At 59.9% G+C, this 56407-nt stretch carries 53 protein-coding genes and 1 other RNA gene (1 of these 54 cut by a window edge); 32 read left to right on the top strand and 22 right to left on the bottom strand.

The window, feature by feature from the left end:
* Nucleotides 1-261 precede the first annotated feature (261 nt).
* Together ACI77I_RS01575 and ACI77I_RS01570 are read left to right on the top strand one after the other, a co-directional pair.
* A complete protein-coding gene (locus tag ACI77I_RS01575) occupies nucleotides 262-2649 on the top strand; it encodes a TonB-dependent receptor plug domain-containing protein (RefSeq protein WP_406996841.1) in 2388 nt (795 codons plus the stop codon).
* Between the two features lie 53 nt (nucleotides 2650-2702).
* On the top strand, nucleotides 2703-3356 hold the full coding sequence (locus tag ACI77I_RS01570) for a gamma-glutamylcyclotransferase (RefSeq protein ID WP_094948792.1): 654 nt from the start codon (nucleotides 2703-2705) through the stop codon (nucleotides 3354-3356).
* Here the strand turns inward: ACI77I_RS01570 and glpT are convergent.
* Both glpT and ACI77I_RS01560 read right to left on the bottom strand, forming a co-directional pair.
* Nucleotides 3353-4690 carry a glycerol-3-phosphate transporter gene (gene glpT / locus ACI77I_RS01565; RefSeq protein WP_094948793.1) on the bottom strand — a complete coding sequence of 446 codons (1338 nt, stop codon included), beginning with the start codon at nucleotides 4688-4690 and terminating at the stop codon, nucleotides 3353-3355. The two genes, ACI77I_RS01570 and glpT, sit on opposite strands and share 4 nt — an antisense overlap.
* Before the next feature lie 231 nt (nucleotides 4691-4921).
* Nucleotides 4922-5899 (bottom strand): NADPH:quinone oxidoreductase family protein, encoded by a 978-nt coding sequence (locus ACI77I_RS01560; protein ID WP_094948794.1) that lies wholly within the window; start codon nucleotides 5897-5899, stop codon nucleotides 4922-4924.
* A 150-nt stretch (nucleotides 5900-6049) separates the two neighbouring features.
* On the opposite strand from ACI77I_RS01560, the gene ACI77I_RS01555 reads away from it, so the two are divergent.
* Complete coding sequence (locus tag ACI77I_RS01555) at nucleotides 6050-6457, top strand: flagellar basal body-associated protein FliL (RefSeq protein ID WP_094948795.1); 408 nt, start codon at nucleotides 6050-6052, stop codon at nucleotides 6455-6457.
* 100 nt (nucleotides 6458-6557) lie between these two features.
* On the opposite strand, the gene ACI77I_RS01550 is transcribed toward ACI77I_RS01555, so the two are convergent.
* The 4 genes from ACI77I_RS01550 to ACI77I_RS01535 all read right to left on the bottom strand — a co-directional run bounded on the left by ACI77I_RS01550 (nucleotide 6558) and on the right by ACI77I_RS01535 (nucleotide 11949).
* Nucleotides 6558-7676: an ABC transporter permease gene (locus tag ACI77I_RS01550; RefSeq protein ID WP_159960835.1), complete on the bottom strand. Its 1119-nt coding sequence runs from the start codon at nucleotides 7674-7676 to the stop codon at nucleotides 6558-6560.
* Nucleotides 7676-10393, bottom strand: a complete 2718-nt coding sequence (gene rbbA, locus ACI77I_RS01545; RefSeq protein ID WP_406996840.1) for a ribosome-associated ATPase/putative transporter RbbA — start codon at nucleotides 10391-10393, stop codon at nucleotides 7676-7678. The genes ACI77I_RS01550 and rbbA overlap by 1 nt, the downstream gene beginning before the upstream one ends.
* Nucleotides 10390-11358: an HlyD family secretion protein gene (locus ACI77I_RS01540; protein ID WP_094948798.1), complete on the bottom strand. Its 969-nt coding sequence runs from the start codon at nucleotides 11356-11358 to the stop codon at nucleotides 10390-10392. Before ACI77I_RS01540 ends, rbbA begins: the two co-directional genes overlap by 4 nt.
* Before the next feature lie 141 nt (nucleotides 11359-11499).
* Nucleotides 11500-11949, bottom strand: coding sequence for an EVE domain-containing protein (locus ACI77I_RS01535; RefSeq protein ID WP_094948799.1), 450 nt, complete (start codon nucleotides 11947-11949; stop codon nucleotides 11500-11502).
* A 193-nt stretch (nucleotides 11950-12142) separates the two neighbouring features.
* On the opposite strand from ACI77I_RS01535, the gene ACI77I_RS01530 reads away from it, so the two are divergent.
* Nucleotides 12143-12292: a hypothetical protein gene (locus ACI77I_RS01530; protein ID WP_010207387.1), complete on the top strand. Its 150-nt coding sequence runs from the start codon at nucleotides 12143-12145 to the stop codon at nucleotides 12290-12292.
* Nucleotides 12293-12298: 6 nt separating this feature from the next.
* On the opposite strand, the gene ACI77I_RS01525 is transcribed toward ACI77I_RS01530, so the two are convergent.
* The 4 genes from ACI77I_RS01525 to ACI77I_RS01510 form a co-directional block, all read right to left on the bottom strand.
* Nucleotides 12299-12928 carry a 5-formyltetrahydrofolate cyclo-ligase gene (locus tag ACI77I_RS01525; RefSeq protein WP_406996933.1) on the bottom strand — a complete coding sequence of 210 codons (630 nt, stop codon included), beginning with the start codon at nucleotides 12926-12928 and terminating at the stop codon, nucleotides 12299-12301.
* Between the two features lie 58 nt (nucleotides 12929-12986).
* A non-coding RNA gene (gene ssrS, locus ACI77I_RS01520) (6S RNA) lies at nucleotides 12987-13165 on the bottom strand.
* A gap of 30 nt (nucleotides 13166-13195) precedes the next feature.
* Nucleotides 13196-13513 carry a cell division protein ZapA gene (locus ACI77I_RS01515; RefSeq protein ID WP_003213956.1) on the bottom strand — a complete coding sequence of 106 codons (318 nt, stop codon included), beginning with the start codon at nucleotides 13511-13513 and terminating at the stop codon, nucleotides 13196-13198.
* Nucleotides 13510-13719 carry a TIGR02449 family protein gene (locus ACI77I_RS01510; RefSeq protein ID WP_003177365.1) on the bottom strand — a complete coding sequence of 70 codons (210 nt, stop codon included), beginning with the start codon at nucleotides 13717-13719 and terminating at the stop codon, nucleotides 13510-13512. Before ACI77I_RS01510 ends, ACI77I_RS01515 begins: the two co-directional genes overlap by 4 nt.
* A gap of 138 nt (nucleotides 13720-13857) precedes the next feature.
* On the opposite strand from ACI77I_RS01510, the gene ACI77I_RS01505 reads away from it, so the two are divergent.
* From ACI77I_RS01505 to gcvH, 9 genes are all read left to right on the top strand, one after another.
* A complete protein-coding gene (locus ACI77I_RS01505; protein WP_094948801.1) occupies nucleotides 13858-14415 on the top strand; it encodes a YecA family protein in 558 nt (185 codons plus the stop codon).
* A gap of 20 nt (nucleotides 14416-14435) precedes the next feature.
* Nucleotides 14436-15758, top strand: coding sequence for a Xaa-Pro aminopeptidase (gene pepP / locus ACI77I_RS01500; RefSeq protein WP_263274167.1), 1323 nt, complete (start codon nucleotides 14436-14438; stop codon nucleotides 15756-15758).
* Nucleotides 15755-16942, top strand: a complete 1188-nt coding sequence (gene ubiH / locus ACI77I_RS01495) for a 2-octaprenyl-6-methoxyphenyl hydroxylase (protein WP_094948803.1) — start codon at nucleotides 15755-15757, stop codon at nucleotides 16940-16942. Before pepP ends, ubiH begins: the two co-directional genes overlap by 4 nt.
* Complete coding sequence (locus tag ACI77I_RS01490; RefSeq protein WP_094948804.1) at nucleotides 16935-17420, top strand: DUF4442 domain-containing protein; 486 nt, start codon at nucleotides 16935-16937, stop codon at nucleotides 17418-17420. Before ubiH ends, ACI77I_RS01490 begins: the two co-directional genes overlap by 8 nt.
* 9 nt (nucleotides 17421-17429) lie before the next feature.
* Complete coding sequence (locus ACI77I_RS01485) at nucleotides 17430-18647, top strand: 2-octaprenyl-3-methyl-6-methoxy-1,4-benzoquinol hydroxylase (protein ID WP_406996932.1); 1218 nt, start codon at nucleotides 17430-17432, stop codon at nucleotides 18645-18647.
* 286 nt (nucleotides 18648-18933) lie between these two features.
* A complete protein-coding gene (locus ACI77I_RS01480) occupies nucleotides 18934-19938 on the top strand; it encodes an extracellular solute-binding protein (RefSeq protein ID WP_094948806.1) in 1005 nt (334 codons plus the stop codon).
* A gap of 197 nt (nucleotides 19939-20135) precedes the next feature.
* Entirely contained in the window at nucleotides 20136-21752 is a 1617-nt protein-coding gene (locus ACI77I_RS01475; protein ID WP_094948807.1) for an iron ABC transporter permease, read from the top strand.
* A gap of 156 nt (nucleotides 21753-21908) precedes the next feature.
* Nucleotides 21909-22991, top strand: a complete 1083-nt coding sequence (gcvT, locus tag ACI77I_RS01470; protein WP_094948808.1) for a glycine cleavage system aminomethyltransferase GcvT — start codon at nucleotides 21909-21911, stop codon at nucleotides 22989-22991.
* A 52-nt stretch (nucleotides 22992-23043) separates the two neighbouring features.
* Nucleotides 23044-23427 carry a glycine cleavage system protein GcvH gene (gene gcvH, locus ACI77I_RS01465; RefSeq protein ID WP_242153396.1) on the top strand — a complete coding sequence of 128 codons (384 nt, stop codon included), beginning with the start codon at nucleotides 23044-23046 and terminating at the stop codon, nucleotides 23425-23427.
* A 152-nt stretch (nucleotides 23428-23579) separates the two neighbouring features.
* Here gcvH and ACI77I_RS01460 read toward each other — a convergent pair whose 3' ends face one another.
* The 7 genes from ACI77I_RS01460 to ACI77I_RS01430 form a co-directional block, all read right to left on the bottom strand.
* Nucleotides 23580-24722, bottom strand: coding sequence for a DegT/DnrJ/EryC1/StrS family aminotransferase (locus tag ACI77I_RS01460; RefSeq protein ID WP_406996839.1), 1143 nt, complete (start codon nucleotides 24720-24722; stop codon nucleotides 23580-23582).
* A 159-nt stretch (nucleotides 24723-24881) separates the two neighbouring features.
* Complete coding sequence (locus ACI77I_RS01455; RefSeq protein WP_406996838.1) at nucleotides 24882-25547, bottom strand: outer membrane protein; 666 nt, start codon at nucleotides 25545-25547, stop codon at nucleotides 24882-24884.
* A 178-nt stretch (nucleotides 25548-25725) separates the two neighbouring features.
* Nucleotides 25726-26040, bottom strand: a complete 315-nt coding sequence (locus ACI77I_RS01450) for a DUF2388 domain-containing protein (RefSeq protein WP_043046966.1) — start codon at nucleotides 26038-26040, stop codon at nucleotides 25726-25728.
* A gap of 69 nt (nucleotides 26041-26109) precedes the next feature.
* Entirely contained in the window at nucleotides 26110-26556 is a 447-nt protein-coding gene (locus ACI77I_RS01445; protein WP_094948812.1) for an NfeD family protein, read from the bottom strand.
* A 10-nt stretch (nucleotides 26557-26566) separates the two neighbouring features.
* Nucleotides 26567-27487: an SPFH domain-containing protein gene (locus ACI77I_RS01440; protein ID WP_024077991.1), complete on the bottom strand. Its 921-nt coding sequence runs from the start codon at nucleotides 27485-27487 to the stop codon at nucleotides 26567-26569.
* A 77-nt stretch (nucleotides 27488-27564) separates the two neighbouring features.
* Entirely contained in the window at nucleotides 27565-29256 is a 1692-nt protein-coding gene (locus ACI77I_RS01435) for a GspE/PulE family protein (RefSeq protein WP_406996837.1), read from the bottom strand.
* Between the two features lie 82 nt (nucleotides 29257-29338).
* Nucleotides 29339-29677 (bottom strand): hypothetical protein, encoded by a 339-nt coding sequence (locus ACI77I_RS01430; protein WP_406996836.1) that lies wholly within the window; start codon nucleotides 29675-29677, stop codon nucleotides 29339-29341.
* 127 nt (nucleotides 29678-29804) lie between these two features.
* Between ACI77I_RS01430 and ACI77I_RS01425 the strand changes: the two genes are divergently transcribed.
* Nucleotides 29805-30269, top strand: coding sequence for an Lrp/AsnC family transcriptional regulator (locus ACI77I_RS01425; protein WP_094948837.1), 465 nt, complete (start codon nucleotides 29805-29807; stop codon nucleotides 30267-30269).
* 72 nt (nucleotides 30270-30341) lie between these two features.
* Here ACI77I_RS01425 and ACI77I_RS01420 read toward each other — a convergent pair whose 3' ends face one another.
* Nucleotides 30342-31709: an inorganic triphosphatase gene (locus ACI77I_RS01420; RefSeq protein ID WP_094948815.1), complete on the bottom strand. Its 1368-nt coding sequence runs from the start codon at nucleotides 31707-31709 to the stop codon at nucleotides 30342-30344.
* 158 nt (nucleotides 31710-31867) lie between these two features.
* Between ACI77I_RS01420 and argE the strand changes: the two genes are divergently transcribed.
* Nucleotides 31868-33016, top strand: coding sequence for an acetylornithine deacetylase (gene argE / locus ACI77I_RS01415; protein ID WP_094948816.1), 1149 nt, complete (start codon nucleotides 31868-31870; stop codon nucleotides 33014-33016).
* Between the two features lie 133 nt (nucleotides 33017-33149).
* A complete protein-coding gene (gene argA, locus ACI77I_RS01410) occupies nucleotides 33150-34448 on the top strand; it encodes an amino-acid N-acetyltransferase (RefSeq protein WP_094948817.1) in 1299 nt (432 codons plus the stop codon).
* A gap of 147 nt (nucleotides 34449-34595) precedes the next feature.
* On the opposite strand, the gene tauA is transcribed toward argA, so the two are convergent.
* Entirely contained in the window at nucleotides 34596-35582 is a 987-nt protein-coding gene (tauA, locus tag ACI77I_RS01405) for a taurine ABC transporter substrate-binding protein (protein ID WP_406996835.1), read from the bottom strand.
* A 370-nt stretch (nucleotides 35583-35952) separates the two neighbouring features.
* On the opposite strand from tauA, the gene ACI77I_RS01400 reads away from it, so the two are divergent.
* The 8 genes from ACI77I_RS01400 (at nucleotide 35953) to ACI77I_RS01365 (ending at nucleotide 43311) form a co-directional block, all read left to right on the top strand.
* Nucleotides 35953-37308, top strand: a complete 1356-nt coding sequence (locus tag ACI77I_RS01400) for an OprD family porin (protein ID WP_406996834.1) — start codon at nucleotides 35953-35955, stop codon at nucleotides 37306-37308.
* A 292-nt stretch (nucleotides 37309-37600) separates the two neighbouring features.
* Nucleotides 37601-38239 (top strand): peroxiredoxin, encoded by a 639-nt coding sequence (locus ACI77I_RS01395; protein ID WP_406996833.1) that lies wholly within the window; start codon nucleotides 37601-37603, stop codon nucleotides 38237-38239.
* A gap of 318 nt (nucleotides 38240-38557) precedes the next feature.
* Nucleotides 38558-39151, top strand: coding sequence for an NADPH-dependent FMN reductase (gene ssuE / locus ACI77I_RS01390; RefSeq protein WP_094948821.1), 594 nt, complete (start codon nucleotides 38558-38560; stop codon nucleotides 39149-39151).
* Nucleotides 39152-39245: 94 nt separating this feature from the next.
* Complete coding sequence (locus ACI77I_RS01385) at nucleotides 39246-40214, top strand: sulfonate ABC transporter substrate-binding protein (RefSeq protein ID WP_094948822.1); 969 nt, start codon at nucleotides 39246-39248, stop codon at nucleotides 40212-40214.
* Nucleotides 40215-40239: 25 nt separating this feature from the next.
* Nucleotides 40240-41388 carry an FMNH2-dependent alkanesulfonate monooxygenase gene (gene ssuD, locus ACI77I_RS01380; RefSeq protein WP_242153378.1) on the top strand — a complete coding sequence of 383 codons (1149 nt, stop codon included), beginning with the start codon at nucleotides 40240-40242 and terminating at the stop codon, nucleotides 41386-41388.
* Nucleotides 41389-41397: 9 nt separating this feature from the next.
* Nucleotides 41398-42186, top strand: coding sequence for an aliphatic sulfonate ABC transporter permease SsuC (gene ssuC / locus ACI77I_RS01375; protein ID WP_406996832.1), 789 nt, complete (start codon nucleotides 41398-41400; stop codon nucleotides 42184-42186).
* Nucleotides 42183-42989 (top strand): aliphatic sulfonates ABC transporter ATP-binding protein, encoded by an 807-nt coding sequence (gene ssuB, locus ACI77I_RS01370; protein WP_406996831.1) that lies wholly within the window; start codon nucleotides 42183-42185, stop codon nucleotides 42987-42989. Before ssuC ends, ssuB begins: the two co-directional genes overlap by 4 nt.
* Before the next feature lie 106 nt (nucleotides 42990-43095).
* Nucleotides 43096-43311 (top strand): molybdopterin-binding protein, encoded by a 216-nt coding sequence (locus tag ACI77I_RS01365; protein WP_003213899.1) that lies wholly within the window; start codon nucleotides 43096-43098, stop codon nucleotides 43309-43311.
* Nucleotides 43312-43428: 117 nt separating this feature from the next.
* Here the strand turns inward: ACI77I_RS01365 and ACI77I_RS01360 are convergent, their stop codons facing one another.
* Nucleotides 43429-44070 (bottom strand): TetR/AcrR family transcriptional regulator, encoded by a 642-nt coding sequence (locus ACI77I_RS01360; protein ID WP_406996830.1) that lies wholly within the window; start codon nucleotides 44068-44070, stop codon nucleotides 43429-43431.
* A 237-nt stretch (nucleotides 44071-44307) separates the two neighbouring features.
* Nucleotides 44308-45684: a glutamine synthetase family protein gene (locus tag ACI77I_RS01355; RefSeq protein ID WP_003213894.1), complete on the bottom strand. Its 1377-nt coding sequence runs from the start codon at nucleotides 45682-45684 to the stop codon at nucleotides 44308-44310.
* A 608-nt stretch (nucleotides 45685-46292) separates the two neighbouring features.
* On the opposite strand from ACI77I_RS01355, the gene ACI77I_RS01350 reads away from it, so the two are divergent.
* From ACI77I_RS01350 to ACI77I_RS01320, 7 genes are all read left to right on the top strand, one after another.
* A complete protein-coding gene (locus ACI77I_RS01350; protein ID WP_094948827.1) occupies nucleotides 46293-47651 on the top strand; it encodes a glutamine synthetase family protein in 1359 nt (452 codons plus the stop codon).
* Nucleotides 47652-47711: 60 nt separating this feature from the next.
* A complete protein-coding gene (locus tag ACI77I_RS01345) occupies nucleotides 47712-49076 on the top strand; it encodes an aspartate aminotransferase family protein (RefSeq protein ID WP_094948828.1) in 1365 nt (454 codons plus the stop codon).
* Nucleotides 49077-49283: 207 nt separating this feature from the next.
* A complete protein-coding gene (locus ACI77I_RS01340) occupies nucleotides 49284-50378 on the top strand; it encodes a polyamine ABC transporter substrate-binding protein (protein WP_094948838.1) in 1095 nt (364 codons plus the stop codon).
* A gap of 148 nt (nucleotides 50379-50526) precedes the next feature.
* Nucleotides 50527-51621, top strand: coding sequence for a polyamine ABC transporter substrate-binding protein (locus tag ACI77I_RS01335; protein WP_094948829.1), 1095 nt, complete (start codon nucleotides 50527-50529; stop codon nucleotides 51619-51621).
* Nucleotides 51622-51693: 72 nt separating this feature from the next.
* Nucleotides 51694-52836: an ABC transporter ATP-binding protein gene (locus ACI77I_RS01330; RefSeq protein WP_094948830.1), complete on the top strand. Its 1143-nt coding sequence runs from the start codon at nucleotides 51694-51696 to the stop codon at nucleotides 52834-52836.
* On the top strand, nucleotides 52833-53753 hold the full coding sequence (locus ACI77I_RS01325; protein WP_094948831.1) for an ABC transporter permease subunit: 921 nt from the start codon (nucleotides 52833-52835) through the stop codon (nucleotides 53751-53753). Before ACI77I_RS01330 ends, ACI77I_RS01325 begins: the two co-directional genes overlap by 4 nt.
* A complete protein-coding gene (locus tag ACI77I_RS01320; protein ID WP_083356229.1) occupies nucleotides 53750-54634 on the top strand; it encodes an ABC transporter permease subunit in 885 nt (294 codons plus the stop codon). Before ACI77I_RS01325 ends, ACI77I_RS01320 begins: the two co-directional genes overlap by 4 nt.
* A 132-nt stretch (nucleotides 54635-54766) precedes the next feature.
* Here the strand turns inward: ACI77I_RS01320 and ACI77I_RS01315 are convergent, their stop codons facing one another.
* Nucleotides 54767-55408, bottom strand: a complete 642-nt coding sequence (locus ACI77I_RS01315; RefSeq protein ID WP_263274161.1) for an HD domain-containing protein — start codon at nucleotides 55406-55408, stop codon at nucleotides 54767-54769.
* A gap of 271 nt (nucleotides 55409-55679) precedes the next feature.
* On the opposite strand from ACI77I_RS01315, the gene ACI77I_RS01310 reads away from it, so the two are divergent.
* Nucleotides 55680-56407 carry the 5' portion of a GlxA family transcriptional regulator gene (locus ACI77I_RS01310; RefSeq protein WP_406996829.1) on the top strand. It continues 238 nt past the right edge of the window, so 728 of the gene's 966 nt are visible here — the first part of the coding sequence; it begins with the start codon at nucleotides 55680-55682; the stop codon falls past the right edge of the window.

Genomic DNA, 56407 nt, shown 5'->3' with positions numbered 1-56407 from the left:
GTGGGGTCGCTAAACTTCTACAGTTTGGCGGCTAACGTCCTGCGCGGCCTGAACCTGCGCTGAAGGTTTGGTCGCCTATGCTTATGCATTTACGGTATTACTTATGCAGGAAAAATCTCCTTAAGCTATAAGCAACGGACTACCGACTATCTGCCAATAACCAATAGATGACCGCCACCGCCCGCCAGCCGGATCGATCGTATGAACTCAGAGCATTGACGTTCTGATTGTTGATTCCTGGGTTTAAAGGAGGGGAGCGGTATGGGGCGCAACAACAAGCACGCGCTTTACACAGCGATTTTGTCGGCTAATTTGCTGACCGCTGTGGGATTCAATCCAGTCCAGGCGGCCGAAACAGCGGCTGGCGACGCACCAAAACTCGACACCGTGATCGTCACCGGCACCCGCGCCCAAGAGCGCACCGCCAGTGCTTCGCTGTCGCCCATCGATGTGATCTCCGGCGAAACCCTGCGCAGCACCGGCTCCGATGAGCTGGGTGCGGTGTTGGCGCGCTTGATTCCGTCGATCAACTTCCCGCGCCCAAGCCTGGTGGATGGCGCCGAACTGGTGCGCCCTGCGCAGTTGCGCGGCTTGTCGCCGGACCAGGTGTTGGTGCTGGTCAACGGTAAACGTCGCCACACCAGTGCCTTCGTCAACCTCGGCGGCGCCGTGGGCCGAGGCTCGGCACCGGCGGACTTGAATGCCATCCCGCTGTCGGCGGTCGATCATGTCGAAGTGCTGCGCGATGGCGCGTCCGCGCGTTATGGCTCGGATGCAATTGCCGGGGTGATCAACGTGATCCTCAAGCACGACGACCACGGCGGTTCGGTCTCGACCAAGTTCGGTGAGTACAAGAAGGGCGACGGCATCCAGCGCAATGTCAGCGGCAATACCGGGTTTGCCTTGGGCGACAACGGCTTTATCAACGTCTCCGGCGAAGGTGCCGACAACGACTACACCAACCGCGCCGGTGACGATTTGCGCCCGGGTAGCGTAGGCTCCACCACCTACGGCCAGCGCGTATTCCGTCAGGGCGAGCCGGCCACCAATGAAGGCAAGTTCCAGTTCAACTCTGAATACTCCTTCAACGATGCAGCCGAGTTCTACACCTTCGGCGGCTACAGCAAGCGGCGCGGCGAGACGGCGGCGTTCTACCGTGCGAGCAATGCGTCCAATAACATCCGCGCACTCAACCCCAATGGCTACCTGCCGCTGATCAAGGGCAACCTGGAAGACACCTCATTGGTCGTCGGCCTGCGTGGCTTGCTGGCCTACGACTGGCATTACGACCTGTCGGCCAACTACGGCAAAAACCAATACGCGTTGAGCACTGAAACCATCAACACCTCGCTGGGCCTGGCCACTCCGCGCAAGTTCGACAACGGCACCCTGAGCAACGACCAGAAACAAATCAGCCTGGACCTGTCGCGCGAATTCGACGTGGGCTTCCTGCCGTATCCGGTTTCCGTGGCGTTTGGCGGCGAATACCTACGCCAAGGCTATGAAATCGAAGCCGGTGAGCCTGCGTCCTACTACCAGACCGGCAGCTCGGGCCTGGGCGGTTTCCGTGATGCCGACGCTGGCAGCAGCTCGCGGCACAACTGGGCCCAGTACCTGGACCTGGAAACCAACTTCACCGAAAAACTCAGCGCTTCGGCCGCCGTGCGGCATGAGGACTACAGCGACTTCGGCTCCAACGTCAGCGGCTCGCTGTCGGCGCGTTATGACTTCACCCCACAAGTAGCGTTGCGTGGCAGCATTTCCAACGGCTTCCGCGCGCCTTCGCTGGCCCAGCAGAACTTTGCCTACACCTCGTCACAATTGATCGGCAGCACCATTCAGGAAGCGGGCACGTTCCCGGCCAACAGCAAGGTGGCCCGCCTGCTGGGCGCTGAAGACCTGAAGGCCGAGAAGTCGCGCAACTACAGCCTTGGCCTGGTGCTGGAGCCGGCGGATGACCTGACTGTGACAGTCGACGTCTACCGCATCGACATCCGCGACCGCATCAGCCTGTCGTCCAACCTCACGCTCAACCCGGCGACAGTGGCGTACCTGCAAGCCAATGGTGTGGGCAACATCAACTACACCACCGCGCGTTACTTCACCAATGCCACCGACACCAGCACCGACGGCGTCGACCTGGTGGCCAACTATCGCTATCAGTTCGATAACGGCATCCGCTGGAACAGCACCGTGGGCTACAACTACAACCACACCAAAGTGACCGACGTGAAACCCAACCCGGCCATTCTGGGCAGCCTGGGTGCGAACCTGGTGCGGGTGGACCGTCGCGAGCGCATCGGTTTGCTCGGTGACACCACGCCGCAGCACAAACTCAGCCTGGGTAACGACTTCACCTACGGCAATTGGGCGCTGCACAGCAACCTGGTGCGCTATGGTGAATTCACCAGTTACCAGGCGGACAAGGTCAACGACCAGACCTTCAAGGCGGCGTGGGTGTTGGACCTGTCGGCGGATTACAAGTTGAAGAACTGGACCTTCACGTTGGGCGGCGACAACGTCACCGACAAATACCCGGAAAAGGTCAATGCCTACGCCAGCAGCGGCGGCAACCTCGCCTATAGCACTTTTTCGCCGTACGGTTACAGCGGTGCGTTCTATTACGGTAAAGTTGCTTACAACTGGTAATAGATTCTCGTAGCAGCATTGTGCAGTGGTAAAGGAGACCTAATCGATCCGCCATGACCGTCATTGAAACCGATCTTTTGCAATTGGCTTACCCTCCGCGGCTCGATCTGGGGCCGCAACTCACTCACGAACAGTTGATGAGCTCGATGCAGGCCACCATGGCCAAGCATAAGGGTGGGCCGGTCTGGCTATTCGCTTATGGTTCGCTGATCTGGCGGCCTGAATGTTCGTCGACCTTGAGAATGCGGGCGCGAGTTCACGGTTATCACCGGGGCTTGTACCTGTGGTCCCACGAGCATCGGGGCACGCCGGAGTCACCGGGTTTGGTGTTCGGGCTGGATCGCGGGGGTTCCTGCAGCGGGTTTGCCTACCGCTTGCCGGAAGATCAGCTGGAGGCCTCGCTTTACGCCTTGTGGCAGCGCGAGATGCCTTACCCCTCTTACCGGCCGCACTGGCTCAGCTGCCGTCTGGAAGATGGCAGTCAGGTGCAGGCATTGGGGTTTGTGTTGGAGCGGCATTTGCCCAGCTATGCCGGCAACTTGCCCGACATCGTGCTTAACCACGTACTGCAAAGCGCTTGCGGGCGTTACGGCACTACTCGCGATTATGTCGAGCAGACCGTGAACGCCCTGCGTAGCCACGCCATGCCAGATAAGAATCTGGAGGCGCGGCTCAAGCGTTGTGCAAAGGATTGCTCAGGCGGTTAACGCGCTGTGCTGACGCTGTTGGTGTGCCACAGCGTTGGGATCAGGAAGGCGATCGCCAACAGGCATGCGCCCACCAGCAACACAAAACCACCATCCCAGCCGAAATGGTCAACCGTGTAGCCCATGGCTGCACTGGCTGCCACCGAACCACCCAGGTAACCGAACAAACCGGTGAAGCCCGCAGCGGTGCCAGCGGCTTTCTTCGGTGCCAGTTCCAGTGCCTGCAGGCCGATCAGCATCACTGGGCCGTAGATCAGGAAGCCGATGGAGAACAGCGCGATCATATCGACCATCGGGTTGCCTGGCGGGTTGAGCCAGTAAACCAGGGTGGCCACGGTCACTAGGGCCATGAACACGATGCCGGTCAGGCCACGGTTGCCACGGAAGATCTTGTCCGACATCCAGCCGCACAGCAGCGTGCCCGGAATACCTGCCCACTCGTAGAAGAAGTACGCCCACGAGGTTTTATCCACGTCGAAGTGCTTGGCTTCCTTGAGGTACGTCGGTGCCCAGTCGAGTACGCCGTAGCGCAGCAGGTAGACGAAGACGTTGGCGAAGGCGATGTACCACAGCATTTTGTTGCGCAGCACGTACTTGACGAAGATTTCCTTGGCGCTGAATTCGTCTTCGTGGGTGGAGTCGTACCCTTCCGGATAGTCGTTCTTGTATTCCTCAATCGGTGGTAAGCCTACCGATTGCGGGGTGTCGCGCATGGTAATGAAGGCAAACGCCGCCACCAGCAAGGCCACGGTCGCGGGCACATAGAACGCCGCGTGCCAGTCGTTGAACCACGCCATACCCAGCAAGAACAGCGGGCCGATCAGGCCGCCGCCGACGTTATGCGCCACGTTCCATACCGACACCACGCCGCCGCGTTCTTTCTGCGACCACCAGTGCACCATGGTGCGTCCGCTGGGTGGCCAGCCCATGCCTTGGGCCCAACCGTTGATGAACAGCAAAATGAACATCATGGTCACGCTGGACGTTGCCCAAGGTGCGAAACCGAAAATGAACATCACCCCGGCCGATATCAGCAGGCCGAAGGGCAGGAAGTAGCGCGGGTTGGAGCGGTCGGACACCAGGCCCATGAGGAACTTGGACAAGCCGTAGGCAATCGCGATTGCCGACATCGCCAAGCCCAGCTCACCACGGGTGTAACCCTCGTCGATCAAGTAGGGCATGGCCAGGGAGAAGTTTTTGCGCAGCAGGTAGTAGCCGGCGTAGCCGAAGAAAATACCGGCGAAAATCTGCCAGCGCAGTCGTCGGTAGGTACTGTCTATTTTTTCTTCAGGCAGAGGCGCCTGGTGTGCGGCAGGACGAAAGAAAGCAAACATTCAAGAGCTCCAAATTTCTTGTTTTGACTGCGGATGCGAATGTTACAGTTTCGTTACCGAAAATAGCATCGCCTCTTATCTGCAAACACAGGAAATCAGAGCAATTGCATGTTCTCTTATGAACATGTCGCAAATGGATAAGTGCGGGTCGGTATCAGTGCTTGAGACCTATGGAGATCAACTGTGGGAGCAGGCAAGCCAGCTCCCACAGTTGATGGCATTTCAAGTCGGTCAGCGGGTTTGGACGACAACCTTGCCCACCGCCTTGCGCTGCCCCAGGTCATTGATCGCTTGGGCAGCCTGCTCCAGCGGATACACCTTCGACACCAATGGCTTCAACTTCCCCTCGGCATACCAACTGAACAACTGCTGGAAGTTCGCCGCATTGTCCTGCGGCTGGCGCTGGGCGAACGAGCCCCAGAACACCCCGACCACCGAGGCACCTTTGAGCAGCGCCAAGTTCACCGGCAACTCGGGAATGCGCCCGCTGGCAAAACCCACCACCAACAGGCGGCCGTTCCAGGCGATGCCCCGAACGGCTTGGTCAAACAGGTCGCCGCCGACCGGGTCGTAGATGACGTCGACGCCGTTGCCGTCGGTCAGGCGCTTGATTTCATCCTTGAGGCTGGCTTCGCTGTAGTTGATCAGCTCATCCGCGCCGGCCGCCTTGGCCACGGCGAGTTTGTCGGCACTGCTGGCGGCGGCGATCACCCGCGCGCCCATGGCCTTGCCGATTTCCACGGCGGCCAGGCCCACGCCACCCGAGGCGCCGAGCACCAACAGGGTTTCGCCGGGTTGCAGGTGGGCGCGTTGTTTCAGCGCATGCATCGAAGTGCCGTAGGTCATGCTGAACGCGGCGGCGGTGTTGAAATCCATGCTCGGCGGGATCGGCAGCACGTTGTAGCCCGGCACCGCGACCTGCTCGGCAAAGCTGCCCCAGCCGGTCAAGGCCATGACCCGGTCGCCGACTTTCAGGTGGCTGACCTTCTCGCCCACTTCACTGACCACGCCCGCTGCTTCGCCCCCCGGTGAAAACGGGAAGGGCGGCTTGAACTGGTATTTGCCCTCGATGATCAAGGTGTCCGGGAAATTCACCCCGGCAGCGTGCACGTCCAGCAGGATTTCGTTCTTCTTGATCGCGGGGCTGGCGATCTCTTCCAGCACCAGGGTTTCGGCGGGGCCGAAGGCTTTGCACAGCACAGCTTTCATCGGGCTATTCCTTTTGGTGTCGTGGCCGATAAGTGTAGGAGGGTACGCCCGTGGGTCAACGAGCATGCCCGGGCCTGATAAGTCGCCATAAGCTTGTGCTCAGCCTTGCTAGCGTTATGCTACCCGGCAACCGAATTTGAGGAATGAACTGTGAAAGCGTGGATCCTGTTGATGCTCGCCCTGACCTTGCCGATGGCAGCCCAGGCCGAAGAAGCAAAAGAAGGTGAGGCACCGAAGGTCAGCTATATCAGCCTGACTCCGCCGTTCGTGGGCAACTACGGGTTGGATGGCACGGCAAAACTCAAGGTATTCAAAGCCGATATCGCTCTGCGCGTGACCGGGCCGGAAGCCGCGGCGGCGGTCAAAGCCAACGATCCGCTGATTCGTAACCAGTTGGTGGCGTTGTTCACTCAGCAGACCAACGAGGCCATGAGTACGGTTGAAGGCAAGGAAAAGCTGCGCCAGGAAGCCCTGAAGCAGACTCAGCAAGTGATGAGCGACGAGACCGGCAAACCGGTGGTGGAAGACCTGCTCTTCAATAACCTGATCATCCAATAAAGCGGGCGCTTCGCGCCATCGCGGGCAAGCCCGCTCCCTCATTTGGAATGCATTCACCTGTGGGCGCGGGCTTGCCCGCGATGACGGCAGTAGATACGCCTCAAGACGCCAGGCTCTTCCTGAACCTGGCCAGCGCCACGGCAAAAAACACCAAGCCAATCCCCGCCAGCGCCAGCAAGTCCGGCCACACCACGCTCACGCCCGCATCCCTGAATAAAATCGCCGCGCTCAAACTCACAAAGTGCGTGGACGGCGAGCCCTGCATCACCCACTGCAACCACTCGGGCATGCTGTCCAGCGGCGTGCTGCCACCTGACAGCAACAGCATTGGGATGATCACCGGAATCGCCAGCAAGCCGAACTGCGGTGTCGAGCGGGCGAGGGTGGCGAGGAAGATCCCCAGCGCGGTACTCGCAAACAGGTACAGCGCCGTCACAAACAGGAACAGGCTCAAGGAACCGGCCAGCGGCACGCCGAGCAAGCCTTTGACCACCAGCTCCAGCGACAGCCACGTACACAGCACCACCACCAGCATGTTGCTCCAGATTTTCGCCAGCATGATTTCCAGCGCGGTCAGCGGCAGCACCAGCAAATGATCGAGGGTGCCGTGCTCGCGTTCGCGCAGTAGTGCGGTGCCGGTGAGCACGATGGCGAGGATGGTGATGTTGTTGACGATCTGGATCACCGCCAGGAACCAGCCGCCTTCCAGGTTGGTGTTGAACAGCGCACGGGTCGTCAGCAATGCGGGCGCCTTTTGGCTAGCGTCGGCCTGGCCGCTGTAGTTGAGCAATTCACGCTGGAAAATTCTGCCGATGTAGCCTGCGCCCATAAACGCCTGGCTCATCGCCGTCGCATCCACATTGACCTGCACACCCGGCTGGCGACCCGCCAACAAGTCGGCTTGGAAATTCGCCGGCACGTTGATCACAAAGGTGTACTCACCGCTGTCCATGACCTTGTCCAGTTGGTCGTAGGCCAGCGGCGCGGGCGGCTGAAACTCGGGAGGCTGCAACGCCTCGGCCATCTGCCGCGAGAGCGCGCTGTGGTCTTCATCGACAAACGCCACGCTGGCGTTGTGCACGCCAATCACCGAACCGGCGGCGGGCATGTAGATCGCGACTGTGAAGGCATAGGCCAGAAACAGCAGCAATACGCTGTCATGGCGCAGGCTGGTGAGTTCCTTGAGGCCCAGGCGCAGGATGTGAGCGAGCTTGTGCATCAGGCCTCCTGCTTCTTGAGCATGATCAGGCTTAACCCGGTGAACCCGACAAAAAAGCCGAACAGCGCCAGGCATTGCGGCCACAGCTGGCGCAGGTCCAGGGCCTTGGTGAAGGTGCCCACGGCGATGTCCAGAAAGTGCCCCGCCGGAAACAGCATGCCCATCCATGCGGCCGCGCCTTCCAGGGATGAGCGCGGCACGATCAGCCCGGAGAATTGGATGGTCGGCAGGCTGGTGATGATCATGGTGCCGAGGATCGCCGCGATCTGGGTGCGGGTGAATGCCGAAATCAACAAGCCCATGCTGGTGGTGGCCAGCACATACAACAGGCCGCCGACTGCCAGCGCCAAGGCGCTGCCCTTGAACGGTACACCGAACAGCCAGCGGTTCATCGCCACCAGCAGCGCCAGGTTGACCAAACTCACGGCCAGATACGGTGCCTGTTTGCCCAGCAGGAACTCCAGGCGGGTCAGGGGCGTGGCATAGAAGTTGGTGATCGAACCCAGCTCCTTTTCGCGCACGATGCCCAGGGCGGTGAGCATTGCCGGGATAAACGCCAGGATCAGCGCCATCACGCCCGGGCCGATGGCATTTACGCTGACCACGTCCTGGTTATAGCGAAAGCGCGTTTCCAGCTTGGCGGCGGCTTGGCTGCTGCGGGGCACGCTGCTCAATTCGGCCAGTTGCGCAAGATTGCCTTGGTGCACGGCCTCCACGTAATTGCGGCTGGTTTCCGCGCGAAACGGCATGCCGCCGTCGATCCACGCCGCTACCGTGGGTTGGCGACCGGCGTACAGGTCACGGCCAAAGCCCGGCGGGATTTCCAGGGCCAATTTGATTTCCGAGCGTTGCAGGCGTCGGTGCAGTTCGGTCGCGTCGCGGATGGGCGCCTGTTCGGCGAAGTAGCGTGAACTGCGGAAGGCTTCTAAGTAAGCGCGACTTTGTGGGGTCTGGTCCTGGTCGTAGACGGCGAAGGCGAGGTTTTCCACGTCCAGGGAAATGCCGTAGCCGAAGATCACCATCATAAACATCGCCCCGAGCAGGGCGAAGGCCATGCGCACTTTGTCGCGCAGCAGCTCTTTGCCTTCGCGGCTGGCGACCGCCAATAGCCGAGACACGCTGAAGCCACGTTTGCTCACGGGCGGCGCGCTGGTTTCGCTGACGGTAGCGCTGGGCGTGGCAGGTTCGGCTTCGCCTTGGGCCTGCTCCAGGCAGGTAACGAAGGCGGCTTCCAACGTGTCGCCGTGGAATTGCTGTTGCAGTGCCTCGGGTGTGTCGCAAGCCAGCACCTTGCCTGCATGCATCAGCGAGATGCGGTCGCAGCGCTGGGCTTCGTTCATGAAGTGGGTGGACAGGAAGATCGTTACGCCTTGCTCGCGGGACAGTTCAATCAGCAGCCGCCAGAAATCATCCCGTGCTGCCGGGTCAACGCCCGAAGTAGGTTCATCGAGGATCAGCACTTCCGGGCGGTGCAGCACCGCCACGGCCAATGACAGGCGCTGGCGCAGGCCGAGGGGCAATTCGCCGGAAGGCTGCTCGGCCACCTCGCCGAGGTCGAAGCGCTGAATCAACTCGTCGATACGCAGGCCGCTGTCAGCCTTGGGTAAGTCGAACAGTTGCGCGTGCAGCACCAGGTTCTGGCGCACGCTGAGTTCGCCGTACAGCGAGAAACTTTGCGACATGAACCCCACACGCTTGCGGGTCGCCAGGTCCTTGGCGTTCACCGGGTTGCCGAGCAGCGTGGCACTGCCTTCGGTGGCCGGCATCAGCCCGGTAAGGACTTTCATGGTGGTGGTCTTGCCGCAGCCGTTGGAGCCGAGAAAGCCAAAAATCTCGCCGCGGCCGATGGCGAAGCTGACTTTGTTTACTGCCGTGAAATCACCAAAACGCAGCGTCAGGTCGTGGGCTTCGATGGCGATATCGGTGTTGCCGCTTTCGCGCGGGGGGATCACCAGTGGCTGATTGTTGTGGGCGCTGTCGCCCTGGAAATGGGTAAAGGCTTCATCGAGTTTGCCGCTGGGTGTGGCGGCCGCCAGTTCGCTGCTCAAGCCATCGGCAATGAGTTTGCCGCGATCGAGCATCAGGCAATGTTCGAACTGTTCGGCTTCTTCCATGTAGGCCGTAGCCACCAGTAGCGTCAGTTGCGGGCGCTCTCGGCGTACGCTGTCGACCAACTCCCAGAAGCGTCGGCGCGACAGTGGGTCGACGCCGGTGGTGGGTTCGTCGAGGATCAGCAGGTCCGGGTCGTGGATCAGCGCGCAGCACAGGCCGAGCTTTTGTTTCATGCCGCCGGACAACTTGCCGGCCGGCCGCTCGGCGAAGCGCGCAAGGTCGGTGGCCAGCAACAGGTTGTGCATGCGCTGCTCGCAGTCAGCTTTCGACAGGCCGAACAGCGTGGCGAAGAAGCGGATGTTTTCGCTGATGGACAATTCGGGATACAAGTTGCCGCCCAGGCCTTGAGGCATGAAGGCAATGCGCGGGTACAGGCTGTTGCGGTGACGGCGGTCTTCGATGGAACCGCCGAGCACTTCCAGCTGGCCGACTTGAAGCTTTTTAACCCCGGCGATCAACCCCAGCAGGCTCGACTTGCCCGCGCCATCCGGGCCGATCAGCCCGCAGCGAGTGCCGGCGGGCAAGCTGAAGGCGATGTCGACCAGTGCCTGTTGCTTGCCGTAGCGGTGGTTGATACCCGTGGCGTGCAGCGCCAGGCCGGTCATTGCAGGTTGGCCGGCCAGTCGATATCAGCCGTGCGCACGTAGCCGGCGCCGGGCATGCCCGGTTTGGCTTGCGGTACAGCACTGGGTTGAGTCAGGCGTAGTTTGACGCGGAACACCAGCTTCTGGCGTTCGTCGCGGGTTTCCACTTCCTTGGGCGTGAACTGCGATTTGGCGGCAACAAAGCTGATTTTGGCCGGCAACGGTTGCTGGGGCAGGGCGTCGAGCAGGATGCGCGCATCACTGCCGACGGTCAGGCGACCGGTGACGGAGGCGGGCAGGTAGAGGTTCATGTACTGATCATTTGGATCAATCAGCAGCAACACGCGGCCGCCCGCGCCGAGCACTTCACCCGGCTCGGCTAGGCGTAATTGAATAATGCCGTCGATGGGCGCGCGCAGGCTGCTGTCGTCGATTTCGCTGGTGAGCTGGGCCACTTGGGCCACGGCGGCGCCGATGGCGGCCTTCACCGAGTTGACCTGGGCTTGCGCGGCAACCACGGCAGCATTGCCGGTGTTCTGGCGCGCTTGTTGTTGGTCGATCAACTGGCTGCTGGCGAAGCCGCGCCGGTACAGCTCTTGGGTGCGCTTGAGTTCCTGATTGGCCAGCAGTTGTTCGCTCTGGCGCAACTGCACGTTGGCCTCGGCGGCGGCGAAGTTTTCTTTGGCACGCAGCACTTCGGCTTCGGCCTGGGCGCGCTGGGCTTCGAGGGTGCGGGTGTCCATGCGCGCGAGCAATTGGCCCTTGAGCACCTTGTCGCCTTCATCCACGCGCACTTCGGCCAGGCGCCCGGGTATCTTGGCGGCGATCTGCACTTCGGTGGATTCCAGGCGGCCGTTGCCCATGCTCAAACCTTCGGGCAGGCGATCCTGGGTCGATCGCCAGTAACCGAAGCCACCGGCGCCCAGCAACAGCACGATCAGGGCGATGGCGAAAAGGCGCGACATAGTAGGGTGGTTCGTTGACATGGCTGCATCCTGCGGCATTAGCATCCTAGTTTGACCGGTATCGCCCCGAGGGCCGTTGATACGGGTCAACTGAAGCGCAAGCCTAACCCGCTTGGCACGTAGATGCATGCACCAGAAGTGTGACCGCAGGGTTCTGCCTATTCAGCGCAGGGCAAGTACCGCCGCCCATTGATCGGCCGTCACCGGCATTACGGATAAACGGCTGCCTTTTTGCACCAGCGGCAACTCGGCCAGTGCCGTTTGTTGTTTCAGGTAGCCCAGGCCCAGCACCTTTGAAAACGTCTCGACGTGCGCCACGTTGATCGCACTCCACGGATTTTTCTCCGGGCTGGCCTTGGCGTCGAAATAGTGGCTATCCGGTTCCAGCGCGGTGGGGTCCGGATAGGCGGCTTCGATGATTTTGCCAATGCCGGCAATGCCTGGTTCGGGGCAACTGGAGTGGTAGAAGAAGAACTCATCACCCACGGCCATTGCACGTAGGAAATTGCGCGCCTGATAGTTACGCACCCCGTCCCAACGGGCTTCGCCGAGCTTTTCAAGACCCGTGATGGACAGTTCATCGGGCTCGGATTTCATCAGCCAGTAGGCCATTTTTGGGCTCCTGAAAAAGGCATTGGGCAAGTTGTCCGGCAATTCCATGACAAACCGACAGTCGGTTGGCGTCAAGGTTTGCGTGTTGGTTCACGTTACCGCAGAATGCCCGCTTTTAAGCTTGACGCAGCTGCAACGGACTACATTGGAACGTTGTTGTCATCGTGTACGAGTGCCTGAAGGGGGGCAATCGATGCAACGTAAACCGGATTTACTATGGATTTTGGTTATTTTGTTTGGTCTGGGCGTCGTGACCACCGGGTATGCCCAGAGCTTGTGGTCGAACAAGACTGATGCACCTGTTGAGCTGGCTCAGCAGCAGCCACAACCGTTCAAGCGTTAAAACTATTCAAGACGTCGCTGGTTCCAGCGACGTTTCTGCGACATACCAGTGCTTATCGGTGACGGTGCCCGCCAACGGCACGTCCCAGCTCGCCTGCGCCAAGCGCTCGACCTTCTGACATTCATGGGCCAGCCCCAGCAGCGTCGGCTTGCGCCAGCTCTGGCGCCTGGCGAGGTAGGCCAGGCTGCGGTCGTAAAAGCCGCCGCCCATGCCCAATCTTCCGCCCCCATCGTCGAACCCCACCAGCGGCAGCAACACCAGATCGAGTGCCCAGACTTGGCGCTGGCGATTGGCGTTCACTCGCGGTTCTAGGATGCGAAAACGGTTGGGCAGCAACTTATCCCCAGGCCGCACGCGCTGGAACACCATCTTGGTTCGCGGCCAGGCGCTGAGTACCGGCAGATAGGTAGCCTTGCCCCGGCGCTGAGCGGCGCGCAGCAGCAGGCGCGGATCGATTTCACCGTCCGTCGGTAGGTATAAAGAAATATGCTTGGCCCGGCGAAACAGCGGGTGCTGTGCCAGTTGCCGATACAGGCCTTGGGCGGCCTGGCGCTGCTCGCTCGGCGTGAGGGCGCGGCGGGCTTTGCGCAACATGCGTCGAAGTTGCGGACGGGAAAGCGGCGCAGGTTCGGTCATGGTTTTTCGACTCATAAAACAATGCCAGTCCTAAGACTGGCATTGAGTTTGGGAATTCAGGCTCCCCGACAGAGCCGCTGTCGACTTAGCCCTTGAACCCGAAAGTTCAAGGTGGAAGATGCAGTAGGCTTTAAGGCTTTCCGTCTAGCGGACATGCACACCAGCCCAACGTGCAACTTCCAGGGTAGTGCGAATCGGCTCAGGGACATCGCCGACTGGCAAACACGCCAGGGAGTGGGGCGAGTATACCTTAAACAGACTCGGCAATCAGCCCTTGGGTGGCTCTGGATCGGTAGAAAGTACCAGATCAACCCGCTCCAGCAGGTCACGCACTTGCTCGCGCGTCGAGCCGCTGGCCTGCACGTCAGGCCGCTCCTGCTTATGCAGCAAATCGTGGGTAATGTTCAGTGCGGCCATCACAGCGATACGATCGGCGCCGATAACTTTGCCGCTGCTGCGGATTTCACGCATCTTGCCATCCAGGTAGCGGGCAGCACTCACCAGGTTGCTGCGTTCTTCCTGGGGGCAGATGATCGAATATTCTTTGTCGAGGATCTGCACGGTAACGCTATTGCTTGAACTCATGAGTCTTGCTCCAGGGCCTTCAGGCGCGAAATCATCGATTCGACCTTACGCCGGGCGATTTCGTTTTTTTCAATGAGGTGCGCGCGTTCCTCGCGCCAGGTCTTTTCCTGAGCTAATAGGAGTCCGTTTTGACTCTTAAGTTGCTCGACCCGATCAATTAGCAGCTCGAGTCTGGCCATCAGCGCTTGCAGGTCGGTGTCTTCCATTGGGTTCCACTGGATTTGTCTGATGAATGGCAGCTGCAGGATAAACGATCTGACGCCCTCGATAGTCTTGGTACGTCTGCCGGTGCTAGGATACAGCGCTTCATTCTAGACATTGCGCCGTCTGGCGCCTAGCTCACCATGCCTATTCAGAACTCCCCGTACGATGCTTTTTCCAAACTGCTGAGCACCAGCGGTCATCCTTGCTCGCCTGCCGAACTGCACGGCGTGCTGTTGGGCCGCAGTTGCACCGGTGTTGGCTTTGATGCTGACAACTGGCTGGCTGATGTGGCCGAGCTGCTCGAAACCGAGCCGACCGAGAACGTGCGTAACGCGCTGATCGGCCTGCAAGAGATGGTCAAAGGCGAGCTGACCGGTGACGACGTCACCGTAGTCCTGCTGCTGCCGACCGACGACGCACCGCTCGCCGAACGCGCTGCCGCGCTGGGCCAATGGTGCCAGGGTTTCCTCCACGGTTTCGGCGTGAACGCCGGCGGCCTGGAGCTGAGCACCGACGCCAAGGAAGTGCTGCAGGACCTGGCGGCGATCTCCCAGGTGCAAGACGCCTTGGAAGAATCCGAAGACGGTGAAGGCGACTACATGGAAGTGATGGAATACCTGCGCGTCGCGCCGCTGCTGCTGTTCACCGAGACCAAAAAATCCGCTGAGCCAGCCGCAGCCAAGCCGTCGCTGCATTAAGAAAGGAAGCCCATCTGCCCATGATCCATATCCCGAAAGCGGAATACACCCGTCGCCGCAAGGCGCTCATGGCGCAGATGGAACCCAATAGCATCGCAATCCTGCCGGCTGCCGCCGTGGCGATCCGCAACCGTGATGTCGAGCACGTCTACCGCCAGGACAGCGATTTCCAGTACCTGAGCGGCTTCCCCGAACCGCAAGCGGTGATCGTGCTGATGCCCGGTCGCCAACATGGCGAGTACGTGCTGTTCTGCCGCGAGCGCAATGCCGAACGCGAATTGTGGGACGGCCTGCGTGCCGGTACCGAAGGCGCGATCCGTGACTTTGGTGCCGACGATGCGTTCCCCATCACCGATATCGACGACATCCTGCCCGGCCTGATCGAAGGTCGCGACCGGGTGTACTCGGCTATGGGCAGCAACGCCGAATTCGACCGGCATGTGATGGAGTGGATCAACGTGATCCGCTCTAAAGCGCACCTGGGCGCCCAGCCGCCGAATGAATTTGTTGCCCTGGATCACCTGCTCCACGACATGCGCCTGTATAAATCGGCGGCAGAAGTGAAGGTGATGCGCGAGGCCGCACGAATTTCCTGCGCCGCCCACGTGAAGGCGATGCAGGCCAGCCGCGCGGGGTTGCATGAATTCAGCCTGGAGGCCGAGCTGGATTACGAATTCCGCAAGGGCGGCGCGAAAATGCCCGCCTATGGCTCCATCGTCGCCGCCGGGCGCAACAGCTGCATCCTGCATTACCAGCAGAATGACGCGGTGCTCAAGGACGGCGACCTGGTGCTGATCGACGCCGGTTGCGAGATCGACTGCTACGCCAGCGACATCACCCGCACCTGGCCGGTTAACGGCACGTTTTCGCCCGAGCAGAAGGCGATCTACGAGATTGTGCTGGCCTCCCAGGAAGCCGCTTTTGCCGAGATCGCGCCGAACAAACATTGGAACCAGGCCCACGAGGCGACGGTGCGCGTCATCACCGCCGGGCTGGTGAAGCTGGGGTTGCTGCAAGGCGACGTCGACGAACTGATCGCCGGCGAAGCCTATCGCGCCTTTTATATGCACCGCGCCGGCCATTGGCTGGGCATGGATGTGCATGATGTGGGCGAGTACAAGGTGGGCGGTGAATGGCGGGTGCTGGAAGTCGGCATGGCGTTGACCGTGGAACCTGGCATCTATATTTCGCCCGACAACCAGAACGTGGCGAAGAAATGGCGTGGCATTGGCGTACGCATCGAGGACGACGTGGTAGTGACCAAGCAAGGCTGTGAAATTTTGACCGGCGGCGTGCCCAAGACCGTCGCCGAGATCGAAGCGCTGATGGCGGCTGCCCGATGAGCCGGGTCAACGTGGCGATTATCGGCGGCGGTCTGGTGGGCGCCAGCCTGGCGTTGGCGTTGCAGGCGGGTGCCAAGGCGCGCGGCTGGAAGATCGTGCTGATCGAACCGTTCGCGCCGGGTGACAGTTACCAGCCGAGCTATGACGCGCGCTCTTCGGCGTTGTCCTACGGCGCTCGGCAGATTTATCAGCGCTTGGGCCTGTGGCAGGACATTTCCCGCCGCGCCGAGCCGATCAAACAGATTCACGTGTCGGACCGTGGCCGCTTCTCCACTGCGCGCCTGTCTGCCATGGAGGAGGGTGTGCCGGCCCTCGGCTATGTGGTGGAAAACGCCTGGCTCGGCCAATGCCTGTGGAAAGGCCTGGACAAAGACGTGGTCAGTTGGCGTTGCCCGGCGGAAGTCACCCGCATGGAGCCGCTGGCCGATGGCTATCGCCTGACCCTCAACGATGAAACCGTGCTGGAATGCGACCTCGCGGTATTGGCCGATGGCGGTCGCTCCGGTTTGCGCGAGCAATTGGGCGTCGGTGTGAAAACCCGGCCCTACAACCAGAGCGCGTTGATCGCCAACATCACCCCAAGCGAAGCCCACAATGGCGAGGCCTTCGAGCGTTTCACCGATGAGGGCCCCATGGCCCTGCTGCCGCTGCCGGACAACCGCTGCGCGCTGGTGTGGACGCGCATCGGCATGGACGCCCAGCGCCTGGCCAACCTTGATGAGCGCAGCTTCCTCAGCGAATTGCAGGGCGTGTTCGGCTATCGCCTGGGCACGTTGAAGCAAGTCGGCGCGCGGCACCTGTACCCGCTGACGCTGGTGGAGGCCGAAGAACAAGTACGCTCGCACCTGGCCATCCTCGGTAATGCCGCCCACAGCCTGCACCCGATTGCCGGGCAGGGTTTCAATTTGTCCCTGCGCGATGCCAACGCCTTGGCCGAAGCCTTGCTGGCCGGGCCTGAGGTGCCGGGCGATTTGGCAACCTTGGAACGCTATCGCGAGCGCCAACGCCTGGATCAGAAATTGACCGTAGGCTTCTCCGATCAAGTCACGCGGCTGTTTGGCAGTGCTCAACCGTTGGTGGCCTTGGGCCGTAACATGGGCTTGCTGGGCCTGGATTTGTTACCGCCGGCCAAACGCTGGTTCGCCCGTCAGGCCATGGGCCTGGGCACGCGCCCCGATGCGTAACTGGCTGACCCGACGCCTGGGCAAGGCGCGGCTGTTGCGCTGGGCTCTGTCCTTGTACCCGCCGTACCTGGGCGCTGGAATCCGGGTGCAGGCACTCAGTGCGGATTTGCGCTATGCCAAGGTGCGCATGGGCCTGGGCTGGTACAACCGCAATTACGTCGGCACGCAATTCGGCGGCAGCCTGTATTCGATGGTCGACCCGTTCTACATGCTCTTGTTGATGGAAAACCTGGGCCGCGACTACATCGTCTGGGACAAAGCCGCGAGCATCGACTTCGTGTCGCCGGGCAAAGGCCCGGTGTACGCCGAATTTTCCATCGACGAGGCCTTGCTGGACGAGATTCGCAGGCAGACCGAAGGTGGCGAGAAGTACTTGCCCCACCTCAAAGTACAGATTCATGACGGCTCCGGCACCTTGGTGGCGCGGGTCGAAAAAACCCTTTACGTGCGGCGCAAGCCGCCAGCAAAGCAGGCTTAAAGCATGGACATGCGCGCAGATGTGCTGATTGTCGGGGCCGGAATGGTCGGGAGCGCCCTGGCGCTGGCGTTGCAGGGCAGTGGCCTGCAGGTGCTGCTGCTGGACGGCAGCCCGCTGAGCGTCAAACCGTTCGACCAGGATGCGGCCTTCGAACCCCGCGTGAGCGCCTTGTCGGCCGCCAGCCAGCGCATCCTCGAGCGCCTCGGCGTTTGGAACGGCATCGTGTCGCGGCGCGCCAGCCCTTATGGCGAGATGCAGGTGTGGGACGGCAGCGGCACCGGGCAGATCCACTTTTCGGCGGCCAGCGTGCATGCCGAAGTGCTTGGGCATATCGTCGAGAACCGTGTGGTTCAGGATGCCTTGCTCGACCGCCTGCACGACTGCGACCTGGGCCTGCTGGCCAACGCGCGCTTGGAACAGATGCGCCGCTCCGGCGATGACTGGCTGCTGACCCTGGCCGATGGGCGCAAATTGCGCGCGCCGCTGGTGGTGGCCGCCGACGGCGCCAATTCCGCCGTGCGCCGCCTGACCGGCACCACGACCCGCGAATGGGATTACCTGCATAACGCCATTGTCACCAGCGTGCGCAGCAGCCAACCGCACCAGCGCACGGCCTGGCAGCGCTTTACCGATACCGGCCCGCTGGCATTCCTGCCGCTGGTACGCGATGGGCAAGAGGACTGGTGCTCAATCGTCTGGTCGACCACGCCGGCGGAATCCGAACGCCTGATGGCGCTGGATGACGAAAATTTCTGCCGTGAACTGGAGCGCGCCTTTGAAGGGCGACTCGGTACGGTGATCAGCGCCGACCCGCGTGTCTGTGTGCCGTTGCGCCAGCGCCACGCCAAACGCTACGTGGCCGAAGGCCTGGCGTTGATCGGTGATGCGGCCCATGTGATCCACCCGTTAGCGGGCCAGGGCGTTAACCTGGGCTTCCTCGATGCGGCGGTGCTGGCCGAAGTGCTGTTGGCGGCGACCGAGCGCGGCGAGCGCCTGGCGGATGTGAAGGTGCTGAGCCGTTACGAGCGTCGGCGCATGCCGCATAACCTCGCGCTGATGGCGGCGATGGAAGGCTTTGAACGGTTGTTCCAGGCTGACCAGCTGCCACTGCGCTGGTTGCGCAATGCCGGGTTGAAAATGGTCGACCAGATGCCGGAAGCCAAAGCCATCTTCGTGCGCCAGGCCTTGGGCCTGACTGGCGATCTCCCGGAGCTGGCCAAGCCCTGAACTTGAAATGCGATCGTCTGTGGGAGCGGGCTTGCCCGCGATGAGCATAGGCCTCCACACAGCTTCAAAGGCCGCCACAATCCTCCGTGGCGAGCCCGCTCTTCACAAAAGCTCGCCTGCTACAGATTTTGCGTTCACCAGCAGCTGTGTAGATACCTATGCCGCGATGAGGCCATCAGCCTCACGTAAATCGCGGCCATGCAACATCTGGTAACGCCTCCACCGAGCGCCACTAAATGTGAGTCCCTATCATTTGCTTTCCATTTGCATATGAGAGACCGCACCCATGTTGGCACCCAAACGCCTCCTGACTGCCCTGGCACTCACCCTCATCGGCAGCACCACCGTGCAGGCAGCCGACGAAGTCGTGGTCTACTCCTCGCGCATCGACGAACTGATCAAGCCGGTGTTCGACGCCTACACCCAGAAAACCGGCGTACAGGTGAAGTTCATCACCGACAAGGAAGCCCCGCTGATGCAGCGGATCAAGGCCGAAGGCGAAAACGCCACCGCCGACCTGCTGCTCACCGTCGACGCCGGTAACCTCTGGCAGGCCGAGCAAATGGGCATCCTGCAGCCGTTCACCTCGGCGGTAATCGACAAGAACATTCCTCTGCAATATCGCTCTTCAAAGCATGCCTGGACCGGCTTGAGCTTGCGCGCGCGGACCATCGCCTATTCCACCGACCGGGTAAAACCGGGTGACCTGACCACTTACGAAGCCCTGGCCGACAAGCAATGGGAAGGCCGCCTGTGCCTGCGCACGGCGAAGAAGGTCTACAACCAGTCGCTGACTGCCACCCTGATCGAAACCCACGGCGCGGCCAAGACCGAAGAAATCGTCAAAGGCTGGGTCAATAACCTGTCCACCGACGTGTTCTCCGATGACATCGCCGTGCTCGAAGCCATCAACGCCGGGCAGTGCGACGTGGGTATCGTTAACACTTACTACTACGGCCGCCTGCACAAGCAGAAGCCGGACCTGGCGGTGAAGCTGTTCTGGCCGAACCAGGGCGACCGTGGCGTGCATGTGAACCTGTCGGGCATTGGTCTCACCAAGCATGCGCCACACCCGGAAGCCGCCAAGGCGTTGGTGGAATGGATGACCACGCCTGAGGCGCAGAAAATATTTGCCGATGTGAACCAGGAATTCCCGGCCAACCCGGCCGTGCCGCCATCGGCGGAAGTGGCGACCTGGGGCAAGTTCGTGGCCGATACACTGCCGGTGGAAGTGGCCGGTAAGCGTCAGGCGGAGGCCATTCGCTTGATGGATCGCGCTGGCTGGAACTAAGTACAATTTGTAAGACGCCGCCGATCTAGAATGTGGGAGCCGGGCTTGCCCGCGATGCAGGCACCTCGGTGTGTCAGTCACACCGAGGTGATGCTATCGCAGCGGTGCGACGATTCGACAAGCCCGCTCCCACGCCAGCCCGCTCCCACATTGGTTGGTGGTGTTTTCAAGACAACTGACACTCTGAGAGTTTTTCCTTGGCCCACCCCGCCCAACGTCGCTGGTACCTGCCGGTCTTCACCGTCGCCGCATTGGTGCTGCTGCCGCTGAGCGTGCTGTTGCTGTCCTGGCAAAGCATCGATCAACAGATCTGGTCCCACCTGTGGGAAACCCAGATGCCGCGCCTGTTGGGCAACACCCTGACCCTGGTGTTGGGCGTCGGTGTCGGCGTGACACTGTTGGGCGTGAGCCTGGCCTGGTTGACCAGCCTGTGCGAGTTCCCCGGGCGGCGCTGGCTCGACTGGGCGTTGATGCTGCCTTTCGCGATTCCCGCCTACGTGCTGGCCTTTGTGTTTGTCGGCCTGTTGGATTTCGCAGGCCCGGTGCAAACCCTGCTGCGTGAATGGTTCGGCAGCGGCTTGCGTCTGCCACGTGTGCGCTCCACCAGCGGCGTCATCATCGTGTTGGTGCTGGTGTTCTATCCCTATGTCTACCTGCTGGCGCGCACTGCGTTCCTGGCTCAGGGCAAAGGCTTGATGGAGGCGGCACGGGTGCTTGGCCAATCGCCATGGCAGGCGTTCTGGCGTGTGGCGCTGCCCATGGCACGGCCGGCGATTGGTGCTGGCGTAGCCTTGGCGCTGATGGAAACCCTGGCGGATTTCGGCGCCGTCTCGGTATTCAATTTCGACACCTTCACCACGGCCATCTACAAGACGTGGTACGGCTTTTTCAGCCTGTCCAGCGCCGCCCAACTGGCCAGCCTGTTGCTGCTGGTGGTGATGTTGGTGCTCTACGGCGAACGGCGTGCTCGCGGAGCCAGCCGCCCGAGCAATGAGCGGCCACGGGGCAAGGCGTTGTACCACTTGCGCGGGTTCAAGGCCGCAGCGGCCAGTACCTGGTGTGGCTTGGTGTTCGCGTGCGCCTTTGTCATCCCCATGCTGCAACTGGTCGTCTGGTTCTGGCAGCGCGGCCGGTTTGACCTGGATGAGCGCTATAGCGGCCTGATCGTCCACACCCTCTACCTGGGCGGCATCGCCGCGCTGATCACGGTCAGCGTTGCGCTGATATTGGCGTTTGCCAACCGTCTGGCGCCGACTCGGGCGATTCGCTCTGGTATCAGCCTGGCTAATGTCGGCTATGCCTTGCCGGGCTCGGTGTTGGCGGTGTCGATCATGCTGGCGTTCAGCTACCTGGACCGTGAGCTGGTGGTGCCGTTGTCGGGTTGGCTCGGCGGTGCGGGCAAGCCCTTGTTGCTCGGCAGTCTGTCGGCGCTGGTGCTGGCGTATCTGGTGCGTTTCCTGGCGGTGGCCTATGGGCCGTTGGAAAACAGCCTGGCGCGAATCCGGCCCTCTTTACCGGAAGCGGCGCGCAGCCTCGGCGTGAGTGGGCCACGACTGTTTTGCAAAGTGTATCTGCCACTGCTGTTGCCCGGGACGTTGAGCGCGGCGCTGCTGGTGTTCGTCGATGTGCTCAAGGAAATGCCCGCGACCCTGCTGATGCGCCCGTTTGGCTGGGACACCCTGGCGGTGCGGATTTTTGAAATGACCAGCGAAGGCGAGTGGGCGCGTGCATCGTTGCCGGCGCTGACACTGGTATTGGTGGGGCTGTTGCCGGTAATCGGGCTGATCCGGCGCTCCGCCCGGCAAATCGCTTAGGTGCCAGTCCTACGGCTTACGGCTACAATGCGCGGCATTCGGTGCGCTCCGTCTTTCGGAGCGAGTCGCTGTATGTCACTGCAGGCCTTGTAATACGGGGTTCTCAGCGTAAACGGTAACTCTGCGCATCTTCGCCAAGCCCGGAAGGAGAAACCCATGGGACAGCGTACGCCTCTGTATGACCTGCATCTCGCCCTCGGCGCGAAAATGGTCGATTTTGGCGGTTGGGATATGCCTTTGCACTACGGCTCGCAAGTTGAAGAACACCATCAGGTGCGACGCGACTGCGGGGTGTTCGATGTATCTCATATGACCGTGATCGATGTTACAGGCCAACAGGCCAAGGAATGGCTCCAGCACCTGCTGGCCAATGATGTCGATCGTTTGCATGGCTGCGGCCGTGCACTTTACAGCGCCATGCTTAATGAGCAGGGCGGCGTAGTGGACGACATGATCGTCTACCGCACCGAGACCGGTTATCGGCTGGTGGTCAACGCCGCCACGCGTGATCAGGATATGGCCTGGATGCAGGCGCAGTTGGGCAACTACGCGGTGCAACTGCATGAGCGGCCCGAGTTGGCCATGCTCGCCATACAAGGCCCGCACGCCCGGCAGAAAATCGCCGAGCTGGTTACCCAGTCTCGTGGCACCCTGATCCACCAACTCAAGCCCTTTGAAGGCCAGGCAGACGGCGACTGGTTTATCGCCCGCACGGGTTATACCGGCGAAGACGGCCTGGAAATTGTCCTGCCGGCCGATCAGGCGCCAGGCTTTTTCAACGACTTGGTCGGTGCCGGTATTTCACCCATCGGCCTCGGCGCCCGCGATACCCTGCGCCTGGAAGCCGGCATGAACCTGTATGGCCAGGATATCCACCAGAATGTTTCGCCCTTGGCGGCCAACATGGCTTGGAGCATTGCCTGGGAACCTGTGGAGCGCCAATTCATCGGCCGCGCCGCCCTGGAGGCGGAAAAAGCCGCCGGTGTGCAGTTCAAATTGGTCGGTTTGGTACTGGAAGAACGTGGCGTTTTGCGCGCTCACCAAGTGGTTCGTATCGCCAATGTTGGCGAAGGGGAGATCACCAGTGGTAGTTTCTCTCCTACGCTGAGCAAATCCATTGCCCTGGCGCGCGTACCGACGGCAACCGCCGACCGGGCCGAAGTGGAAATCCGCGGCAAGTGGTACCCGGTTCGAGTGGTCAAACCGACCTTCGTGCGCCATGGCAAAACCTTGATCTAACGATTACCGGCAGCCCAGAGGCCGCTGACATTTCTTCTTGAGGACACAGACTATGAGCAATATCCCTGCCGACCTGCGTTTTGCCGAGAGTCACGAATGGGCCCGTCTAGAAGCTGACGGCACCGTGACCGTCGGTATCTCCGACCATGCTCAGGAAGCTTTGGGTGATGTGGTGTTTGTTGAGCTGGCTGAAGTTGGCGCCAACTTTGAAGCTGAAGGCCAGGCGGGTGTGGTCGAGTCGGTGAAAGCGGCGTCGGATATCTACTCGCCGATTGCTGGCGAAGTGATCGCGGTGAACGACGCCTTGGGTGGCGAGCCTGAGCTGCTTAACTCCGACCCGTACGGCGCCTGGATTTTCAAACTCAAGCCAAGCAACCCGGCTGATCTGGAAAAGCTGCTGGATGCTGCTGGCTACAAAGCCGCCATCGGCGAGTAAACACAAGCAGCTGTAACAGCACAAATCAATGTGGGAGCTGGCTTGTGTGGGAGTCGGGCTTGCCCGCGATGCAGGCACCTTGGTGTTTCAGTCACACCGTGGTGATGCCATCGCAGCGGTGCGCCGACTCGACAAGCCAGCTCCCACATGGTTTAACCGGCTTTCAATACCGCTTTAACCGCTGCTACAGACCGTTCCACGTCCGCCTCTGTCATCGCCGTGAACATCGGCAACGACACGATCAAACGCCCAACACGCTCCGCCACCGGGAACATGCCTTCCTTGAAACCTTGTGCCCGATACAGGCTCAGCAGGTGGATCGGCGGGTAGTGATAGCCAATGCCGACGCCGTGGGCCTGCATTTGCTCCATGAAGGTAGCGCGCGCCGGCAGCCCATCCTGACGTTCCGGCAATACCAGCTGGAACAGGTGCCAGTTGCTGTTTTCGAAATCCGCCGGCGGCAATTGCGCGCCGTATTGCTCTTCAAAGTCACTGCCGAAGCACTTGAAGTAATGTCGCGCCAGGTTCTGGCGATGCGCCGTGATCTTCTCGATATGCGCAAACTGCCCCAGGCCGATGGCTGCAGCAATGTCGGTCATGTTGAACTTGCCACCCAACACGTCCACATCCAGGCCGTCGAAACCTGTACGGGTAACGCCCTGCAGGCGATACTTTTCGGCCAGGCGGGCCTCTTCGGCGTTGTTCAACACCAGGCAACCGCCTTCGGATGACGTGATGTTCTTGTTCGCCTGAAAGCTGAACGATACGAAATCACCGGTAGCGCCGATACGCTCGCCATCCCAGCTCGACCCCAAGGCCTGGGCGGCGTCTTCGACGATGCGCAGGTTGTACTTGTTGGCCAGTGCATACAGCATCGGCATGTCCAGGGGCAGCCCCGCCAGGTACACGGGGATAATTGCCTTGGTACGCGGGGTGATCGCGGCTTCCACCTGGGCCAGGTCGATATTGCGGGTGACCGGGTCGATATCGGCAAACACCGGCGTGGCGCCCACTTCCAGAATCACGTTGGCCGTCGCGACCCAGGAAATCGGCGTGGTGATCACTTCATCCCCAGGCCCGATACCGGCGATGCGCAACGCGATCTCCATGGTGCAAGTGCCGGAGTTGAAGGTGCGTACCGGGCGGCCGCCAAAGTATTCCGACAGCTGTGCCTCGAATGCCTGCACTTTCGGCCCGCTGGTGATCCAGCCCGAGCGTAAGACATCGCCGACCGCCGAGATGGTGGCTTCATCAATGGTAGGTTTGGAAAACGGCAGAAAGGGCTGTTGGCTCATAACGACGAAGGCATCCGTTTCAGGTAGGCGATGAGTAAAGGGTGTATCCGTACCGGCATGGTTACACGGCTCGACTGAATATAGCCTGTCGCCCGTGAATGAATCGTCATCTAGCGCACAAAAAATGCCGCTTCATCAGCGGCATTTTTTTGCAGCAGGTTAGAAGGCAATGCGGGCCTCAACAAACACATTCTGCTCCTTGAGTTTGCCTTTGAGCTGTTCATCGCGGGCGTTTATCCGGTTGGCGAAGGTGTTGTAGCCGGTCTCGACCTTGCCCATGTCTACGTAGCGCCAACCGGTGCCCAGGGTGACCGTTTCGCTGACCTTGGCGTCCAGGCCCAGGCCTACGCTGTAGGCGAAATTGTATTGGCGGTTGCTGGCGAACTGGCGGGTGGCGTTGCTCTGGTAACCCTCGGCATCAATTTGTGCCATGCCGATACCGGCCATGCCGTAGAACGACAGCCAATCATTGATCGGGATGTTTTTATAGCCATTGAGCATCAAGCGCTGGCTGTCGACTTCCAGGCGGTTGACGTTGGCATTGAACGGAGCCCAATAAGAGTCGAACGTCGAGCTGCTGCGGTTGGTGTATTCCCCTTCCAGGCGCCAGCCATCCGCAAAGGCGTAACCTACGGCGAATGAGCCGGTGAATGCTTTGTTGCTGTCAGGTGCCTCCACCCGATCAGTGACGCGAGGGCTGGTCAGTTGCGCACTGGAGAGGTTTTGACGAGCACTGTTGAGTTTTGCCGACCCATACCAGTTTTCTGCCTGAGCAAAAGGGGTGGCTAACGCAGAGAGAAGTAGCGCGTAGGCGAGTTTTTGCATGGAGAGAGATTCGCTTTGTATAAAGGAATCTTTAGTTTGTTGCCTGGTACTTAAGGGCTCGGCAGGACTTTTCTGCTTTTGGCGGGAAAAACCGGAAGACCTGGGCTGGTGGCAATAATCGTGGGGAGACAGGCAAAAAAATACCGCTGAAAAAGCGGTATTTTTTTTGGTTCGGGGTTTACTCGGTTACGGCATTTTTTGCGAGGATGGCGTTGGCCAGCTCCATGTCCGTGGCTTTGAGGCCAGGGTTGTCGGCGCGGACTTTCTGCATGGCAGCTTCAAGGTATGGGCCGCGGATGCCGCCGTCGCTGGCAACGAAGCTGCCCGCGTCGTCTTGGGCGGCGACCACCAGCTTATGGTCCTTGAAGGTCAGGTACGTCGAGCCGGTAGTGGCGCCCGACGAAATGACGTTGCGCCAGAAACTGTCGGCCATGGCTGAGCCGACAGGAAGGGAAAGCACAGCGAGGGTTGCGACAGCATATTTGAGACGCATGATTGGTGACTCCGACTGGGTTATCTGAACAGTTTGATTGTAGTTAGCCCAAGCGAGTTCCATCACTGACTAAACAGTTTCCACCTGTAAAATTACACCGTCCTGACCCGTGACACGCACATGAGCGCCCACGGGACTGTCCGGTCCGGTTGCCATCCACACACTGTCGCCGACTTTTATTTTGCCCCGGCCATCCATGATCGCCTGATGCACCACAAAGGTGCGGCCGATCAACTCCGAGCCACGCATGTTCAGCCCCGGCTGGTCGCTGACCTTCGCGCTGCTGCGCTGGCGTTTCCACCAGTACACCGCAGTCAGGATCGATAACACGGCGAACAACAGCAGTTGCCATTCCAGCCCGAGCGGCGGGACCAGGAACTTGATCACGCCCACGGCGGCGGCGGCGATCCCCATCCACAACAGGTAGCCACCGGTACCGAACACCTCAAGAATCAATAGCACCGTACCCAGTGCCAGCCAATCCCAGAACGACAGATGCTGCAGGAAATCCCACATGGCGATGGCCTCAGCCTTTCTTATTGTCGAAGGTTGCCTTGACGATTTCGCCGATACCGCCGACGGCGCCAATCACCTGGCTGGCTTCCAGCGGCATCAAGATGACTTTGCTGTTGTTGGCCGAGGCCAGCTTGCCCAACGCATCGATGTATTTTTGCGCGACGAAGTAGTTGATGGCCTGCACGTTACCGGTGGCGATAGCTTCGGACACCACTTGGGTCGCACGGGCTTCAGCTTCGGCCTGACGTTCACGGGCTTCAGACTCCAGGAACGCGGCTTGACGGCCACCTTCTGCTTCGAGGATCTGCGCCTGCTTCTTGCCTTCGGCGGTCAAAATCGCCGAGGCCCGCAGGCCTTCGGCTTCGAGGATCTGCGCACGCTTGATCCGCTCGGCTTTCATCTGGCCGGACATGGCGGCCATCAGGTCGGCAGGCGGGCTGATGTCCTTGATCTCGATCCGAGTGATCTTGATGCCCCACGGCGCTGTGGCTTCATCAACGGTACGCAGCAGCTTTTCGTTGATGCCGTCACGCTGGCTCAACATTGCGTCCAGCTCCATGGAGCCGAGCACGGTACGGATGTTGGTTTGCAGCAGGTTACGGATGGCGTGCTCGAGGTTGTTGACCTCGTAGGCGGCCTGGGCGGTATTGACCACCTGGAAGAAGCACACAGCGTCGATCTGCACGGTGGCGTTGTCGGCGGTGATGACTTCCTGGGGCGGGATATCCAGCACGCTTTCCATCACGTTGATCTTGCGACCGATGCGGTCCATGACCGGGATGATGATGTTGAGGCCGGGTTTGAGAGTGTTGGTGTAGCGGCCGAATCGCTCGACTGTCCATTGGTAGCCCTGAGGCACTACTTTAAAGCCCATGAACAGGATGGCCACGGCCAAACCCACGAAAAGAAGCAGTACGGTTCCGATCTGCATTGCGATTCCCTATCTGATGATGTCAGTGAAACAACGTTCGGGCGATTGTAACGGTCTGGTCACAGATAAGGACGGTTTCACGGCCCAACAATAAAAGCATTTGTATCTGAATCCCCGGGCGTTACCCGCATTACTTCTGCCGGGGTTGTCAGCCCGGCGTTCACCTTGTCGATACCGGCCATGCGCAAGCTGTGCATGCCTTGCCCCAGCGATGCCCGGCGCAGAGCCTGCACGTCGGCGCCGGGAGTGATCAGCGCCTTGATTTTTTCGTCCACAACCATGATTTCGTAGAGCCCGGCCCGGCCGCGATAACCGCTGTCACGGCATTGCGCACAGCCTACCGCCTCATGAACATTATCCAGCGCATTCGCCGGACGTTTGCAGTGCGGGCACAAAAGCCGCACCAAGCGCTGCGCCATCACGCCTATCAGCGTAGCTTTGATCAAATAATGAGCAATACCCAGTTCTTGCAGGCGACTGATGGCGCTGGGCGCATCGTTGGTGTGCAGTGTGGACAGAACGAGGTGCCCGGTCAGCGCGGCCTGGATCGCCATTTCTGCGGTTTCCTGGTCACGAATCTCTCCGATCATGATGATGTCCGGGTCCTGTCGCAGCAGGGCGCGGATGCCACTGGCAAAGGTCAGGTCGATGTTGTGCTGCACTTGCATCTGGTTGAAGGCGGGCTCGACCATTTCTATCGGGTCCTCCACCGTGCACAGGTTGACCTCGCGGGTCGCCAGGCGCTTGAGCGTGGTGTAGAGCGTGCTGGTCTTGCCCGAGCCGGTCGGCCCGGTGACCAGGATGATGCCGTTGGCCTGGCCGGTCATGGCGTGCCAGCGCTGTTGGTCCTCGGGCGACAAGCCAAGCTGGTCGAAATCCTTGAGCAGCACCTGCGGGTCAAAAATCCGCATCACCAGTTTTTCGCCAAACGCCGTCGGCAGGGTTGAAAGGCGTAGTTCCACTTCAACGCCCGCCGGGCTTTTGGTCTTGACCCGGCCGTCCTGGGGTTTGCGTTTTTCCGCCACATTCATCCGGCCCAGGCTCTTCAGGCGGCTGACCACGGCCATGGTGACCTGGGGGGGGAATTGGTAGACGTCATGCAGCAGCCCGTCGATGCGAAAACGCACACGGCCCTGGTCGCGACACGGTTCGATATGGATATCACTGGCCCGCTGCCCGAAGGCGTACTGCAACAGCCAGTCGACGATATTGACGATATGCGCGTCATTGGCGTCTGGTTCTTTGTCGCTGGCACCCAGGTTGAGCAGTTCGAAATTGCCGGCCGCCGCGACCTTTTGATCAGCGCCGCTGACCGACTTGGCCAACCGGTAAAACTCGTCGATGCAGCGCTGAATGTCTTGGGGGTTGGCGACCACGCGCTTAACCGAGCGCTTGAGCACCTGCGCCAACCCGGCTTCCCATCCGCTGATATGCGGCTGTGCGCTGGCGACGGTGACACTCTGCGCATCCACGGCCACCGCCAGAATGGCGTGGCGCTGCGCGAAGGCGTGAGACATCAGCGGCACAACCGTTGCCACGTCGATCTTCAGTGGGTCGATACGCAGATAGGGCTGCCCGACATGCCCTGCCAGCCATTGAGTCAGCGCTTCCAGGCAAGGCCCTTGCGCCGCGATGCATTCCAAAGGGTGTTGCGTGGAGGGCGCCGTCGCCAACCTTTGCGCCACGTCCGCTGTCACCAGCCCTTGCTCAAGCAAGGCAGGCAGCAGTTGATGCAGTTCCAGTGGGTGATCGTGCAAGGCCGCGGGCATGAAGATTTCCTGGGTGGCGTGGGCTGTAATCCCAGGCTAGTCAGCCGCTGAAAATCCTCCTCCCAGTGTGTATTGCAGGCTTTTACTGAGCTGCTGCCGCCACCGCCTGAGGCCGCACGGAATCAGCTGGCCACAGCTCCAGCGTGCATACGCTGATCACGTTTCGAATCTTTTCACCGATCACTTGGGCGCGGTGCCAGCTCAAACCGCCCATCACAATTTCAATGTTCAGCAGGTCGCCCTCGCGGTTCACATTAACCTGTTGCGGCGTCAGAAATTGCAGCGCGAAGTAGTTGAGCACCCGGCACAGCACATCCGGCTCAGCCTCGGCGATGATCTGATAATGCGCCTGGCAATGGGCGCTGTTGACAGCCCACGCATCGACGCGGGTAGCGGGGTGGCTGGTTTCGACGGCGTGCATGCTGACTCTCCAAGTTCGACTGGAGAAATTTTTACATTCGCCTGCGGAGATTTCTTATCTAAGATGAGCCGTATTAACAGTAAATCGACTTAAATAATTCAAGTTAAGCATCATCATGGGTATTTTTATGCACAGCGAGTTGGACGCCTACGACCGCCGCATCCTGGCCTTGTTGCAAGAGGATGCCTCGCTTTCCAGCGCACAGATCGCCGAGCAGGTCGGCCTGTCGCAATCGCCGTGCTGGCGGCGTATTCAGCGGCTCAAGGAAGAAGGCGTGATCCGTGGCCAAGTCACCTTGCTGGACCGCAAGAAGATTGGCCTTAACACGCAGATTTTTGCCGAGGTCAAACTCAACGCCCACGGCCGATCCAACTTCACGGAGTTCACTGAAGCAATTCGCGGGTTTCCGGAGGTGTTGGAGTGTTATGTGCTGATGGGGGCGGTGGATTTTCTGCTGCGCATCGTCACCTCTGACATTGAGGCGTATGAGCGGTTTTTCTTCGAGAAGCTGTCGATGGTGCCGGGGATTCAGGAGGTGAACTCGATTGTGGCCTTGTCGGAGATCAAGTCCACCACCAGCCTGCCGGTTTAGCGCTAAACCTGTGGGAGCGAGCAAGTCGAATCGTCGCACCGCCGCTCCCACATCTGACCGATTTGCCTGGTATTACAGGCGCAGCAGGGTTTTCCAAGCACGATTCTGATACACCGCAATCGCCTGATGCATACGCGCATCCAGAGACTCATCGGTAATCGGCTGGTTAGCCAATTGCGCCAGCTTGTTCAGCTCGCCGTACAAACGGTCCAGTTCAGGAATGTCCACCACCTGACGTGCATGGTGCAGCCAAGCCTGGATACGTTCGATGCGCGGCAGTTGCTCGGCCAGGTCTTCCGGTTGCTGCTGGTAACGCTGCAGTTGCAGGGCAACGGCGTCGTCAGCCAACAGGCGTGGCAGCCAGTTGGTGATCTGCGCGGCGCCCTGGCGGTTGCCACGTACGTTGCGGTCGGCGGTCCAAGTGCGGGCCAGCAGCCAGCGCGAGGTGTTCAACGAGAACAAGCCCCAGCGCACGTCTTGCAGTTCTTCAACAAACTGTTCAGGTGCGGCTTTGCGGATGTCTTCGTCGTCGTCACCGGCCTGCACCAGTGGGCGCCAGTCTTCCAGCAACGCATCCAGTGCGCTGCGCAGTTCGCTGGTGGATTGACGCGGTGCGGCCTGGCCGAGGCTGCCGATCAGCGCGCGCAGTTCGCCGAGGTTTTCGACCCAGTCCTGCAGCAGGCGCCAGTGGCCATTGAAGCGATACTGCTCAGCCAGGCGCTGGCTGCTGCCGAGCAGGTGCCACATGATCGCGGCGAACGCATCATCCAACGGCATTTCGGCCTGAATCTGTGGGGCCGGCAGGCTCAGCGAGTAGCTGCTGGCGTCATACAGACGGTAGCCGCGTTCGGCCTTGCTGATGTCGCACGGCATCAGGGCCAGGGTCGCGGCGAGTTCGGCGGCCAGCTCAAGCAGGGCGGCCGGTTCACCTTCGCGCAGTTCCAGTTCCAGCTCGCAGATTTCTTCTTTCTGCTTGCCGACCACAACATGGCCCAGGTCCAAAGCGGCTTCGATCACTACCTTGGCCTTGCCACGGCCCCAGGCGATTTCGGCGCGTTCACGCACAAAGTCGGTGGTGAAGATCGGCTTGAGGGTCTTTTTGTCCAGCTCGGCCAGTTGCTCGGGCCAGCATTCGCCGTCGAGTTTCTTCACGTCGAGCTTGGCTTTGGGCAGGTCCCAGTTGTACTCATTACGTTCCGACAAGCCTGCGACGCTTTGGCCGCGGGTCTTGAGGGTCTGGATGATTTCGTCACCGTCCTTGCGCAAACGCAGGGCGACTTTAGCCTGGGCCAGGTCGCGCTCAGGGGTGTCGAAATACTGGTTCATCAACTCACGGCGTTCCCAGCCACTTTTGTTGCGTTTTTTCAGTAACGGGTGCTCACGCAGCGCGGCGAGTGTTTCGCGGCTGACGCGGAGCTTGATTTCGGTTTCTTTCTGCATGGCCGGAAAATCCAGGATCGGGAGCGCAGCCGGGAAAAAGAGTGGCTGCCAAGGTCGTGCAGTGTACAGGACTGAGCCCGGCAACGCGCCGCAACGGTTTATTGTCGCGTGCAGATGGTTCTATAGTGGGGCTCATCCGGGAAGTTGAGAGGCCGCGCATGCCGTTACCGTCTATGAAAGAGCAATTCGCCGCGCTGATTGCCGCGCCGTCGGTCAGTTGCACCCAAGCGTCTCTCGACCAGACCAACCGCCCGGTGATCGATCTGCTCGCCGGTTGGCTGGGCGACCTGGGTTTCGCCATCGACATCCAGCAAGTCAGCCCCGGCAAGTTCAACCTGCTGGCCAGTTTCGGCAGCGGGCCTGGCGGCCTGGTGCTGGCCGGCCATAGCGATACCGTTCCCTACGATGCTGCGCTGTGGAAGACCGACCCGCTCAAGCTGACGGAAGTTGACGGCCGCTGGGTAGGACTGGGCAGCTGCGACATGAAGGGCTTTTTCGCACTGGCGATTGAAGCGGTGCTGCCGCTGCTGGACCAGCCGTTCAAGCAACCGCTGCTGATCCTCGCCACCTGTGACGAAGAAAGCTCCATGTCTGGTGCCCGTGCGCTGGCCGAGGCCGGGCGCCCGTTGGGCCGCGCAGCGGTGATCGGTGAGCCGACGGGCCTCAAGCCTATCCGCCTGCACAAAGGCGTGATGATGGAACGCATCGACATCCTTGGCCAAAGCGGCCATTCGTCGGACCCAAGCCTGGGCCACAGCGCCCTTGAAGCCATGCACGACGCCATCGGTGAGCTGCGCGGCCTGCGCCTGGCCTGGCAGCGTGAGTACCGCAACCCGCAATTCAGTGTGCCGCAACCGACCATGAACTTCGGCTGCATCCATGGCGGCGACAACCCTAACCGCATCTGTGGCCAATGCTCCCTGGAATTTGACCTGCGGCCCTTGCCGGGCATGGACCCGCAGGTATTGCGCGCGGCGATCCGGCAGAAGCTCGCGCCTTTGGCCGAGCGCCATAAAGTCAAGATCGACTACGCGCCGTTGTTCCCCGAAGTGCCGCCGTTTGAGCAGGCCGAAGACGCTGAGCTGGTGCGGGTGGCGGAACGATTGACCGGCCATCGTGCCGAAGCAGTAGCGTTCGGCACAGAAGCGCCTTATCTTCAGCGCCTTGGTTGTGAAACCCTGGTGCTTGGCCCTGGCGATATCGCCTGCGCCCACCAGCCGGGTGAGTACCTCGAAATGTCACGCTTGACGCCTACAGTGCGTCTATTGCGGGAACTGATCGACTATTACTGCCTGAAACCCGCATAAATTAACCCCTGCCCATTCGTACATAAGGAGAGCGAGCGTGTCGCCAAGCCTGTTCCGACGATAACCATCAGCCCGCTGTGCGCTTTTACGATTCATCCTTTTTTGGCTGCTTTTTATTACAGGCCCAGGTTTTATGCCCGAATACGTCAATTGGCTTCGTCACGCTTCGCCCTACATCAACGCCCACCGCGACTGCACCTTTGTGGTCATGCTGCCCGGCGATGGTGTGGAACACCCCAACTTCGGCAATATCGTCCACGACCTGGTGCTGCTCCATAGCCTGGGTGTGCGGTTGGTATTGGTTCACGGTTCGCGCCCACAAATCGAAGCGCGCCTTGAAGCACGCGGCCTCACCCCGGCTTACCACGAAGGTTTGCGCATCACCGATGCCGCGACGCTGGAGTGTGTGATCGACGCGGTCGGCCATCTGCGGATCGCTATCGAAGCGCGCCTGTCGATGGACATGGCCTCCTCGCCAATGCAGGGCTCGCGCTTGCGCGTGGCGAGCGGCAACTTGGTCACCGCGCGGCCAATCGGCGTGCTTGAGGGCGTGGATTACCACCACACCGGCGAAGTGCGCCGTGTCGACCGCAAGGGCATCAATCGCCTGCTGGACGAGCGCTCCATCGTGTTGCTGTCACCGCTGGGTTATTCGCCCACCGGCGAAATCTTCAACCTGGCCTGCGAAGACGTCGCCACCCGCGCCGCCATCGACTTGGGTGCCGACAAGCTGCTGCTGTTTGGCGCCGACTTGGGCCTGATCGACGAACAGGGTCGGCTGGTTCGTGAGCTGCGCCCGCAACAAGTGCCGGCGCACTTGCAGCGCTTGGGCAGCAACTACCAAGCTGAACTCTTGGATGCGGCTGCCGAAGCGTGCCGTGGTGGAGTAGGGCGCAGCCATATCGTCAGCTACGCCGAAGACGGCGCGTTGCTCACTGAGCTATTTACCCGGGACGGTGGCGGTACGCTGGTGGCCCAGGAGCAATTCGAACTGGTGCGCGAAGCGGCGATTGAAGACGTCGGCGGCTTGCTCGACTTGATCAGCCCGCTGGAAGAGCAGGGCATTCTGGTTCGGCGCTCGCGAGAAGTGCTGGAGCGTGAGATCGAACAGTTCAGCGTGGTCGAACGCGAAGGCATGATCATCGCCTGTGCGGCGCTGTATCAGATCGCGGATTCGGATGCGGGTGAACTGGCGTGCCTGGCGGTCAACCCCGAGTACCGCCACGGCGGGCGCGGCGATGAGCTGCTGGAGCGCATCGAGACGCGTGCTCGGGCAAAGGGATTGAAGACGCTGTTTGTACTCACCACCCGCACCGCGCACTGGTTCCGTGAGCGGGGGTTTGTGCCGAGTAGTGTGGACCGCCTGCCATCGGCGCGGGCCTCGCTGTACAACTATCAGCGTAATTCGAAGATTTTCGAGAAGGCTCTCTAAGCCCGTTTTTCCTGCTTAATAAAGAGCTGGTTCTTGTGGGAGCTGGCTTGCCTGCGATGCTGGCGACTCGGTCTTTCGGATAAAACCGAGGTGATGCTATCGCAGCGATGCGGCGTTCCGACAAGCCAGCTCCCACATTTGATTGCCTTACTTGCTGATAAATGTGTCAGTCACAAAGGCCGAGTAGTCCGGCAACACCGCTTCAACCTTCCCCTGCTCCTTCAAAAACTTCGCCGTCTCCCCAATCGCCTTCGCCGTGCCGCCTTTAAGCAGGGCATCGGTTTGTTGCGCCTGGGCATCGGGGAACGTGGTGCCGGTCAGCAGCTCAGGAATGTCGGCCGCATTTGAGCCTGTCAATTTAGCGATTTTCTGCACGGGTTCGGAATCTACCGTCCAGCTGTCTTTGTGGGCGGCATAGTCGGCGAACGAGTCGAGGGTGACTTTGGCAAACTTGGCCACTACGTCAGGATGTTTTTCCGCGAAATCCTTACGCGCCACCCACACTTCGAACGTCGGTGCGCCCCACTGGCCCACCTGGGCTGCGTCTGTCAGGGTTTTCCCGGTCTTGCGAATCTCGCCCAGAGCCGGTGACCACACGAACGCGCCGTCGATATCGCCACGTTTCCACGCGGCGGCAATTTCCGCCGGTTGCAGGTTCACTACTTTGACTTGCTGAGTGTTCAGCCCCCAATGCTTGAGCGCACCGAGCAGGCTGTAATGAGAGGTTGAGACGAACGGCGTGGCGATGGTCTTGCCGACCAGATCTTGCGGTTTGTCGATACCGCTGCCGTTACGCACCACCAAGGCTTCAGAAGCATTGATCTGGGCCGATACGACAAAGGCCACGATCGGTAGATTGCGTGAAGCCGCCGCTGCAAGGGGGCTGGAACCGAGATTACCGATTTGCACATCGCCGGAGGCAATGGCAGTGACGACTTCGGGCCCGCTGTTGAATCGGCGCCAGGCGATCTTCTCGCCAATGGCCTTTTCATAGAGGCCGTCGGCCTGGGGAACTTTGCTGGGGTCGATGCCGGTTTGGTAGCCAATGGTTAAATCGGCCGCTTGGACACCAAAAGAAATTATTAGTGACACAAAAACTGTAACAAATTGACGGGAGGATGTGCGTTTGGCCATGATGGCGTCGCCTTTTTGATCGTGAGTGACGTATGCAACCGTACGGCAACACTAATCGATCTAAAAAAAGGCTGGTAAATACCCTTTAGGAATTAGCTTATGGAGCAGGTGGTCTATGCTGATCAGCTTGCTGCGTGAAAAGTCTTATTCCTGAATCGTATGAAAAAGGATGAAACAATTCTTTTTGGGTGTATGAAAAACTCATTACCCTGCAGGGACCAAATCAACTGCGGTTAGACGAAGGTAGTAGACACACAAGGTTACGATTGACTTGTCAGTCACTATGCGGTGCTAATCGCGCATCTGTGGATCGAGGGCGTCAGACCCTAGACCAAAGAAATACAAAAATTAGAAATGAGAGGAGCGGTACATGAAGAAGTCCACCTTGGCTTTGGCTGTAGCTTTGGGCGCAATCGCCCAGCAAGCAGGCGCTGCCGGTTTTATCGAAGACAGTAAGGCCACACTGGGTCTGCGTAACTTCTACATCAACACGGATAACCGTGATGGTGCTGCAAACCCGTCCAAGAACGAAGAATGGGGCCAAGGCTTCGATCTGCGCTTCATTTCTGGCTATACCCAAGGCACCGTTCAGTTCGGCGTTGACGCAATCGGCTTGTACGGCGTGCGTCTCGATTCTGGCCGTGGCACCAGCGGTAACATCGCCGGTACTTCGTCCGGCGGTACTGTGTTCCCAAGCGACGGCAACCGCGCGGTCAACGATTTCGCCAGCCTCGGTGTGACCGGTAAGGTGAAGATCTCCCAAACCGAACTGAAGCTGGGCACCTTGCAGCCTAAGCTGCCAGTTATCGTGACCAACGATGGTCGTTTGCTGCCGCAAACCTTCCAAGGTGGCCAGATCACTACCAACGAAATCAAGGATTTGACCCTGGTTGCCGGTCAGATTGAGCATGCCAAGGGCCGTAACTCCAGCAACAACGAAGGTTTGTCGCTGGGTGGTGCCAACGGTGGCTCCAACTATACCGCAGGCAAGTTCGTCAACAAGTTCTACTATGCCGGTGGTGACTACAAGCTCACCAAAGACCTGACCGCACAGTACTACTACGGCAACCTGGAAGACTTCTACAAGCAGCACTTCCTGGGTCTGACCCATAACTGGTCGATCGGCCCGGGCGTATTGAAGTCTGACCTGCGTTATTTCAACAGCTCTGACGACGGCCTCAACGGTAACACCGCTTCCTACTACACCACCGGTAACTACAACGGTTTCCGTGCCGGTAAGGGTAAAGTCGACAACAACCTGTACAGCGGCCTTTTCCTGTACTCCGTGGCCGGCCATACCTTCGGTGGCGGTTACCAAGTTAGCAATGGCAGCAGCGACTTCCCTTGGCTGAACCAAGGTGACGGCTCGTCGGCTTACCTCACTACCGACATGCAGATCCAGAAGTTCGCCCGTGCTGGCGAGCGTACCTGGCAAGCTCGTTACGCTTATGACTTCGCCAAGGTTGGCGTACCTGGCCTGACAGCTGGCGTTGTGTACCTCAAAGGTAGCAACATCGACACCATCGCGAACACTGCCGCACGTGCTGAAACCACCGGCCAGTCCGAGTGGGAACGCGACATCACCGTTGCCTACGTGATTCCAGAAGGCCCGCTGAAAAACCTCGGCGTTGCCTGGAAAAACGCAATGTGGCGTACCGACCTGGCGAACACCCGTTCCCAGGACGAAAACCGTCTGATCGTCAGCTACTCGCTGCCACTGTTCTAGTAGCGTGAAGCTGTTGTAAGACTGTAAACCTTGCCCGGCGCAACGCCGGGCAAGGTGTTTTGCTTTTCAAGTCGGGCTCAACCCCCGCAAGCCCTTCCTGAAACCCCTCTTGGTACAGCGTCTCAAGGCCTTCTCGAACCTTGTGATGGATGTTGATCCTCGGCCTTTCCTGCGTCCAATGAATTGATTTTTAATATTCGTTTATCGTCTAAATAAATCGATATTTATTCTTTTTAAATAATCTCCAACCCATGCACAGTGGGCTCCATAAGCACTCACTAGGAGCCACACCATGAGCCTAAGATTGGGCGACATCGCCCCCGACTTCGAGCAGGATTCCAGCGCCGGCAAGATCCGCTTCCACGAATGGCTGGGCGATAGCTGGGGCGTACTGTTTTCCCATCCGGCGGACTTCACTCCGGTGTGCACCACAGAGCTTGGCTTTACCGCCAAGCTCAAGGACGAATTCGCCAAGCGCGGCGTCAAGGCGATTGCTTTGTCGGTAGACCCGGTGGACTCGCACCACAAGTGGATCGAAGACATCAACGAAACCCAGAACACCGTCGTCAACTTTCCGATCCTGGCGGATGCCGATCGCAAGGTCTCGGACCTCTACGACCTGATCCACCCGAATGCCAATGACACCCTCACCGTGCGTTCCTTGTTCGTGATCGACCCGAACAAGAAGATTCGCCTGACGATCACCTACCCGGCCAGCACCGGCCGCAACTTCCACGAAATCCTGCGGGTTATCGACTCGCTGCAGTTGACCGACACCCACAAGGTCGCCACTCCCGCTAACTGGCAGGACGGTGATGAAGTGGTGATCGTGCCGTCGCTCAAGGACGAGGAAGAGATCAAAAAGCGCTTTCCGAAGGGCTATCGCGCGGTGAAGCCGTACCTGCGGCTTACCCCACAACCTAACCGCTAAGGCTGAGACCGCCGTCGCGGGCAAGCCCGGCTCCCACAGTTGACCGCATTCCCCTGTGGGCGCCGGGCTTGCCCGCGATGGCGGCCTCCAGGCTGATGCAGGATTCAAGGTGTAAACCGTCTCACATAGCAGGGGTTTTCAGGCCGTTTCGACGGCCTTTTTTTTCGTCCTAAGCTTTATAAACTTCATATGCATTTATGGAATAAACAAATGAATAAATAAGATTTATAGATATATAAATCTGCTGCTAAGGTCTGTCACATCTTGGCGCCATCGCCACACAGCGAACCGCCGACACTTGCTCAAGGAATTTCCTACATGCTGGTCGTAACACTTGGAGGCAGTCCCAGCCAGCGTTCCCGCTCTGGGGTCTTGCTGGAAAAAACCCGTCAGTGGCTGCAAGACAAAGGCGTGGAAGTGGTGAGTTATCAGATACGCGACTTCCCGGCCGAAGACTTGCTGCACGCGCGCTTTGACAGCCCAAAAGTCATCGACCTGCTGCAACAAGTCGCCAACGCCGATGGCCTGGTCATTGCCACGCCGGTGTACAAGGCCTCGTTTTCCGGCGCGCTGAAAACCGTGCTGGACCTGCTGCCCGAACGCGCCCTGGCGCATAAGATCGTGTTGCCCATGGCGACCGGCGGCAGTATCGCGCACATGCTGGCAGTGGATTACGCCTTGAAACCCGTGTTGTCGGCCCTGAAAGCCCAGGAGTTGCTCCACGGCATTTTTGCCGAAGACAGCCAGATCGCTTACGCCGAAGGCAGTGCCCAGGCGCAATTGGTGCCGGTGCTTGAACAGCGTTTACACGAGGCCTTGGAAACGCTCTACGGCGCCATGGCCCGTCGCCCGAAACCGCTTGACCCCAATGTGTTGAATGAACGTTTGTTGAGTGCTCGCTGGAGCATCTGAGCCTTACCCGATTGTGTAGTACTCACCTTACTCAGCCGCCAACGGCCAAGCAGGTGCAGCCAACCCCCTAATCGCAATTTTTGGAGAGAGCGCCATGCGCACTGTCATCTTGCGTCGTGGTCTGGTCGCACTGTTTGCTGCGGCTGTGTCCTTCGGCGCCATTATTCAAGCCCAGGCCGCCGAAACCCTGCGCATCGGTTATCAGAAGTACGGCACGTTGGTGCTGCTCAAGGCCAAGGGCACGCTGGAAAAACGCCTGGCCGCCCAGGGCGTACAGGTGCAATGGACTGAATTTCCCGGTGGCCCGCAATTGCTGGAAGGCCTGAACGTCGGCTCCATCGACTTCGGCGTCACCGGCGAAACCCCGCCGGTGTTCGCCCAGGCGGCCGGTGCCGACCTGCTCTACGTCGCCTACGAACCGCCAGCGCCGACCAGTGAGGCGATCCTGGTGCCCAAAGATTCGCTGATCAAATCCGTGGCTGAGCTCAAGGGCAAGAAAGTCGTGCTCAACAAAGGCTCCAACGTGCACTACCTGCTGGTACGTGCGCTGGAAGATGCCGGCCTGAAATACACCGACGTACATACCGTGTTCCTGCCGCCCGCCGATGCCCGTGCTGCATTCGAGCGTGGCAGCGTGGACGCCTGGGTGATCTGGGACCCGTACCAGGCCGCCGCCGAGAAACAACTGCAAGCGCGCACCCTGCGTGATGGCACCGGCATCGCCGACAACCACCAGTTCTACCTGGCCACTAAGCCGTATGCCACGCAGCACCCGGAAGTGATCAAGGCGCTGGTGGAAGAAGTGCGCGCGGTGGGCGAGTGGTCCAAGGCCAACCCGCAAGAAGTCACCGAACAAGTCGCCCCGCTGCTTGGCTTGCCGGCTGACATCACCCTGACGTCGGTGAAGCGCCAAGGCTATGGCGCGCTGTTCCTGACCCCGGAAGTGGTCGCCGCCCAGCAGAAAATCGCCGACAGCTTCTACCAGCTCAAATTGATCCCCAAACCCTTGAGCATCAAGGACGTGATCTGGACTCCACCCGCCGCCGTCGCCACAGCGCCGTAAGCCGATTTATTCAGGAGACAACTCCATGAGCCTCAATATTTTTTGGTTCCTGCCTACCCACGGCGACGGCCATTACCTTGGCACCGCCGAAGGCGCCCGCGCCGTTGACCACGGTTATCTGCAGCAAGTGGCCCAGGCCGCTGATCGGCTGGGTTTTGGTGGTGTGCTGATCCCTACCGGCCGCTCCTGCGAAGACTCCTGGCTGGTGGCCGCCTCGCTGATCCCGGTGACCCAGCGTTTGAAATTCCTTGTCGCACTGCGCCCCGGGATCATTTCCCCGACGGTGGCTGCGCGCCAGGCCGCGACCTTGGACCGTTTGTCTGGCGGGCGCGCACTGTTCAATCTGGTGACCGGTGGTGACCCGGAAGAGCTGGCCGGTGACGGTTTATTCCTCAGCCACGAAGAACGCTACCAGGCCTGCGTCGAATTCACGCGCATCTGGCGACGCGTGCTGGAAGGCGAAACCGTGGATTACGACGGCGAGCACATCAGCGTCAAAGGCGCCAAGTTGCTCTACCCGCCGATCCAGCAACCGCGTCCGCCGCTGTATTTTGGTGGTTCCTCTGAAGCGGCCCAGGACCTGGCAGCCGAACAGGTTGAAATGGTGCTGACCTGGGGCGAGCCACCGGCTGCGGTCGCGGAAAAAATTGAACAGGTGCGCGCCAAAGCCGCAAAACTTGGGCGCACTGTGCGCTTCGGCATTCGCCTGCATGTGATCGTGCGCGAAACCAACGATGAAGCGTGGAAAGCCGCCGACAAACTGATCTCCCACCTGGACGACGAGACCATCGCCCGTGCCCAGGCATCCCTGGCGCGCTTCGATTCCGTCGGCCAGCAACGCATGGCCGCCTTGCATGGCGGCAACCGCGACAACCTCGAAGTCAGCCCCAACCTGTGGGCCGGCGTCGGTCTGGTACGTGGCGGCGCCGGCACCGCGCTGGTGGGCGATGGCCCAACTGTTGCTGCACGCGTCAATGAATACGCTGCATTGGGCATCGACACCTTCATTTTCTCCGGTTATCCACACTTGGAAGAGTCGTATCGGGTTGCTGAGCTGTTGTTCCCGCACTTGGATATCGAACGTCCCGAGCTGCCGAAAAGCGCCGGTTACGTCAGCCCGTTCGGCGAAATGGTCGCCAACGACATTCTTCCCAAAGCTGCGTCGCAGAGCTGAGGCGTCGTTATGAACTTTGAAAAATTGAGCCATCGTTTCGCGCCCTGGGTGCTGCCGATCTTGTTACTGGCGGTGTGGCAGCTGTCGGTGTCGGCAGGCTGGTTGTCGACCCGTATTCTGCCGGCGCCGAGTGCGGTGATCGAAGCCGGGGTCAACCTGGTTCGCACTGGGGAAATCTGGACGCACCTGGCCATCAGCGGCTGGCGTGCGGGCCTGGGCTTTGTCATCGGTGGCAGCATCGGTTTGGCCTTGGGCTTTATCACCGGCCTGTCGAAGTGGGGCGAACGCCTGCTCGACAGCTCGGTGCAGATGATCCGCAACGTGCCGCACCTGGCGCTGATTCCGTTGGTGATCCTGTGGTTTGGCATTGACGAGACCGCGAAGATTTTCCTGGTCGCCCTCGGCACATTGTTCCCGATCTACCTGAACACCTATCACGGCATCCGCAACGTCGACCCGGCGCTGGTGGAAATGTCGCGCAGCTACGGCTTGTCTGGCTTCAGCCTGTTCCGCCAGGTCATCCTGCCGGGCGCGCTGCCGTCGATTCTGGTGGGCGTGCGCTTTGCCCTGGGCTTTATGTGGCTGACGCTGATCGTGGCGGAAACCATCTCGGCCAGCTCGGGTATTGGTTACCTGGCGATGAATGCCCGCGAATTCCTGCAAACCGACGTGGTGGTGTTGGCCATCGTCATGTACGCCATCCTCGGCAAGCTGGCCGACCTCGCCGCTCGTGGCCTGGAGCGTGTGTGGCTGCGCTGGCACCCGGCTTACCAAGTGAATAAAGGAGGTGCGGCATGACTGCTCAACAACCTCCGCGCCTGCTCAAGGGCATCCCGCTGGCAGTGCGCAAATTGCGCAAAGCCTTTGGTGCGCGGGAAGTCCTCAAGGAAATCGACCTGCACATTCCGGCTGGCCAGTTCGTGGCGGTGGTCGGTCGCAGTGGCTGCGGCAAAAGTACCTTGCTGCGCCTGCTGGCCGGTTTGGACAAAGCCAGTGGCGGCGAGCTGTTGGCCGGTTCCGCGCCGCTCGCCGAGGAGATTGAAGACACGCGGTTGATGTTCCAGGAAGCGCGCTTGCTGCCGTGGAAAAAGATCATCGACAACGTGGGCCTGGGGCTCAAAGGCAACTGGCGGCCCAAGGCTTTGGAAGCCCTGGAAGCGGTCGGCCTGGCCGAACGCGCGAATGAGTGGCCTGCGGCGTTGTCCGGTGGCCAGAAGCAGCGTGTGGCCCTGGCGCGTGCGCTGATCCACCAACCGCGCTTGTTGTTGCTGGATGAGCCGCTGGGCGCGTTGGATGCCCTGACCCGCATCGAGATGCAGCAACTGATCGAAAACCTGTGGCAAAAGCACGGTTTCACCGTGTTGCTGGTGACCCACGATGTCAGTGAAGCCGTGGCCATTGCCGACCGGGTGATCCTGATCGAAGACGGCGAAATCGGCCTCGACCTGATCGTCGACCTGCCGCGCCCACGTGCGCGAGGCTCTCATCGCTTGGCCGCACTGGAAGCCGAAGTGCTCAATCGTGTGCTGTCGTTGCCAGGCGTGCCGCCGGAACCTGAACCTGTTTCACCGCTGCCTACGCAATTGCGTTGGGCGCAATAAAAGCAGCGGCAAGCTTCAAGCTTGAAGCTGCAAGGGAAAGCAACGCGCTTTTACTTGCAGCTTGTAGCTAACAACTTGCAGCTATTTCGACCCGAGGAGAAATCGTATGACTATTAAAGCCATCAACGTGCGTAACCAGTTCAAGGGCACCATCAAGGAAATCGTCGAAGGCGACGTGTTGTCGGAGATCGACGTGCAGACGGCGTCCGGCATCGTGACGTCTGTGATCACGACTCGCTCGGTCAAAGAGTTGGAACTGGTGATTGGCAGCGAAGTGATTGCCTTCGTTAAATCCACCGAGGTGTCGATCGCCAAGTTGTGATTGCCCACCTTGAAATCGCTATCGCAGGCAAGCCCGCTCCCACACTTGAATGTATTCACCGCTCAAAATGTGGGAGCGGGCTTGCCCGCGATGGCGCCCGCCCAGGCAGTACATGACTCAGGCAGCCACCACCCGCTTGGGCAAATACGCCGGCAAATAAAGCCCCACATACGCATCAAACACCCGCATCCCTTCCTCGGCCATGCGCGAGGTAATCTGCCCATGCTGATGCACCGAGCGCGCATACACGCGGTCGCTCAACTCCAGCGCTAGGGCAAACACGTCCACCTCTTCAGGCAAGGTCGGCACCTCGAAGTGGCGGTTGAAGACTTCGAACATCAAGTCGCCCAATTCCAGATCATGCTGACAATCAGCCTGTGTCACCTCGGTAAGCCCATGCTGCGCCAGGATCAACTGCCGCGCGGCAGCGTCGTTGCTGTAGATGCTGAGCATGCGCTGTTCGACGATGTAGGACAGGTCGCGCCAGTGCTTGAGTGAATCATGGTCGATAGGCGCCTGAATCGCGGCGCGGAAAGCGGCGTGCACATCGGCGGTCAACGCCTCCAGCAATGCCGGCACACTCGCGAAGAAGTGATACACCGACGACGGCGGAATCTGCGCGCGCTCGGCCACGCTGTAGATCGACAAACTGGCCACGCCTTCGGTCGCCAGCAAGGTGCGGGCGGCATCGAGGATCGCACCGATCCGGGCCTGGCTGCGGGCGCGGGGTTTGCGAGGGGCGGCGGGGCGGGTTGTCATGGAAGTCTCCTACAAGGCAGCGGGCATTGTATGAGCAGGAAGGTGTGTTGTCTGCCGGGCCGCCATCGCAGCGGTGCGACGATTCGACAAGCCCGCTCCCACCTTTTTGATTTGTGAATACATTCAAGTGTGGGAGCTGGCTTGCCAGCGACAAAGCCACCGCGGTCTACCTGACGAAACCCATAAAAAAAGCCGCAGGCCCTAAAGCCTGCGGCATTCTTTTATTGCAGCAACCGCTTACACGGTATGCAGGTACCAGTTGTACTCAAGGTCGGAGATGGAGTGTTCGAACTCTTCCAGCTCACTTTCCTTACAGGCAACGAAGATATCGATGTACTTAGGATCGATGTACTTGGCCATCACCTCGCTGTCGTCCAACTCGCGCAATGCATCGCGCAGGTTGTTTGGCAGGCTTTGTTCGTTCTGCTCGTAGCTGTTGCCTTCCACCGGTGCGCCAGGTTCGATCTTGTTGGTCAGACCGTGGTGCACGCCTGCCAGGACCGAAGCCATCAGCAGGTAAGGGTTGGCGTCGGCGCCGGCCACGCGGTGTTCGATACGCACGGCATCGGACGAGCCGGTCGGTACGCGAATCGCCACGGTGCGGTTATCCAGGCCCCAGCACGGCGAGTTCGGCACGTAGAACTGTGCGCCGAAACGACGGTAGGAGTTGACGTTAGGGCACAGGAACGCCATTTGGGCGGGTAGGGTCTCGAGCACACCGCCGATCGCGTGACGCAATGCGGCGTTCTGCTCGGGATCCTCGCTGGCAAAGATGTTCTTGCCGTCCTTGTCCAGGATCGAAATGTGTACGTGCAAACCGTTGCCTGCCTGGCCTGGGTAAGGCTTGGCCATGAAGGTGGTGTCCATCTCATGGTCGTAGGCGATGTTCTTGATCAGGCGCTTGAGCAGTACCGCGTAGTCGCAGGCCTTGATCGGGTCGGCCACGTGGTGCAGGTTCACTTCGAACTGCGCCGGGGCACTTTCCTTGACGATGGCGTCAGCCGGGATACCTTGCTCTTTGGCACCTTCCAGAATGTCCTGGAGGCAGTCGACGTATTCGTCGAGGTCGTCGATCAGGTAGACCTGTGTCGAGTGCGGACGTTTGCCGGAGATCGGCGAGCGGGGCGGTTGTGGGCGGCCGTTCACGTTCTCCTGGTCGATCAGGTAGAACTCAAGCTCGAAGGCGGCGCAGATGGTCAGACCGAGGTCGTCAAATTTGCTTACAACTTGGCGGAGCACTTCGCGAGGATCGGCGAAGAAAGGTTCACCTTCAAGTTCGTGCATGGTCATCAGCAATTGCGCGGTTGGGCGCTTTTGCCAAGGTTCATTGCACAGGGTGTCGGGGATTGGATAACAGATTCGGTCAGCATCACCGATGTCCAGACCCAGGCCGGTGCTTTCCACCGTCGAGCCGTTGATATCCAGGGCAAATAAAGAGGCAGGCAGGTTAATGCCCTTCTCGTAAACCTTGTGGAGGCTGGTGCGTTCGATGCGCTTGCCGCGCACCACACCATTCATATCCGCAATTAGAAGGTCTACGTACAGAACCTCAGGATGATCCTTAAGGAACGCGTTCGCTTCGTTAAGCTGAACGGCACGCGGGGGTACCGACATGATGCAACACCTTTGTTGTTAAAAATATCAATCATTGATCTTTCTGGTTTCAGTCAACCCGAACGGCATGCCGAAGTCAAGCGAGGCCTTTTTTGCCCTAAAAAAGCGCCTTGAGGCCTTTTTTGAGGCTTTTTGGGGCGATTTTTTGGGTTTGACCGGCTTGGGACTAGCAGGCTTGAGGGGGCCGTGTTGTATTTTTTACGGGGGTGTTGTGTAAAAAAATGAACAAGGCTAAGCTCGATTCAAACCCATAACAGCAATAATACCGGGGTGCTTCATGTCTCGCCTGCCGCTACTCGGCGTTTCAACCTGCTTCAGACAAGTCTTGTCACCAGTCCAATTTTTCCTTGTCAATGATCGCGCTCCGGCCAATATTCTTGACGCCTTGGGCGACCTCTTTTTTGTCTCCTCATTTCCCTCGCGCCTGCCACTGAGCGGCTCCCACCCAGGGTGCTGCTCATGATTCTGCACGAGTTTGGCCTGAGGAATGCAACGCTGCAGCAAATGGCAGGTAAGCTCCTAACCTGAACGAAAAAGACGACGCGGATGCTGCGTCAAACAACGCCTGACCTTTAATGGATGTCAGGAAACCCAGCCCAGAGGCATTTATGAGTAACAACCTCGACCAGCTCACCGATTGGTTGAAAGACCACAAGATCACAGAAGTCGAATGCATGATTGGCGACCTGACGGGCATCACCCGGGGCAAGATCTCGCCGACCAACAAGTTCATCGCCGAAAAAGGCATGCGCCTGCCCGAGAGTGTTCTGTTGCAGACCGTGACCGGCGACTATGTCGAAGACGACATCTATTACGAATTGCTCGACCCGGCCGACATCGACATGATCTGCCGCCCCGACCAGAACGCGGTGTTCCTGGTGCCTTGGGCCATCGAGCCCACCGCGCAGGTGATCCACGACACCTACGACAAGCAAGGCAACCCGATCGAGCTGTCGCCGCGCAACGTGCTCAAAAAAGTCCTCAAGCTGTACTCCGACAGAGGCTGGCAGCCCATCGTGGCGCCGGAGATGGAGTTCTACCTGACCAAGCGTTGCGAAGACCCGGACTTCCCGCTGCAACCGCCGATCGGCCGTTCCGGTCGCCCGGAGACGGGCCGTCAGTCCTTCTCTATAGAAGCAGCCAACGAATTCGACCCATTGTTCGAAGACGTCTACGACTGGTGCGAACTGCAGGAGCTGGACCTCGACACACTGATCCACGAGGACGGCACGGCGCAGATGGAAATTAACTTCCGTCACGGCGACGCACTGTCGCTGGCCGACCAGATCCTGGTGTTCAAGCGCACCATGCGTGAAGCCGCGCTCAAGCACAACGTGGCCGCCACGTTCATGGCCAAGCCGATGACCGGCGAGCCTGGCAGCGCGATGCACTTGCACCAGAGCATCATCGACATCGCCACCGGCAAGAACGTCTTCTCTAATGAAGACGGGAGCATGAGCCAGCTGTTCCTTAACCACATAGGTGGCCTGCAGAAATTCATCCCTGAATTGCTGCCACTGTTTGCCCCCAACGTGAACTCGTTCCGCCGCTTCCTGCCCGACACCTCGGCGCCGGTGAACGTGGAGTGGGGCGAAGAGAACCGCACCGTCGGCCTGCGCGTACCGGATGCCGGCCCGCAGAACCGCCGCGTGGAAAACCGCCTGCCGGGCGCCGACGCCAACCCATACCTGGCGATTGCCGCCAGCCTGCTGTGCGGCTACATCGGCATGGTCGAAGGCCATAACCCGAGCGCGCCCGTGGTGGGCCGCGGTTACGAGCGCCGCAACCTACGCCTGCCGTTGACCATCGAAGACGCCCTGGAACGCATGGAAAACAGCAAGACCATCGAGAAATACCTGGGTCAAAAATTCATCACAGGTTACGTCGCGGTCAAGCGGGCCGAGCATGAAAACTTCAAGCGCGTGATCAGTTCGTGGGAGCGGGAATTCCTGCTCTTTGCCGTCTGATCCGCTGGGCGCGTCGCAGGAAAAGACGCGCCCTCACCTGAAAAAGTCTAGGAGATTGGTATGTCCAGCAACAACCCGCAAACCCGTGAATGGCAAGCCTTGAGCAATGATCACCACCTGGCACCGTTCAGTGACTTCAAGCAATTGAAGGTGAAAGGCCCACGGATCATCACCAAAGCCCACGGCGTTTACCTGTGGGACAGCGAAGGCAACAAGATCCTCGACGGCATGGCCGGCCTGTGGTGCGTGGCGATTGGTTACGGTCGCGCTGAACTGGCTGACGCCGCCGCCAAGCAGATGAAAGAACTGCCGTATTACAACCTGTTCTTCCAGACCGCTCACCCGCCGGTGCTGGAGTTGGCCAAGGTCATCTCCGACATCGCGCCAGCGGGCATGAACCACGTGTTTTTCACCGGTTCCGGCTCGGAAGGCAACGACACCATGTTGCGCATGGTCCGCCACTACTGGGCGATCAAAGGTCAGCCGAACAAGAAAACCATCATCAGCCGCAAGAATGGCTACCACGGCTCCACCGTGGCCGGCGCCAGCTTGGGCGGCATGATCGCTATGCACGAACAGGGCGACTTGCCGATCCCAGGCATCACCCACATCGCGCAGCCGTACTGGTACGGCGAAGGCGGCGACATGAGCCCGGAAGAGTTCGGGGTGTGGGCTGCCAACCAACTGGAAGAGAAGATCCTGGAACTGGGCGTGGACAACGTCGGTGCCTTTATTGCCGAGCCGATCCAGGGTGCCGGTGGCGTGATCGTGCCGCCAGCCACCTACTGGCCGCGCATCAAGGAAATCCTCGCCAAGTACGACATTCTGTTCGTCGCCGACGAAGTGATCTGCGGTTTCGGCCGTACCGGTGAGTGGTTCGGTAGCGACTTCTACGACCTCAAGCCCCACATGATGACCATCGCCAAGGGCCTGACCTCGGGTTACATCCCTATGGGCGGCCTGATCGTGCACGATGACGTGGTTGCCGTGCTGAATGAAGGCGGTGATTTCAACCACGGTTTCACGTACTCCGGTCACCCGGTGGCGGCAGCAGTGGCCTTGGAAAACATCCGCATCATGCGCGATGAAAAAATCGTTAAGCGTGTGCACGACGAAACGGCACCGTATTTGCAGAAGCGTCTGAGGGAGCTGGCTGATCACCCGTTGGTGGGTGAAGTTCGCGGTGTGGGCATGCTCGGGGCGATTGAGCTGGTGCAGGACAAGGCCACGCGCAAGCGTTACGAAGGCCGTGGTGTGGGCATGATCTGCCGCACGTTCTGCTTCGAGAATGGCCTGATCATGCGCGCCGTGGGCGACACCATGATCATTTCGCCGTCGCTGGTGATGAGCAAAGCGGAAATCGACGAGCTGGTGACCAAGGCTCGCCATTGCCTGGACCTGACTTTGGCGGCATTACAGGGCTAAATGCTAGGCTCAGTGCGCAGCGGCTTCGGCTGCTGTGTCTGAGCAGTTAGAAATCTGCATTGATAAAAAGGGTGCTTTGGTTGAAAGCCGGCACTCGAACTTGCCAGACTGTCGCCCTGTTTTGTTGCCCTTTAGACGGGCCGCTAAACATTAAGAACGTGGCCCAAAAAAGAAAAATTGGAGCATCACCAAATGAAGGCATTAGGTTTGAAGAACGCTGGCAAGACCCTCCTCGCCTTGTCCCTGATGGGCGCAATGGTGGGCGCGGCCCAGGCAGGCGATAAAGTGCTGCACATCTATAACTGGTCTGACTACATTGCACCGGACACCATCGCCAACTTTGAAAAAGAGTCGGGCATTAAAGTGGTGTACGACGTTTTCGACAGCAACGAGACCCTGGAAGCCAAGTTGCTGGCAGGCAAGTCCGGCTACGACATCGTCGTACCGTCGAACAACTTCCTCGCCAAGCAGATCAAGGCCGGCGTCTATCAGGAGCTGGACAAGTCCAAGCTGCCCAGCTACGACAACCTGAACAAATCCCTGCTTAAAGCCGTGTCGGTGAGCGACCCGGACAACAAGCACGCCTTCCCGTACATGTGGGGCTCCATCGGCATCGGTTACAACCCGGAGAAGGTCAAGGCTGCGCTGGGCGTGGACAAGATCGATTCGTGGGACGTGCTGATGAAGCCGGAAAACATCGCCAAGCTGAAAAGCTGCGGCGTGAGTTTCCTCGACTCGCCAACCGAAATGCTGCCGGTTGCGCTGCATTACCTGGGCTTGCCGACCGACACCCAGAAGAAGGCTGATCTGAAACAAGCCGAGGACCTGTTCCTCAAACTGCGCCCATCGATCGGCTACTTCCACTCGTCCAAGTACATCTCGGACCTGGCCAACGGCAACATCTGCGTGGCCGTGGGTTACTCGGGTGACATCCAGCAGGCCAAGTCCCGCGCGGCTGAAGCCGGTGGCAAGGTCAAGGTTGCCTACGACATTCCAAAAGAAGGCGCCGGCAGCTTCTATGACATGGTCGCCATCCCTAAAGATGCCGAAAACGTCGAAGCCGCCTACAAGTTCATGAACTACCTGCTGGAGCCAAAAGTGATGGCGGCCATCACCAACAGCGTACGTTTCCCGAACGGTAACGAGAAAGCCACCGCACTGGTCGACAAAGACATCACCAGCGACCCGGGCATCTACCCGGCGGCGGATGTGCAAGCCAAGCTCTACGCCATTGCTGACTTGCCGGCTGCAACCCAGCGTGAAATGACTCGCAGCTGGACCAAAATCAAATCGGGCAAATAAGCCTTGATACCGGTGGGGGCGGCGAATGGCCGCTCCCACAAATTAAATGACATAAAGCTTTGCCGGATCGGTTTATCGAGGGTAAGTTGCGCGCCGGTTTTGTTGCCGGGCAACAACTTTGGGCCCAACTATTTAAGAGGACCTCCACTTGCCAATTTCTTTATTTCGCAAAGCCATGCTGGTGGGTGCAGGTATCACGCTGGCTGTGAGCGTGCAGGCCGCACCGACGGTGCATATTTATAACTGGTCGGACTACATTGGCCCGGACACCCTGGTCAACTTTGAAAAGGCCACCGGCATCAAGCCTGTGTATGACGTGTTTGATTCCAACGAGACCCTGGAAGGCAAGTTGCTCGCCGGGCGTACCGGTTACGACGTGGTCGTGCCGTCCAACCACTTCCTCGGCAAGCAGATCAAGGCCGGGGCGTTCCAGAAGCTCGACAAGTCATTGCTGACTAACTATTCCAACCTCGACCCGGTGCTGCTCAAGCGTCTGGAAAAGAATGATCCGGGTAACCAGTACGCCGTGCCGTACCTGTGGGGTACCAACGGCATCGGTTACAACGTCGACAAAGTCAAAGAGGTGCTGGGCGTCGATCACATCGATTCCTGGGCTGTGCTGTTCGAACCGGAAAACATGAAGAAGCTGGCCACCTGCGGCGTCTCGTTTATGGACTCGGCGGATGAAATGCTGCCGGCGGTGCTCAACTACATGGGCTTGAACCCTAACAGCACTAACCCCGAAGACTACAAAAAGGCCGAAGAGAAGCTGCTGAAAGTGCGGCCCTACGTGACCTATTTCCACTCGTCCAAATACATCTCGGACCTGGCCAACGGCAACATCTGCGTGGCGGCGGGTTTCTCCGGTGATGTGTTCCAGGCCAAGGCCCGCGCAAGCGAAGCCGGCAAGGGTGTGAACATCGCCTACACGATTCCGAAAGAAGGCGGCAATTTGTGGTTTGACGTACTGGCGATTCCCGCGGACGCCGCCAACGTCAAAGAGGCCCACGCCTTCATCAACTATTTACTGCAACCTGAGGTGATCGCTCAGGTCAGTGATCAAGTCGGTTACGCCAACCCTAACCCCGGGGCGGACAAACTGATGGAGCAATCGATACGCACTGACGCAGCGGTTTACCCACCGCAGGCGGTTCTCGACCGGACGTTTGTCAACTTCGAGCTACCCCCGAAAGTGCAACGTTTGATGACCCGTAGCTGGACCAAGGTCAAGACGGGCAAGTAAGGCTTAAAGCTCAAACTATCCAAGGTTTCGCCCGTATTGGGTGAACCTCAAATTTTGTTGGGAGTTTCGTAAATGGCAGTTGCCTCCGGCGCCTATAAGAAAGCCCTCGAGGGCGACCAGACACCGAAAAAGGTGCTGGTCAAAATCGACCGGGTCACGAAGAAGTTCGACGAGACGATTGCCGTGGACGATGTGTCCCTGGAAATCAAAAAAGGCGAGATCTTCGCCTTGCTCGGCGGTTCGGGTTCGGGCAAATCCACCTTGCTGCGCATGCTCGCAGGCTTCGAGCGCCCAACGGAAGGTCGCATTTACCTCGACGGTGTGGACATCACCGACATGCCGCCGTACGAGCGGCCGATCAACATGATGTTCCAGTCCTACGCCTTGTTCCCGCACATGACCGTGGCGCAGAACATCGCCTTCGGCCTGCAACAGGACAAGATCTCCAAGGCTGAAGTCGACGCCCGCGTGGCCGAGATGCTCAAGCTGGTGCAGATGAGCCAGTACGCCAAACGCAAGCCGCATCAGCTGTCTGGCGGTCAACGTCAGCGTGTGGCGTTGGCGCGTTCCCTGGCCAAACGCCCGAAACTGCTGCTGCTCGATGAGCCGATGGGCGCACTCGACAAGAAGCTGCGTTCGCAGATGCAGCTGGAGCTGGTGGAGATCATCGAGCGCGTGGGCGTGACCTGCGTGATGGTGACCCACGACCAGGAAGAGGCCATGACCATGGCCGAGCGCATCGCGATCATGCACCTGGGCTGGATCGCCCAGATCGGCAGCCCGATCGACATCTACGAAACGCCTACCAGCCGCCTGGTGTGTGAGTTCATCGGCAACGTGAACATCTTCGACACCCAAGTGGTGGACGACGCCGAAGGCCACGCGGTGCTCAAGTGCACGGACCTGGACCGCGACATCTACGTGGGCTACGGCATCGCTACCTCGGTGGAAGACAAGTCGGTGACTTACGCCATCCGCCCGGAAAAGCTGCTGGTCACCACTGAAATGCCGACCTGCGAACACAACTGGTCCAGCGGCAAGGTGCATGACATCGCCTACCTGGGCGGTCACTCGGTGTTCTACGTGGAACTGCCGAGCGGCAAGCTGGTGCAGTCCTTTGTCGCCAACGCCGAACGCCGTGGCCAGCGCCCAACCTGGGGTGATCAGGTGTACGTGTGGTGGGAAGACGACAGCGGCGTGGTACTTCGCTCATGAATATGAAGAAGTTCAAGCGGCGCTTGGATCGCATAATCCCCAGTGGCAAGCAGGTGGTCATTGGGATTCCTTTCCTGTGGCTGTTCCTGTTTTTCGCACTGCCGTTTTTCATCGTATTGAAAATCAGCTTTGCCGAAGCCGATGTGGCGATACCGCCGTACACCGAGATCTACACCTACGTTGAGCAGAAGCTGCAACTGGTGCTGAACCTGGCGAACTACAGTTTGCTGGCGGGCGATGAGCTGTATATCGCCGCGTACCTGGGCTCGCTGAAGATGGCGTTTTTCAGCACGCTGTTGTGTCTGCTGATCGGTTACCCGATGGCCTACGCCATTGCCAGCGCGCGTAAAGAGATACAGACGGTGCTGGTGCTGCTGATCATGATGCCGACCTGGACCGCGATCCTGATTCGCGTGTATGCGTGGATGGGCATCCTCAGCAACAACGGTTTGCTCAACAGCTTTCTGATGTCCATCGGCTTGATCAACGAACCGCTGCAGATCCTCAACACCAACATCGCGGTGTACATCGGCGTGGTCTATTCGTACCTGCCGTTCATGATCCTGCCGCTGTATGCCAACCTGGTGAAGCATGACCAGAGCCTGCTGGAAGCCGCGTCCGACCTGGGCTCGAGCACCTTCAACAGCTTCTGGAAGATCACCGTGCCGCTGTCCAAGAACGGCATCATCGCCGGCTGCATGCTGGTGTTCATTCCAGTGGTGGGCGAGTTCGTGATCCCGGAACTGCTCGGCGGGCCGGAAACCCTGATGATCGGTAAAGTGTTGTGGCAAGAATTCTTCAACAACCGTGACTGGCCGGTGGCGTCTGCCCTGGCGGTGGTGATGCTGGCGATCCTGATTGTGCCGATCATCCTGTTCAACCGCAGCCAAGCCAAAGAGCTGGAGGGCAAGATATGAAGCGCTTCAGTTTCTCGAGTTTTATGCTGGTGGCGGGGTTGTTGTTTATCTACCTGCCGATGCTGATCCTGGTGATCTACTCGTTCAACGAATCCAAGCTGGTGACGGTGTGGGGCGGTTGGTCGATCAAGTGGTACGTGGGCCTGTTGGACAACACCCAACTGATGGGCTCGGTGGCCCGCTCCCTGGAAATCGCCTGCTACACGGCGGTGGCCGCCGTGGCGCTGGGTACGTTGGCGGCGTTCGTGCTGACGCGCATCAGCCAGTTCAAGGGCCGCACGCTGTTCGGCGGCTTGGTGACGGCGCCGCTGGTAATGCCTGAGGTGATCACCGGTCTGTCGCTGTTGCTGCTGTTCGTGGCCATGGCGCAGATGATCGGTTGGCCGCAGGAACGTGGCATTGTCACCATCTGGATCGCCCACACCACGTTCTGTGCGGCGTATGTGGCGGTGGTGGTGTCGGCGCGCTTGCGTGAGCTGGACTTGTCGATCGAGGAAGCGGCCATGGACCTCGGCGCGCGGCCGTGGAAGGTGTTCTTCTTGATCACCATCCCGATGATCGCGCCGTCGTTGGCGGCGGGCGGCATGATGTCGTTCGCGCTGTCGCTGGATGACCTGGTACTCGCCAGCTTCGTGTCGGGCCCGGGCTCGACCACCTTGCCGATGGAAGTGTTCTCGGCGGTGCGTCTTGGGGTTAAACCTGAGATCAACGCCGTGGCCAGCTTGATCCTGTTGGCGGTGTCGCTGGTGACCTTCCTGGTGTGGTTCTTCAGCCGTCGTGCTGAAGAGCACCGCAAGAAAGCCATCCAGCAAGCGATTGAAGAAGCCGCGGCCGATGGCTGGCAGCAGCCGGACAAGCGCCGGGCGGCTGCACCGGTTTAACTGCCGGAGTGGGATGAAAAATGTGGGAGCTGGCTTGCCTGCGATAGCGGTGTGTCAGTCGACAGATGAGTCGACTGGCAGGGCCTCATCGCAGGCACGCCAGCTCCCACAGTTGATTGCATTCCAAGTCAACTAGGCAGCCCACGGCGACTTACGAATCACCTCCACAAAATTCATCGGCTTGAACCCCGGCTCCTGATCCACCAGCACATCCGTCTTCACGTTGCCAAACGTGGTCTGCGGGCGATGGCGCAAGCCGTCGGCAAACGCGCAGATGATGCACTCCTTGAACCCCTCACCACGTGGATGCGCATGCACCACGGCTTCGCGCTGCACGCTGGTAAAGGCGGCGTAGTCCATGCCCAGCACGTCCATCTCGACACCGGCGGTCACCAGCGCCACGGTGGGGCGCAGATGCTGCGGCACGCCCGGCGTGGTGTGCAGGGCGATCGACAACCACACTTGCTCGATATCGTCATCACTCAGCCCGTACGGCTTTAGGAACGCGGCGGCGGCGTTGGCGCCGTCCACTTCGAAACGTTCGTTGTCACTGCGATGGCCTTCAACCAGGCCCAGGTCATGGAACATCGCGCCGACGTAAAGCAGCTCCGGGTTGTAGGCCAATTGTTTGCGTTCGCCGCTCAACGCACCGAACAGGAACACCCGGCGGGAGTGGTGGTAGAGCAGGTCGGATTCGACGTCGCGGATGTATTCGGTGGTGGCCTTGGCCAGGGCGCTGTCCGGGATCTGGATGCCGGCGATGGTGGGGCTCATGGTCGTTCTCCTCAAGCAAGCGCCGGTGGGGCGCCGATGAGTGAAGTTTGGTCGCGCGCTCGCGACGGGGCTATTGCCGCGAGGGTGCAATCCCGGCCAATGTGCCTCGATATCGCGCCAGATGCGGTCAAATGTGGGCGCTGGCTTGCCTGCGATGCTGGCGACTCGGTCTGTCAGTTAGACTGGGGTGATGCGATCGCAGCGATGCGGCGACCCGACAAGCCAGCTCCCACAGGGGGTTTATGTTCTTCCAGTAGAAGGTGAGTTGTTCATGGGCAAAACCGTCGCCATCTTGATCTTCCCCGGCGTCCAGTCACTGGACGTGACCGGCCCCATGGATGTGTTTTGCGAGGCCAACCGTTTCCTGCCGCCCGAAGACCATTACCAACTCGAAGTGATCGGCCTGGGCCACGGCACCATGGCGGCCTCCAACGGCTTGTCGTTGCAGGCCCACCGGCATTACAGCGAAGCCCTGAGCGCCTACGACCTGCTGCTGGTCGCCGGCGGCCCGCAATTGCCCTTCGAAAATTTCGGCCCGGCGTTTGATGCTTGGCTATGCGACGCCACCGCCCGAGCGCAGCGCTTCGGCTCAATCTGCAACGGCGCCTTCATGCTGGCCCGCGCCGGGTTACTGAATGGCAAAACCGTCACCACCCATTGGAACGATGCCGCTGACCTGGCGCGCTTGTGCCCCTTGGCCCAAGTCGACGCCGACCGCCTCTACGTACAGGACGGCAACCTCTACACCTCGGCGGGTGTCACGGCGGGCATCGATCTGTCGCTGTTTCTGCTGGCCCAGGACCACGGCGCGGAAGTCGCGCTGAGCGTGGCCAAGCGCCTGGTGGTGTTCACCCAGCGTGCGGGCGGGCAGTCGCAGTTCAGCCCCTTCCTCACACCCCACGCCGAAAGCACCTCGGCGGTGGCGCTGGTGCAGTTGTACGTGCTGGCGAACCTGACCGGGGATTTGACCATCGCCGACCTGGCCAGGGCGGCCAATAT

It is taken from the genome of Pseudomonas sp. D47, assembly GCF_045447305.1.
GTDB lineage: Bacteria > Pseudomonadota > Gammaproteobacteria > Pseudomonadales > Pseudomonadaceae > Aquipseudomonas.
This window is presented reverse-complemented; position numbering and strand designations above follow the sequence as displayed.

Coding starts and splice junctions, on each gene's coding strand:
- ACI77I_RS01540 (WP_094948798.1), bottom strand. CDS start 11,358: ATGTCAACGAACCACCCTACTATGTCGCGCCTTTTCGCCATCGCCCTG.
- ACI77I_RS01560 (WP_094948794.1), bottom strand. CDS start 5,899: ATGAAAGCTGTGCTGTGCAAAGCCTTCGGCCCCGCCGAAACCCTGGTG.
- ACI77I_RS01455 (WP_406996838.1), bottom strand. CDS start 25,547: ATGCAAAAACTCGCCTACGCGCTACTTCTCTCTGCGTTAGCCACCCCT.
- ACI77I_RS01395 (WP_406996833.1), top strand. CDS start 37,601: ATGAGCCTAAGATTGGGCGACATCGCCCCCGACTTCGAGCAGGATTCC.
- ACI77I_RS01430 (WP_406996836.1), bottom strand. CDS start 29,677: ATGCACGCCGTCGAAACCAGCCACCCCGCTACCCGCGTCGATGCGTGG.
- glpT (WP_094948793.1), bottom strand. CDS start 4,690: ATGTTTGCTTTCTTTCGTCCTGCCGCACACCAGGCGCCTCTGCCTGAA.
- ACI77I_RS01385 (WP_094948822.1), top strand. CDS start 39,246: ATGCGCACTGTCATCTTGCGTCGTGGTCTGGTCGCACTGTTTGCTGCG.
- tauA (WP_406996835.1), bottom strand. CDS start 35,582: ATGGCCAAACGCACATCCTCCCGTCAATTTGTTACAGTTTTTGTGTCA.
- ssuD (WP_242153378.1), top strand. CDS start 40,240: ATGAGCCTCAATATTTTTTGGTTCCTGCCTACCCACGGCGACGGCCAT.
- ACI77I_RS01355 (WP_003213894.1), bottom strand. CDS start 45,684: ATGTCGGTACCCCCGCGTGCCGTTCAGCTTAACGAAGCGAACGCGTTC.
- pepP (WP_263274167.1), top strand. CDS start 14,436: ATGATCCATATCCCGAAAGCGGAATACACCCGTCGCCGCAAGGCGCTC.
- ACI77I_RS01450 (WP_043046966.1), bottom strand. CDS start 26,040: ATGCGTCTCAAATATGCTGTCGCAACCCTCGCTGTGCTTTCCCTTCCT.
- ACI77I_RS01550 (WP_159960835.1), bottom strand. CDS start 7,676: ATGCACAAGCTCGCTCACATCCTGCGCCTGGGCCTCAAGGAACTCACC.
- ssuE (WP_094948821.1), top strand. CDS start 38,558: ATGCTGGTCGTAACACTTGGAGGCAGTCCCAGCCAGCGTTCCCGCTCT.
- ACI77I_RS01570 (WP_094948792.1), top strand. CDS start 2,703: ATGACCGTCATTGAAACCGATCTTTTGCAATTGGCTTACCCTCCGCGG.
- ACI77I_RS01480 (WP_094948806.1), top strand. CDS start 18,934: ATGTTGGCACCCAAACGCCTCCTGACTGCCCTGGCACTCACCCTCATC.
- ACI77I_RS01445 (WP_094948812.1), bottom strand. CDS start 26,556: ATGTGGGATTTCCTGCAGCATCTGTCGTTCTGGGATTGGCTGGCACTG.
- ACI77I_RS01365 (WP_003213899.1), top strand. CDS start 43,096: ATGACTATTAAAGCCATCAACGTGCGTAACCAGTTCAAGGGCACCATC.
- gcvH (WP_242153396.1), top strand. CDS start 23,044: ATGAGCAATATCCCTGCCGACCTGCGTTTTGCCGAGAGTCACGAATGG.
- ubiH (WP_094948803.1), top strand. CDS start 15,755: ATGAGCCGGGTCAACGTGGCGATTATCGGCGGCGGTCTGGTGGGCGCC.
- ACI77I_RS01485 (WP_406996932.1), top strand. CDS start 17,430: ATGCGCGCAGATGTGCTGATTGTCGGGGCCGGAATGGTCGGGAGCGCC.
- ACI77I_RS01350 (WP_094948827.1), top strand. CDS start 46,293: ATGAGTAACAACCTCGACCAGCTCACCGATTGGTTGAAAGACCACAAG.
- ACI77I_RS01575 (WP_406996841.1), top strand. CDS start 262: ATGGGGCGCAACAACAAGCACGCGCTTTACACAGCGATTTTGTCGGCT.
- ACI77I_RS01490 (WP_094948804.1), top strand. CDS start 16,935: ATGCGTAACTGGCTGACCCGACGCCTGGGCAAGGCGCGGCTGTTGCGC.
- ACI77I_RS01320 (WP_083356229.1), top strand. CDS start 53,750: ATGAAGCGCTTCAGTTTCTCGAGTTTTATGCTGGTGGCGGGGTTGTTG.
- gcvT (WP_094948808.1), top strand. CDS start 21,909: ATGGGACAGCGTACGCCTCTGTATGACCTGCATCTCGCCCTCGGCGCG.
- ACI77I_RS01530 (WP_010207387.1), top strand. CDS start 12,143: ATGCAACGTAAACCGGATTTACTATGGATTTTGGTTATTTTGTTTGGT.
- ACI77I_RS01460 (WP_406996839.1), bottom strand. CDS start 24,722: ATGAGCCAACAGCCCTTTCTGCCGTTTTCCAAACCTACCATTGATGAA.
- ACI77I_RS01315 (WP_263274161.1), bottom strand. CDS start 55,408: ATGAGCCCCACCATCGCCGGCATCCAGATCCCGGACAGCGCCCTGGCC.
- argE (WP_094948816.1), top strand. CDS start 31,868: ATGCCGTTACCGTCTATGAAAGAGCAATTCGCCGCGCTGATTGCCGCG.
- ACI77I_RS01535 (WP_094948799.1), bottom strand. CDS start 11,949: ATGGCCTACTGGCTGATGAAATCCGAGCCCGATGAACTGTCCATCACG.
- ssuC (WP_406996832.1), top strand. CDS start 41,398: ATGAACTTTGAAAAATTGAGCCATCGTTTCGCGCCCTGGGTGCTGCCG.
- ACI77I_RS01425 (WP_094948837.1), top strand. CDS start 29,805: ATGCACAGCGAGTTGGACGCCTACGACCGCCGCATCCTGGCCTTGTTG.
- ACI77I_RS01400 (WP_406996834.1), top strand. CDS start 35,953: ATGAAGAAGTCCACCTTGGCTTTGGCTGTAGCTTTGGGCGCAATCGCC.
- ACI77I_RS01510 (WP_003177365.1), bottom strand. CDS start 13,719: ATGGAAGACACCGACCTGCAAGCGCTGATGGCCAGACTCGAGCTGCTA.
- ACI77I_RS01525 (WP_406996933.1), bottom strand. CDS start 12,928: ATGACCGAACCTGCGCCGCTTTCCCGTCCGCAACTTCGACGCATGTTG.
- ACI77I_RS01515 (WP_003213956.1), bottom strand. CDS start 13,513: ATGAGTTCAAGCAATAGCGTTACCGTGCAGATCCTCGACAAAGAATAT.
- ssuB (WP_406996831.1), top strand. CDS start 42,183: ATGACTGCTCAACAACCTCCGCGCCTGCTCAAGGGCATCCCGCTGGCA.
- ACI77I_RS01345 (WP_094948828.1), top strand. CDS start 47,712: ATGTCCAGCAACAACCCGCAAACCCGTGAATGGCAAGCCTTGAGCAAT.
- ACI77I_RS01330 (WP_094948830.1), top strand. CDS start 51,694: ATGGCAGTTGCCTCCGGCGCCTATAAGAAAGCCCTCGAGGGCGACCAG.
- ACI77I_RS01420 (WP_094948815.1), bottom strand. CDS start 31,709: ATGCAGAAAGAAACCGAAATCAAGCTCCGCGTCAGCCGCGAAACACTC.
- ACI77I_RS01325 (WP_094948831.1), top strand. CDS start 52,833: ATGAATATGAAGAAGTTCAAGCGGCGCTTGGATCGCATAATCCCCAGT.
- argA (WP_094948817.1), top strand. CDS start 33,150: ATGCCCGAATACGTCAATTGGCTTCGTCACGCTTCGCCCTACATCAAC.
- ACI77I_RS01505 (WP_094948801.1), top strand. CDS start 13,858: ATGCCTATTCAGAACTCCCCGTACGATGCTTTTTCCAAACTGCTGAGC.
- ACI77I_RS01435 (WP_406996837.1), bottom strand. CDS start 29,256: ATGCCCGCGGCCTTGCACGATCACCCACTGGAACTGCATCAACTGCTG.
- ACI77I_RS01360 (WP_406996830.1), bottom strand. CDS start 44,070: ATGACAACCCGCCCCGCCGCCCCTCGCAAACCCCGCGCCCGCAGCCAG.
- ACI77I_RS01440 (WP_024077991.1), bottom strand. CDS start 27,487: ATGCAGATCGGAACCGTACTGCTTCTTTTCGTGGGTTTGGCCGTGGCC.
- rbbA (WP_406996840.1), bottom strand. CDS start 10,393: ATGACCGGCCTGGCGCTGCACGCCACGGGTATCAACCACCGCTACGGC.